The following is a 57,671-nucleotide window of genomic DNA, read 5'->3' as shown; positions in this document are numbered from 1 at the left end:
CGTGGTAGCTGTCACGACTGTTTTCCGAATAGAGCTTCCAGTTGCCGGCCATGAACTGTCGCGCATAGCCCAGAACCTTGACCGGGCGCTGGAAGACGCGCTGAATGTATTTGCGCATCACTGGACCCAGAAAGTCGTCGAGCGGGGCGATGGTCGGGTTGAAGGTGCCGAACACGAGGCCGCCGAATGTCTCGACCCGCAACCGCTCCAGCGAATGCTCGGCCATATTGAATTCCTTCGAATAGCCGCCCACGCCTTTCAGCCCCCGCCGGAACGGCACGCCGACAAGCGCACCGGTCGCGTCGTAGGCCCACTGGTGATAGACGCAGACGAACGCCCCGTCGGCCTGGTTGCCACGCAGCGAGCGGCACACGGTTGCGCCCTTGTGGGCGCAGCGATTTACCCAGGCATGGATGGTGCCATCGGTTGCCCGCGTCACCACCACCGGAGTATTGCCGACATGGGTCGAACGGAAATCGCCGCTGTTGGCCAGCTCGGCTTCGAGGCCGAGGTAGCACCAGGTCTGTCCGCGAAAGATGTTTTCCTGTTCGGCAGTGAAGATCGCTTGGCTGTGATAGACTGCGTAATCGACCGCAGTCGGCTCCGACCCCGCGGCGACGGGCATGGTTTCGGCGTTCATGGTCTTCTCCCTAAGCTTGTTCGAAACCGCGGCCCGAAGCGAGTCGTCCGCAAGTGCGCATCGCGCTCAGCATCATCGCGGCATCGGCCTTGCCGGTACCGACGATGTCGTAGGCGGTGCCATGGGCCACCGACATGTGCAGGTACGGCGGCCCCATGATGATCACGCTATTGCCCGAAAAGCCCCAGGTCTTGACCGCGATGTGGCCCTGATCGTGGAACATCGCCAGGACCATGTCGTAGCGACCCTCGATGCAGTGGCGGAAGACCGAGTCAGGCGCGATAGGCCCTTCGACATCGATGCCCCTTGCCCGCGCGGCTTCAATCCCAGGCGCAATTTCAAGGCGATCCTCGTCGCCCATGGCATGTGGGTTGAGACCGGCAACCGCGATCCGCGGTTGGGCGATGCCCCACGATTGCATGGCCTCGTGCAGTTGCCCCACCGCCGTGGCGACGAGATCGGCTGAAATGACGTCGATCACTTGCCGCAGCGACATGTGGTCGGTGAGATGCGCAACCCTGAGCGGCCCGGTCAGCAGCACCAGATAGCTTTCGCCCGGGGTCGGGCTGATGACCCTGTCGAGCTTCTTGGCAAGTTTAAGCGAACCAGTGCTGATCGGCCCCATGATCGTGGCGGCGAAAGAACCGTCGCGGGCCAACGCGTCGAGCTCATCCAGCCATTGCGCGGTGGCGTGCCCGGCGGCCTCGGTGTCCTCGCCCAGGGGCAGAACGCCATCGGGCAGCGCGCCGGTATCGATGACGTCGATGATCGCGGGATCGTCGCTGGGTTTTTCGAAGCCGCGCATCACCCGCAGCCGTGCCTTGGTGCCAGTGAAATCGAGCGCCCGCTCTACCGCCGCAGCAGACCCGACCAGCACGGGGATCGAATCCGTGTGTACGGCACCGTCGGCCAGCGCCCTGACAGCCACTTCGGGTCCGATCCCGGCGGGATCACCGATCATCGTCCCCACGACGGGGCGCACCCGCTCAGAGGCTGTAGACATCGGCTACTTCTTGGAACAGATCGGTGACGACAACCGTCTTCTTGCGGCGGATCACGAACGAATCATCCCGAGGTTCGAGATCATAGAAGGCCCACCCGCTGAGAGTGGCGACTTTGCCTTCCAGCACCGAAACCGTGGTCCAAGACGTCCGCGCATGCACCTGGTCATCGCTCTCCTCAGCAGACAGCAGGGAGAACTGGTGAACCGTGCGTGGCTGCGGCGTGCTCGCCGCCGAGCGCCGGGTCCTGATCCGGAACACCCGATCCTCAAGCCCGCCCCGGTTGGGATAGTAGATCAGCGAGACTTCGTTCTGCGGATCCGCAGTCGGCCGTTCGTGATCGTCCCAGGCTGGAACCCAGTATTCCGCCTCTTCGTGATAGAGCGCCAGCCAGGCATCCCAGTCCTTGTCGTCAAGCGCCATGGCTTCCTGACCGATGAAGCGGGAAACCGCCAGCCAGCGCGAATGGAATGCGGTCATCGTGCCTTCTCCAGTGAACGCTCAAGGAAGGCGGCAAGCTCGCTGCACTCGCTGTCGATGGCCTTTTCCATGAGCGTGAGCCATTCGTCATGGATCGCCACATAGAGGCCTTCGTCGGCAACCGCCGGGCTGCTCAGCACCACATTGAAATCGAGCGGCTCGCCGAACTTGCCCGGGCCGGTGTCCCAGCGCGTCGAACCGCGCGACATCTCGTTGTAGCGGCCTTCGCCGGCGCCATACCCGGTCTGGCAGTTGTTGAATTCGGTCAGGTCGTCCGGGGTCGCCATGCCGGTCGAATTGAAGAAATCCTCATACTGACGCAGCCGCAGGGCCCGCGCCTCGGGGCTTTCGCCGACCGGGGCGATGCACACCGTGCTGACTTCGGTCTCATCCAGGGCCAGCGGCTGGATGATGCGGATCTGCGTGCTGGTCTGGTCCATCAGGAAGACGTTGGGAAACAGCTGCAGGTTACGGATGCGCTTGTTCATCCACTTGGCCTTTTCGGCGCCGTAGGACTCTTCGAGCCAGTCGATGATCTCGAAATTGGGGCGATCCATGAAGTTGGCATAGTCGGCCCACAACACCGTGTGTCCGTTGTGGAACGAGAACGACCCGCCATCGCGCGCGGTGAAGCCATTGAAGCTAATCGCCTTGGTTTCGTTCTTCGAAATGCCTTCGACGCGGCGCTGAACCGTCATGAAGTAGTTGGCATGCGTGGTCATGACGTGATAGCCGTCGAGCCCGTTCTCGACCTGCATCTTCCAGTTGCCGTGATAGCGGTAGCGGTTGGTTCCGGGCAAAACTTCCATTGCGCCGGACTTCGACTGGTCCACCAGGATATCGATGAAATCCCGCGCGCCGGCGAGGTGATCGACCAGCGGGACGACATCGGCGGAGAGGCTGGCAAAAATGAAGCCGCGGTAGCTTTCCACCCGGGCGACCGGTTGAAGCCCGAAATCGGCGCGATTGAATGCCTCCGGATAGCCCCCGATGCTCTCATCGGTGACGTCCAGCAGGTCGCCCCCGGACGAGAACGTCCAACCATGAAACGGGCACATGTGGTTGCGCTTGTTGCCGGCCCGCTCGCGGCACAGGCGCGCGCCACGGTGCGAACAGGCATTCACGAAGGCGCCGACATCGCCGGACTTGTCCCGGGTTACAAGGATGGGGACGCGGCCGATTTTCGTGGTGATGAAATCGTTCGGCTTGGAAACCTGGCTCTCGTGCGCGAGGTAGACCCAGTTCCGTTCGAAGATGTACTTCATCTCGAGCTCAAACAGCGCAGCTTCGGTGAAAGCGGCGCGGTCCAGCTGGAAGATCCCGCGCTCGTGATCCTTCTTGAGCCAAGCGCGCATGCGCCCTTTCAAGCCCTGCAAGTCGGCAATCCTGCCGCCGATTTTATCATTGAGTTCCATCGATCCTCTCCCGTTCTGTGCGTCGGGCACCCAATACCATCCGCGAATCAACCGCAGATGGCACACGGTGATTACCTCATCCCATCATTTCGTGCAACGTATTGCACAATGAAAAACGTTCTGGTAGGTAGTGGGTCAGAAATGGCTGAAACCGGCGGCTCGAATCGAAGCAAGGTTGCCAGCAAATCGCAAAATGGCCCTGTTTTGGGGTGAATTGGGAGAGTTTGAACTATGTCGGTCGTCACCGAACTCGGCTATCTTGGTCTTTCCGTTTCCGATCTCGCTGCCTGGCGCGCTTACGCCGCCGAAGTCGCCGGCATGGAAGTCGTCGATGAAGGCGAAGGGGATCGGCTCTATCTGCGGATGGACCTTTGGCATCACCGCATCGTTCTGCACGCTGATGGCAGCGATGACCTGGCCTACATGGGCTGGCGCGTGGCCGGGCCGCAGGAATTCGCCGCGATGCAGGAAAAGCTGAGCGCGGCGGGAATCCCCTTCACCGTGGGCACCGAAGCCGAAGCGCGCGAGCGCCGCGTTCTCGGGCTACTCAAGCTGGCCGATCCGGGCGGCAATCCGACCGAGATCTTCTTCGGCCCCCAGGTCGATACGCACAAGCCGTTTCATCCTGGCCGTCCGATGTTCGGCAAGTTCCTGACCGGATCGCAAGGCGTTGGGCACTGCATTCTGCGCCAGGACGATGTCGAGGCGGCGGCTCGTTTCTATGAACTGCTGGGTCTGCGCGGTTCAGTCGAATACCACCTTCATCTGCCGAACGGCATGGTTGCCCAGCCCTACTTCATGCACTGCAACGAACGACAGCATTCTGTTGCTTTCGGTCTTGGGCCGATGGAAAAGCGCATCAATCACCTGATGTTCGAATACACCGAACTCGATGATCTCGGCATGGCCCATGACGTTGTGCGTGCGAAGAAGATTGACGTCGCGCTCCAGTTGGGCAAGCACGCCAACGACCAGGCCCTGACGTTTTACTGCGCTAACCCGTCGGGTTGGCTGTGGGAATTTGGCTGGGGTGCGCGCCAGGCGCCGAGCCAGCAGGAATACTACACCCGTGACATCTTCGGTCATGGCAACGAGGCTGCTGGTTACGGAATGGACGTTCCGCTGCTGTGACAATCTTCGTGTAAATCAATTCTTGACAGGAAAACAACCCCATCATGTCGAACCAATTGCGCCTTTGTGAAGTTGCCGGCGTAAAAGACGGCGAGCCGGTCGCGGCGTTCGCCGAAGGAATGCCCGCCCTCGCAGTATATAATGTTGATGGCGAGATTTTCGTTACCGACAATCTTTGCACTCACGGCAATGCCATGCTGACCGACGGATATCAGGATGGCGACATCATCGAGTGTCCGTTCCATGGCGGCTCGTTCGACATCAAGACCGGCGCAGCCAAGGCCTTTCCCTGCCAAGTGGCGATCGCGTCCTATCCGGTCGAAATCGAGGATGGTTGGGTCTGCATCACGAAGCCCGAAGGAGCAGCCTGATGGGCCTTCCCACCCTTGAGCAGATGCAGTTTCAGCATGCCGCTGCGCAACTTAATGCGCTTCATGCGGAACTGATCGATGACGACCGGTTGGAAGAATGGCCTAACCTGTTTGAAGAAAAGTGCCAGTACAGTGTGATCTCAGCGGAGAACCACAATCGTTCGCTGAACCTGGCTGCGGTGTTCTGCGACAGCCGCGGCATGCTGGTCGATCGCATCGTCTCTTTGCGCCGCGCCAATATCTTTCCCGCGCACAGCTACCGGCATATTCTCGGTCCGACCCGCGTGAAGTCGACCAGCGGGCAGATCGTCACCACACAGACCAACTATGTGGTCCTGATGACGCGCAACGACGGTCAGACGTCGATCTACAATTCCGGAAAATATGTCGATCAAATCGACGTTTCCGGCGCTGGCTCGCGCTTCCTTTCCAAGACCGCAATCTTCGACACCCACCTCATCGATACGATGATGGTCCGCCCGATCTAGCTGCAAAGTTGAAAGCACCCAATCATGTCCATTGCCCAGCAACAAGACACCTTGGATCAAGCCCCGTCCACTGCCGGATGCCGGGTTCCGTACCGCGTTTTCACCGATCGCCAGTACTATGATCGCGAACAGGAGAAAATTTTTAAGGGTGACTGCTGGTCCTTCGTCGGACTTGAAGCTGAAGTTCCGAAGGCAGGTGATTTCAAATCGACCTTCGTGGGCGAAACGCCGGTGATCCTCACGCGCGACAGCGACGGCTCGGTGCATGTCGTGGTCAATCGCTGCGCCCATCGCGGTGCCCTGGTCTGCCGCGAAATGCGCGGCAACCGCTCAAGTCTGGAATGCGTCTACCACCAGTGGGCCTACGACCTGAAGGGTAAGCTGATCGGCGTGCCCTTCCGCCGCGGCCTCAAGGGGCAAGGCGGGATGCCTGGCGATTTTGACATGAGCCAGCACAATCTGAGACAGTTACGCACCGAATCGGTCAACGGTCTGGTCTTCGCTTCTTTCTCCGAAACGGTTGAATCCTGCCGTGATTTCCTCGGTCCGATCGTGGTCGAGCAGATCGAGCGGATCATGTGCAAACCCGTCACCGTTCTGGGCGACCAGCGCCAGCGCATCCGCGGGAATTGGAAGCTTTACGCGGAGAACACCCGCGATCCCTACCACGCGAGCCTGCTGCACCTATTCCACAACACGTTCGGTCTGTATCGCTCAACCCAGACCGGTAAGGCGCTTATGGATGCCAACAAACGCCACTCGCTGCTCTATTCGATCGCGGCCAGCAACGACGATGCCGCCGACAAGCAGGCCTACGGCGATTCCCGCACCTTCGACACCGAATTCAAGCTGCAGGACATGTCGCTGCTGAAAGGTCGGCAGGAGTTCGCGGACAATGTCACTCTGGTGATCCTCGCGGTCTACCCCAACCTCGTCCTCCAGCAGATCCAGAACACGCTCGCCGTACGCCAGACCGTGACTTACGGCCCAGACGAATTCGAATTGGTCTGGACCCATTTCGGCTACCAGGACGACGACGAGGAAATGCAGGCCATCCGGCTAAAACAGGCTAACCTGATCGGACCTGCAGGACTCATTTCGATGGAAGACGGCGAAGCGGTGGAAATCGTCCAGAACGCCATCGTCGGCGAGGCAAGCGCGACGTCCTACATCGCGATGGGTGGCGGTCGAGCCGAGGATGCCGACCATCTCGTCACCGAGGGCGCGATCATCGGGTTCTGGGACAATTATCGCAAAATGGTCGGCTTTGAGGTGGAACCGGCATGACCCGCACGATCGACTTCTACTTCGATTTCATCAGCCCGTTCAGCTACCTTGCCCAGCTCAAGCTGCCGGGGATCGCGCGGGCAGCGGGAAGCACGGTGGAATACTGGCCGATTGACATTCCTGAAGCCAAAATTGCCGCCGGCAACTATGGCCCGTCCAATCGCGAAGTCTTGCCCAAGATCAAGGTCATGAAGGCAGACCTTGAGCGCTGGGCCGAACGTTATGGGGTGCCCCTCACCTTCCCGGCGAGCTTCGCTTGCGCAGACTGGAATTGCGCGGTGCTGTTCGCCCGCGAGCACGGTAAGGCCGAGGCATTTGTGACCGATGCCTACCGCCGGATCTGGGGCCAGGGGATCGATCCGGGCGACCGCAACGAGCTGGCCGCATGCGCCAAAGCAGCGGGTCTCGACGCTGAGGCGCTGATTGCCTTCGTTGAATCGCCGACTGGCCAGAACGAATATCGCAAGGCCCGGAGCCAGGCGATCCAGCGCGGCGTGTACGGTGCGCCGCTGATGTTCGTTGACGACCAGGTTTTCTGGGGGAATGACCGATTGGATTTTCTTGCCGAGTATTTGAACAAGTCAAAATAAAAAATTCGATTACACAAGGGGGGATGCATGAAAAGGTATGATTGCTTTTTTGTCGCCTTGTTGGGAGTGACCGCGCTGACGCCGCAGATGGCCTTAGCACAAGACTTCACAAGCGAAACGGACGAATCCCAGCCTGCCAGCACGGGTCTAGGTGACATTATCGTCACCGCCACTCGGCACGAGGCCAAGCTGCAAACCGTGCCGGTTGCAGTTACTGCGGTTACCGGCGATGCTCTTGCTTCCGCCGATGTTTCAACGGTCCGCTCCCTCACTCAGGTTGTGCCAGGCTTCATCGGCAGCCGTAATATGGGTGTCTTCCAGCCGGTCGTACGCGGCGTCGGCTCAACCGGCATTTCGGTTGGTGATGAACCCAATATCGCAACCTACGTCGACGGCGTCTACCAACCGGAATCGGCCGCCAACTGGATCGACCTGGTCGAGGTCGAGCGGGTCGAGGTGCTGCGCGGGCCGCAGGGCACGACCTTCGGTCGCAATGCCACCGGCGGACTGATCAACGTCATCACCCCCGATCCCAGCTTCGACTTCCGCGGCAAGGCTTCGCTGCGCTTGGGCCGGATGAGGCGCGATGCCGGCGATTACGACGCCCGGCTCTATTTTACCGGGCCAATGGGCGACAAGGTCGCGGCTGACTTTGCCGCGCTTTTCCGCAAAAACGACGGATACATCGACGATCTGGTCCGTGGAGGCACTCTGGGCAACCAGCGCGTCATCGACCTGCGCAGCAAGTTGCTGTTCAAGCCGACCGACAATTTCAAGGTTGTTCTGACCGGGGAATACTTCAACCAGGAAAGCACCACCAATTCGCCGCAGCCGCTGGATGGCAACACCGCAGGCAACAATTGGCCGGGCGTGATCGTACCGACCCGTGCCTGGCAGGCCTCGTTGACCGAGGTGCCGTTGCTCAACCTCACACGTTGGAGCGCGGCACTGCACACCCGGCTCGATCTGGGTAGCGTCCTGCTTGAAACCACCACCGGTTTTCTCAACCTGCGCTGGCGGCAGACGACCGATGGCGATGCCTCGAACATAAAGCTGTCGAACTTTCCGGCAGTGTTTGAATCGGAGTCGGGCAGTCAGGAAATCAAGCTGAGTTCGGCCAATCCCGGCCGCTTCCAGTGGCTGGTCGGCGGGTACTTCTACCAGTTCGGCGGTGGTGCCCCGGTCCTCGAGCCTTGGACCACCACCAACCCAGCTCTGCCCTTGGCAGGGCCGTCGTTGACACCCAAGCTTGATGGACGCTCATTCGCGGTCTTTGCCGAAGGCACCTATGAGGTTCAGCCGAACCTGTTCATCACGCTCGGCGGCCGATACACTACCGAGACGCGCTGGTTTAGCCAAAGTAACAATGGCGTATTGCTGGTCAATGACGTTTCAAAAACGTTCAAAAAGTTTAACTACAAAGTCGGTATCCGTTATGAGGTGACCGACAAGACTAACGTCTACGCCACCTACAGCACCGCGTTCAAGAGCGGGGTATACAACATGGCGGGAATCAGCGGCACCCCGGTCAATCCGGAGAACATCAAGGCGGCTGAATTCGGGATCAAGTCCGATCCATTGGAATGGCTGCGCACCAACCTTGCCGCCTATTATTACGACTACAAGGGCCTCCAACTTCAGTCGAAGGCTCCGACCGGTCCCGGATACATCCTGCAGAATGCAGCCAACGCCGAAATCTATGGCGGCGAGTTTGAGACCATCATCAATCCGGTCCGCGACCTAAGGCTGCGTGCGGCGGTTGCCTATACCCATGCCCGCTACAAGGATTTCCCCAACGCCCAGGGCTTTACGCCGATCGTGAATGGCAACGGCAACTACGCCGGCAACGTGGCTGCTCCCTACGATGCTTCAGGCAAGGTCATGACCCGGGCGCCTGAATGGTCGGGCAATGTGGGGTTTGATTGGAGCCATGACGTCGGCAACGGGCGCGTCACTCTGGCCGGAAATCTGCTGTGGAGTTCCAGGGTATACTACGACTTCGCCAACATATTCTCGCAGCGCCCCTACACCCTGTCTAACCTCTCGATCAATTGGCAGCCTGGAAGCGAAGCCTTCAAGGTCGGCCTGTGGGTGACGAACCTGACCAACGAGAAGGTGCTGCAAACCGTGCGCCCCGGAACGTTGGGAACCGACGGGTTCTATGAACAACCTCGTAAGATTGGAATAACTATAGAAACGAAAATTTAAACAATAACTTTAATCAAGGAGGATGCCATGAAGAAAATTAATCATCCAAAAATAAAAAATCTACTGCTGTCGAACGCGCCCCCGATGCTCGCGCTCTTACTGCTAGCGCCGACCCATGTGTATGCACAAGACAGATCGGATAGTAACCCACAATCCGAGACAGCAGTTTCAGGACTTGGTGATATTATTGTTACAGCTCGGAAACGCTCTGAAAATCTGCAGGAAACACCCATCGCGATCACGGCGATGACTGGTGAGATGCTCGAAGAAAAGCAGATCGTCAACGTAGCGGAAGTTGCCAAGTTCGCTCCCAATGTCAACATTTCGCCGGTTGCTAACATCTCGGGTTCGAGTGCCTCGATTACCGCTTTCATCCGCGGCGTCGGACAGACCGACTTCAACATCACTGTCGATCCCGGCGTTGGCGTCTATGTAGATGGCGTATATGTCGCGCGTTCCGTCGGAGCGCTACTCGACATGGCAGACGTTTCAAGCGTCCAGGTCTTGCGCGGTCCGCAGGGTACGCTGTTTGGCAAGAACACGATCGGCGGAGCGATCGTGGTCAATTCGGTTGAGCCGCAGAAGGATTTCGACCTGAAGCTCGAAGCGGCAACCGGCCGGTTCAATCGCGCCGATTTCAAGGGCATTATCAATGTACCGCTGAACGACAACCTAGCGATGCGGGCTGTTGCTTCCTATGAAACGCGCGACGGCTATCAGAAACGTCTGTTCGATGGCGGTCGCCAGGGTAACAAAGATAGCTTTGGTGGGCGTGTCGCCTTTAAATGGGAACCGACAGACAAACTCACGGTCAATCTCAGTGGGGACATCAACATCCGCCGGGAGGAGATGGCCGCATCTACTTTAGTTAACCTTTTTGAATCGCCCAACCTGCTTCAGATCGTCAATCGGAATGGGCGGACCTTAGCATTCCCAAGCTCTACATATGCATGGAACAAGCTACAGGGGGGGGCCGGTGTTTGTGGCGCGGACGGTCAGCTTGCCCCAGTCAACAATCCCCTGTGTGCAACTACCCAATGGGTAACTGGCAATATCGACTCGACTTGGTCGGGCACGAAAAACCAGTCGGATTTCGATTTGTGGGGCACCAACCTGACACTCGACTATGATTTCGGTGGCATTAACCTCAAATCAATCAGCGCCTATCGCGACCAAAAGGCAACAATCCAGTTCGACTTTGATGGCACGCCCCATCCCTATCTGCAGCTGACCAACAATATCGACTTATGGCAGGCATCACAGGAGTTGCAGCTGACCGGCAGTTTGTTGAACGACCGGTTAAAGTTTGTGCTCGGCGGATACTATCTGAAAGAAAAAGGACAGGACAAGAATGATCTGCGCTTCGGGTTTGCGGATTTCTTCAGTGGTGGCAAGATTGACAACGACAGCTATGCCGCTTACCTGCAGGCCACTTTCAAGGTAACCGACCGATTTTCCATAACACCGGGAATTCGTTACACGGACGAAACAAAGCGTTTTGACCCGTCGTTCCAGACTATTAACCGTGATTACACGGCACCTCTCGGGCAGGCAGGAATTCTTCCCTATCCAGATGGTGTATTCATCGCTTTCAGCCAATGCGTTACTGGCCAACCCACGCCATTGCTAGTGACCGACCCAGCCAGCCCACTATTTGGTTTCCCACTACCTGGTGGATGCGCTCCTGCCGCCACCAACCCTGGCGGAAACCACACGATGCCGGCTGTTCAAGTTGCTGTAAAGGCGAAGGAGTGGACACCGGCAATTTCAATGGACTATAAGATTAGCGATGATGTTCTCGCATATGCATCATATTCTAAAGGCTTCAAAAACGGCGGATTTACTCAACGAATATTTCCTGCTGAGCAAGTTGCCCCTTCTTTCACTCCTGAATTTGTAGAATCTTATGAGATAGGTCTTAAAACAGAGATTTTTGATCGTCGACTTCGCGTTAATATCGCTGCGTTTCTTTCCGACTACAGCAACATCCAAGTTGTTGTAAACGAAGGCATCGCGCCTAGGGCGCGCAATGCTGGCACTGGTCGAATTAAGGGCTTCGAGATTGAAGGCGAAGCAGCTCCTGCCGATTGGTTGCGACTGACATTCGGTGTTGGTTATCTGGATGCTTATTTTCGTGAAATCGATCCGGCGGCATTCCCGATAGGCCTCAATTCGAAGTTTGCCTTCGTGCCGGAGTGGACTGGCTCGGCTTCTTTCAACGCCGATGTTTATCGAGGAGACAGGGGCAAGCTGACTCTTCGTGGCGATTGGTCGTACCAGAGCACAACGTACAAAGATGCGCTAAACAGTTCTGAATTAAAGCAGCCTGGCTATAGCGTATTCGGCGCAAGCGCATCATTTACTGAGAGTAGCGAGCATTTTACAGTGACAGCTGGTGTAACTAACCTGACCGATAAGCGGTATATTCAGGGCGGATATGTCGACCGTGACGTCGCGGGGACAGCGCTGGCAACTTACTCACGTCCGCGTGAATGGTTCCTTAAGCTGGCCTACAAGTACTAACGCAAGAGCAGAGGGCGGCGGTTCGCTGCCGTCCTCACCGTTTCGGACGTGCTTGCTTCGGAAGCACCGCCTAACCGACCAACATCCGCTTGGCATCTGGTCCTGCGGCCACAGGAGTTCAGACATTGGCTGTCACAATCCCTCCACTCCACCGCAGCGATTTTCTGACCAACCAGTCGATCATCAACGGGAAATCAGTAGAAGCCAGCTCCACCTTTGATGTCACGAACCCCGCCACCGGCAAGACGCTCGCAACAGTTGGCCTACTGGGCGAAGCCGAAACTCGCCAGGCGATCGAAAGCAATTCCCGCACCTATGCCGATTGGCGAAAGCGATCCGCGCAAGAGCGTGTCCGACTGCTGCAGGGCTGGCTAGCACTGGTCCAGCTGCATCGCGAGGATCTGGCCCTGCTGATGACCGCCGAACAGGGCAAACCGCTGGCCGAAGCGCTGGGCGAGGTCGATTACGCCGCAAGCTTCATCCAGTGGTTCGCCGAAGAGGCGCGCCGTGTCTATGGCGAGGTCATTCCGGCCAGTTCCGAGCGGCGGATTATCGTGATCCGTCAGCCGGTCGGCGTGGCTGGCGCCATTACGCCGTGGAACTTTCCCGCCGCGATGATCACCCGCAAGGTCGCGCCTGCACTGGCGGCGGGCTGCACCGTGACCCTCAAACCGTCCGAACTCACCCCGCTGACCGCTTGCGCTCTGGCAAAGCTCGCTCTCGAAGCGGGCATTCCGCCCGGCGTGTTCAACGTGGTCTGCGGGGATGCACCCGCGATCGGATCGGTCCTGACCAGCCATCCCGATGTCACCAAGTTCACTTTCACCGGTTCGACCGCGGTTGGCAAGCTGCTGACTGCGCAATGCGCCACCACCCTGAAACGGGTTTCGATGGAACTGGGCGGCAATGCCCCGCTGCTAGTGTTCGACGATGCCGATCTCGATCAGGCGGTCGAGGGGGTGATCGCATCGAAATTCCGTAACACCGGACAGACCTGCGTTTGCGCCAACCGGATCCTGGTGCAGAGCGGCATTCATGACCGCTTCGTCGAGGCGCTGGCCGCCAGGGTCTCCGCGTTCCGGGTCGGCAACGGCCTTGAAGGTGCAACCGACCAGGGACCGTTAATCACCGCATCAGCCTTGGCCAAGGTTCACGGGCATGTCGCCGACGCCGTGGCGCAAGGTGCCCAGCTGGTCACAGGCGGCAAGGGACACGAGGCCGGAGAGCTGTTCTTCCAACCAACTGTTCTGACCGGAGCGAGCCCGGCGATGCGGCTAGCGGACGAGGAGACTTTCGGGCCGGTTGCCCCGGTGTTCCGTTTCGAAACCGAGGTCGAAGCGCTAACGCTTGCCAACGCCACGCGCTCGGGGCTGGCGGCCTATGCCTTCACCCGCGACATTGACCGCGCCTGGCGGGTTTCCGAAGGACTTGAGACCGGGATGGTCGGCTTAAACAGCGGCATCGTCTCGACCGAGACCGCACCGTTTGGCGGCATCAAGGAATCGGGACTTGGCCGAGAAGGTTCGCGACACGGTATTGAAGAATTCTTGGAGATGAAGACCATCAGTGTTGGGGTCCGGAACGAGAGTCCGGTGTAAGCGGAATGCGGTCCCGAGGAGTCAAGATTTTCGTTGCTCAATGCGGAATGCATTGTATGATGTCGGCAAAAGAGTGGGAGACGGAATTCAGCATGCCCTTCAGGGTTAGGCCTTATGCTACCTTGACCGCCCAGAACGCGCAGGAAAGTGTCCTGCCGTGAAGCGCATGGTCGTGGGGATGACCGGCGCAACCGGCTCGGTCTATGGCCTTCGCCTGCTTGAGCTACTGCGCGAGACGGGCGGTTGGGAAACCCATCTGGTGATGTCTCCGGCGGCGCTGCTCAACATTCGCGAGGAACTGCCCGAAGGCAAGGCCCGGCTCGAAGCACTGGCCGATGTGGTGCACAACGTCCGCAACGTCGGCGCCTCGATCGCCAGCGGTTCGTTCGTGTGCGAAGGCATGGCGATCGCGCCCTGTTCGATGCGCACGCTGGGCGCGGTGGCGCACGCCCTGTCCGACAACCTTATCACCCGTGCGGCCGACGTGATGCTGAAGGAACGGCGCCGCCTTGTGATGATCACCCGCGAAACGCCGCTCAACCTGGCGCACCTGCGCAACATGACGGCCTGCACCGAAATGGGGGCGATGATCTTCCCCCCGGTGCCGGCTTTCTATGCGCGGCCGACCTCGCTGGCCGACGTGGTCGATCACAGCTGCATGCGGGTACTGGATCTGTTCGGGCTTCATTTGAAGTCGGAGAAACGCTGGCAAGGCCTTAGCAAAGAGGCGGCAAGCCTTGTTTCGGGTGCTGGGCAAATGGAAGGGAATTGAGAATGGCGTGGGATGTCAGCCGTCGCACCGTCGTGAGCGGTGGCGCCGTGGGTGCTGTCGTTGCCGGTCTGGGAATCGGCCGCAGCGCTTTTGCTCAGCGGCCGCGCAAGATCATCGTCATCGAAGAGACGCACGTTCCCGAAAGTCGACTATTTGCCGAAACCTTTATCAATTCGGGGCGCGCAGCGCAGGTTGTCCGGATCGACCGGAGCTTCAACGGCCTGCTGCATGAACTTGAAGCGGTTGAAGGCGTGCTGGTCGGCCTTACTTCCGATCCCGCGGCGATGATCGCCGGGCAGATCCTTGTGGCCGGCGGCGCCCGCCCGCTACTGCAGTGGACCCATCAATACCGCAAGCTGCGCTGGGAACACCAGACTGTCGGCGCGCCAACGCTGCTTGCGCGGGCCAGCGTCGGCTGGCCCAGCGTTCTTGCCCACCACATGCAGGATGCGCTCGTCGGCGATCGCCAGGATGCCGAACTGCGGTGCCAGTCAGGACATTGCGGCCTCGGTGGCAAGAGCCCCGGCATGCTGGTTTCATGGGCATTCGAAGTGGGAGTACAGCAGTCGTGAGTACGCGCATGCCACAAGGGGTCGACGCCGCAACCTTTACCAAGGCTCTGGACGAATTAGCGGCTATCGTCGGCAAGGAATGGGTCTTCGTCGATGAACTGCCGCTGTCGGCCTATCGCGACGCCTATTCACCGCTGGCCGATGGCGAGATGCTGCCCTCGGCTGCCGTGGCACCGGCCAACATGGAACAGATTCAGCAGGCGCTGAAGGTATTCAACGCTTACAAGCTGCCGATCTGGACATTCGGCAACGGCCGCAATTTCGCTTATGGTGGCCCGGCCCCGCGCCAGTCCGGTTATGTCATGTTCGACCTCAAGCGGATGAACCGCATTCTCGAAGTCAACGAGAAATACGGCTATGCGCTGGTCGAACCAGGCGTGTCCTATTTTCAGCTTCACCGCCATCTGCGCAAGATCGGCAGCAAGCTTTGGGTCGATCCTGCGGCACCAGGTTGGGGCGGCGTCATGGGCAACGCGCTTGAACATGGCGCGGGTTACACCCCCTACGGCGATCACTTCGTCATGCAGTGCGGCATGGAAGTGGTCCTTGCCGACGGTAAGGTCGTCCGCACCGGTCAGGGCGCGATCGAGGGGTCGCAGCATTGGCAATCCACCAAGCATGCCGCCGGTCCGCATTTTGATGGCATGTTCACCCAGTCCAATTTCGGCATTGTGACCAAGATGGGTATCTGGTTGATGCCCGAACCGCCGGGCTACAAGCCGTTCATGATCACTTACGAGCGCGAGGAAGACCTTGCCGCAATCTTCGATGCGGTGCTGCCGCTGAAAATCAACCAGGTTATCCCGAACGCCGCTGTGGCGGTCGATCTGTTGTGGGAAGTGTCCGCCAAGACCACGCGTCGCCATTACTTCGACGGCAAGGGCCCTATCCCGGATTCGATCCGCAAAAAGATCGCGTCGGATCATGGGTTAGGCATGTGGAACTTCTACGCAGCGCTCTATGGCCCGCCACCGATCATCGAGAACAACTGGAAGCTCGTCGAGGCAGCGATGATGAGCATTCCGGGTGCCAAACTGCACCTTGACCGCGAGAACGACCCCGCCTGGGACTATCGCGTCCAGCTGATGCGCGGTGAACCCAACATGACCGAGTTCAGCATCATGAACTGGATCGGCGGCGGCGGGCACATCAACTTTTCGCCAATCTCGGCACCCGACGGCAAGGAAGCGCTGAGCCAATACAACTTGATCAAGCAACGCTGCCACGATTTCGGGTTCGACTATATCGGCGAATTCCTGGTCGGCTGGCGCGACATGCACCACATCCTGATGATCATGTACGATCGCGCCGACGACGGCATGCGCAAGAGCGCCTATGACCTGTTCGGCAAGCTGGTAGACGAGGCAGCCGGTGCGGGCTTCGGCGAATACCGCACCCACCTCGCCTTCATGGACCAGATCGCCAAGACCTATAAGCACAACGATGGGGCGCTGTGGGACCTGCACCACCGTCTCAAGGACGTGCTAGACCCCAACGGCATCCTCTCCCCCGGCAAGCAGGGGATATGGCCCCAGGCGATGCGCAACCAAGCGCAATCACACGGCCGGCTGAACAAAGACTTCAAGGATTGACGACCATGACGCAAATTGAGCACTGGATTGGCGGCACCGCCGTGGCTGCAACGGGCGGGGCCTATTTCGACGATCTCAACCCGGTCGACGATTCGGTCTATTCCCGGGTCCCCGCCGGCACCGCGGAAGACGTGAACCGCGCCGTGGAGAACGCGCATCAGGCCTATCTCCAGCATCGCGATCTGCCCGCCGCAGTGCGCGAAGGGTGGATCGCGAAAGCCGCCGAAATCATGGAGCGCGATACCGCCAAATTCGCCGACGTGCTGGTCGACGAAATCGGTTCGCCGATCGCCAAGGCCGGGTTCGAAACCCGCTTCGCGGTCAGCTTCCTGCGCGCGGCGATCGGCGTGCCGCGCCGGATTCGGGGGGAAACGATCCCTTCGGACACCCCTGGGCGGTTCAGCATGAGCCTGCGCCAGCCGGTCGGTGTGGTCGCCGGGATTACCCCGTTCAACGTGCCGCTGATCAAGGGGATCAAACAGTCGGCCATGGCCCTGGCCACAGGCAACGCCTTCGTGCTGCTACCCTCGGAAGCCGCGCCAATGATCGCCGATCTGCTCGCTAAATTGTGGAAGGAGGCCGGCGTTCCCGACGGCTTGTTCAACGTGGTCTACGGCAATGGCGCGGAGATCGGCGACGTGCTGACCGGCCATCCCAAGGTCGCATCGATAACCTTCACCGGGTCCTCGCGCGTCGGCAAGCACATCGCCGAAATCGCGGCCCGCAACCTCAAGAAGTACACGCTGGAGCTGGGCGGCAAGAGCCCGCTGGTGATCTGCGCCGATGCCGATCTGGACAAGGCGGTCAACGCCGCGCTGTTCAGCATCTTCATGTACCAGGGCCAGGTCTGCATGGGGGCTTCGCGGATCTATGTGGAACAGTCGATCTTCGACCAGTTCGCCAAGGCCTTCGCCGCCGCGACAGGCCGCGCCAAGAGCGGCGACCTGCGCGATCCTACCACCATGCTGGGCCCGATAATTTCCGAACGCCAGCGCGACCGGGTCTGCCGCCACATCGACGATGCCCGGTCCAAGGGCGCAGAACTGCTAGCCGGTGCTGAGTGGAACGGAAACGTATGCTCAGCGACGGTACTGCGCGGCGTTACAGCCGAAATGACCGTGTTCGAGGAAGAGACCTTCGGCCCGGTCACCTCGCTCTTTCCGTTCAACACACTTGAGGAAGTGCTCGAACTCGCCAACAACACCGAATACGGCCTCAGCGCGTCGATCTTCACCCGCGATCTCGACAAGGCTCTGGCCTTTGCCCAACGTGCCGAAGCGGGGATGGTCCACATCAACGCGCCGACCCTTCACGACGAGCCCCACGTCCCGTTCGGCGGAACCAAAGCGTCAGGTTTCGGGCGCGAAGGGACCGAAGCCGATCTCGAGATCATGACCGAATGGAAATGGGTCACGATCCAGTCGGCGACTGAGGGCGGACACTGACAGGCGGGAACGAATGACCATGAACGATCTCCCTAACCGCGCCCGCTCGATCTCGTCGCTGCGCGACTTCCTCGAACTGCTCGAGGATGCCGGCCAGGCGATCACCTGGAGCGATGCGGTGATGCCCGAACCCGGCGTGCGCAACATAGCCGTCGCCGCATCGCGCGATGCCAACGGCGCGCCGGCGATCGTATTCGACAATATCACCGGTTACCCCGGCAAGCGCTTGGCGGTGGGCGTCCATGGTTCGTGGGACAATATCGCCCTGCTGCTGGGCCGACCTAAAGGCACGACCATCCGCGAGCTTTTCTTCGAGATCGCCGGCCGCTGGGGCGATCAGGAAGCGCAAATCAGCTTTGTCCCAGAAGCCCAGGCCCCGGTGCACGAATGCCGGATCGAACAGGACATCAACCTTTACGATGTCCTGCCGGTCTATCGGATCAACGAATATGATGGCGGGTTCTACATCGGCAAGGCCTCGGTCGCCTCGCGCGATCCGCTCGATCCAGACAATTTCGGCAAGCAGAATGTCGGCATCTATCGCCTGCAGATCCAAGGGCCGGACAGCTTCACCCTGATGACGATCCCCTCCCACGACATGGGACGTCAGATCATGGCGGCCGAACGGGAAGGCGTTCCGCTAAAGATTGCGGTCATGCTGGGTAATCATCCCGGCCTTGCGGTGTTTGCTGCCACCCCGATCGGCTACGAGGAATCGGAATATTCCTATGCCTCGGCGATGATGGGCGCGCCAATCCGGCTGACCAAATCGGGCAACGGGATCGACATCCTGGCCGACAGCGAAATCGTGATAGAGGCCGAACTGCAACTGGGTGAACGCGAGCTGGAAGGGCCGTTCGGCGAATTCCCCGGTTCCTACAGCGGCGTGCGCAAGGCGCCGATCTTCAAGGTCACGGCGGTGTCGCACCGGCGCGATCCGATCTTCGAGAACATTTACATCGGGCGCGGCTGGACCGAGCACGATACGCTGATCGGCCTGCACACCTCCGCCCCGATCTATGCCCAGCTGCGCCAGAGCTTCCCCGAAGTCACCGCGGTCAACGCGCTTTACCAGCACGGACTGACCGGGATCATCTCGGTCAAGAACCGCATGGCCGGCTTTGCCAAGACGGTCGCGCTGCGCGCGCTGAGCACGCCGCACGGCGTGATGTACCTCAAGAACCTGATTATGGTCGATGCCGATGTCGATCCGTTCGATCTCAACCAGGTGATGTGGGCGCTTTCGACCCGCACCCGTGCGGACGATATCATCGTGCTGCCCAACATGCCTGCCGTGCCGATCGATCCTTCGGCAGTGGTCCCGGGCAAGGGGCACCGCCTGATCATCGACGCGACCAGCTATCTCCCGCCCGATCCGGTGGGTGAAGCGCACCTTGTCACCCCGCCGACCGGGGACGAGATCGACGCCCTGAGCAAGCGGATCCGCGAAATGCAGCTGGGAGCCCTGTCATGACCACCACCGTCTGCGGGCGCTGCAAATCGAGCGGCGCTGTCACCGATCATCAGGGCAGGCAGGACGGCGCGGTCGTGTGGACGATCCTGCGCTGCCCGACCTGCAACTTTTCCTGGCGCGACAGCGAACCGGCCCGCGCTATCGACCCGGCTGTGCGCTCGGCCGATTTCGCCGTCGATGCCGGCGATCTCCAGCGTTATCCCAAGATTCTCCAGCAATAAGGCTCCCAACGCCATGATCGATCAAGCCCGCCAGACGGCCACGCTCGGCACCCTCGCCCAGGCACTCGGCAAGGCCGCCGTCGATACCAGCCCGCAGACCCTGGCCCGCTATGCTGTCCCAGGGATGGCACCGGCAGGCGTGGTGCTTCCGGCCGATGAAGCCCAGCTCGCCAAGGTGCTGGAAGCTGCGCGCACCAGCGGCGGTGTGGTCCAGACGGTCTGCAACGGCGCCTACGGACTTGAAAAAGCCGTACAGGACAAGGTGATCGTGCTTGACCTGCAGAAGATGAACAAGGTCCTCGAGGTCAATGACGAACTGGCCACCTGCCTTGTCGAACCGGGCGTCACCTTCCGCCAGCTCGATGCCCACATCAAGGAAAAGGGAATTAAGTTGTGGGTCGACTTTCCCGGCAATCCCGATGAAAGCGTGGCCGCCAGTTTCATCAACCGCCGCCCCGGCTACACCCCCTATTCCGATCATTTCCTGATGCAGTGCGGGCTCGAGGTCATGCTGGCTGATGGCAAGATGGTGCGCACCGGCATGGGCGCCATGCCCAAGAGCACCTGCTGGCAGCTGTTCAAGTTCGGCTATGGCCCTTGGGTCGATGGCCTGTTCACCCAGTCCGATTTCGGGGTGGTGACCAAGGTGGGCATGTGGATGATGCCGCAGCCCCCGGCGCACCAGACCTTCATGGTCTCGGTCCCCAAGGAGGACGATCTGGGCGCGTTGTTGGACGTGCTCGGGCCGCTCAAGCTCAACATGGTGGTGGCCAATGGCGTCGCGGTGGGCAATGCGCTCCACGAAGCGGCCCTGCTCGGCAAGCGCCGCGCCGATTTTGAGGGCCAGGGGCCGATGGCGGCAAGCGCGGTCAAGGCCGCTGGTGAGGTGCTCGGACTAGGCTACTGGAACCTTTACGGCTCGCTCTATGGCCTGCCCGGCAACGTCGCGATCCTGTGGGACATGGTCAAGGGCGCGTTCTCGTCGATCAGCGGCGCAAGGGTGATTACCGATGGCAAGGGCATCGATCCCAAGCTGTGGGCCTGGCGGATGGGCACTATGACCGGTGTGGTGGCCGATCCCCCGGCCAGGACAGCAGGCTGGAGCGGCGACATGGCGCTTACGGTCAACCCGGTCAGCCCTGTGGATGGCGAGGAAGCCGTCAAGCTCTATGAACTGTCGCGCGATATCTGTGCCAAAAACGGCTTCGACTTCGTTGGCGAAACCACCGCGATCTGGCGTTCGGCCAACCATCGCCAGGTGCTGCCCCATGCCGCCGGGAAGGGCGAGGATGCGGTACGGGCCAAGACCTGCGCCGAAGCCCTGATCGCCGCGCAGGCCGAGGCCGGCTTCGGCCAGATCCTGACCGACCCCGGGCTGGGGGCGGCGGTTGCCAAGACCTATGAAAAGGGTGGCCGCTCGGCCCTGCATGCGCGGGTCAAGCAGGCGCTTGATCCCAACTCGATCTTTGCCTCGGTCTGAGCCGATGCGTCGCCATGCCTGCGGAGGTAAAATGAATAAGTTCCTCGCCCTTTCGCTTTTCGCTGCACTTGCTGCCTGTTCGTCCGCACAAGGCGAATCAGTGGTGGACGGTGCGGAGAATTATGAGCGTTACTGCGCAGGTTGCCACAACCCCGGCCCGGGCCACGGTGGCACCATGCTGCTGGCCGAAAAAGGTGCTCCGGTGCCTTCGCTCATCGGTCGCAAGGACTTAGATTACGATTACCTACATTCGGTCGTTCGCCAGGGCCTGATCGAAATGCCGCCGTTCCGACCGACCGAATTGTCGGACGCGGAGATCAAGCAGATCTACGATCACATCGTGGCGCAGAAGCTTCCCCCCGCAAAGGCCGAACCCGCCAAAAACAAGGCACTTTGAGGTCAAATCAAGCTGGGCGGAAAAGGTCGACAGGGTTCGTAAGGCTGAAATTGCTAGGGTGCCAACGGAGTATGCGGATAGCTGGTTGCTTTGGTGAGCACGCACCTTGTGTTTGATAGTCGTCATTATCGATAGCTACGGTACACAAGTGATCGCTTAGTTACGCTGTTGTCTGGTTCCGCTCGCCGCACCACAAAAGCGCTTTCGGTCCAGCTTTCCTCGCTGGCCCGGTTGGCCTTGTGCTCGGCAGCGTAGCCTTCCTGGGAATTTCAGCTCGCTACAACCGCATGCGGGTATTTGCGTGGATTGTTTCACTTTCAGTCTTATCGCCCAAATCACAAAACTCGCGGTAACGGTTGAAGAACTCCTCGCCATTACGGGATATGAACTTAATTTCATTATATGACGAGCTGAATGTATGACTGAAATGGCACGCTTTAATTGGAGCGATCCCTTCAACTTTGACGATCAACTGACTGAAGAAGAACGAATGGTGCGTGATGCGGCTCATGGCTTCGCGCAAGGGGAACTTCAGCCCCGGGTCATCAATGCCTTCCGCGAAGAGCTGGATGCAGCAGAGTTGTTTCCACTCATGGGACAAGCCGGCTTGCTTGGAGCGACGATCCCACAGTCTTATGGCGGTGCTGGAGCTGGCTATGTCTCCTACGGCCTGATCGCGCGTGAGATTGAGCGCGTGGATTCGGGCTATCGGTCAATGGCATCGGTGCAAAGCTCGCTCGTCATGTATCCGATTTTTGCTTTCGGCTCGGAAGAACAGCGGTTTAAATATCTGCCTGGCCTAGCCGCAGGCTCGCTGATCGGCTGCTTCGGCCTGACAGAACCTGATGCGGGATCTGATCCTGCGGGCATGCGCACAATCGCGAAGAGGATTGATGGTGGCTATGTCCTTTCCGGCATAAAAACATGGATTTCGAATGCTCCTTTCGCCGACGTCTTTGTTGTCTGGGCAAAGAGCGAAGCACATGATGGGGCCATTTGCGGCTTCGTGCTTGAAAAGGGCCTGAAGGGGCTTTCCGCTCCCAAGATCAAGGGCAAGCTCAGCCTGCGTGCCTCGACCACCGGCATGATCTTGATGGACGAGGTTGAGGTTGACGAAGAAGCCTTGCTCCCCGGGGTCCAGGGTCTCAAGGGCCCCTTCGATTGCCTAAACCGCGCACGCTATGGGATCAGTTGGGGAGCGCTCGGCGCCGCGGAATATTGCATGCACGCAGCCCGCCAATATGGACTTGATCGGCACCAGTTTGGAAAGCCGCTTGCCGCCAACCAACTTTATCAAAAGAAGCTCGCCGATATGCAAACGGACATTGCGCTAGGGTTGCAAGCCTCATTGCGTGTCGGCCGCCTAATGGACGAAGGCAGGTTCGCGCCGGAGATGGTCTCTCTCGTCAAGCGTAACAATGTCGGAAAATCGCTTGATATTGCGCGCCATGCCCGAGACATGCACGGCGGTAATGGCATCAGCGATGAATATCAAGTCATGCGGCACATGGTGAATCTGGAAACCGTCAACACCTATGAAGGCGCGCACGATGTACACGCGCTCATCCTTGGTCGAGCACTCACTGGCATTGCCGCATTCTAGGGTAGGCCACCTTTCTTCTTCAGTGTTGCGCTGCCTGGTCGCAGCAACAGTCGTTGTGTCGAGTGAGCGGAAACGACGGAGCGTGGTGGCCGCCTCAATAGCTTCGCGGTAGTTTCAGGACATGCTCTGCGATGAATGACAATATGAGATTGGTCGAAACAGGTGCCACCTGATAAAGGCGGGCCTCTCGAAATTTCCGTTCGATGTCGTATTCCTCAGCAAAGCCATATCCGCCATATGTCTGGATGCAGGCGTTGCCCGCTTCGACTGCTACGTCCGCGGCAAGCATTTTTGCCATGTTCGCCTCGGGTCCATGTTCAAGCCCCGCTTCGTAAAGGCGCGCGGCCTCATGGACCATGAGCTCGGCAGCGCGCATATTTGCGTGGGCTCGCGCGATCGGAAAAGAGACGCCCTGGTTCATGCCAATGGGGCGATCGAACACCACCCGTTGATTGGCATAAGCAATGGATTTTCGGGTGAACCATTTCGCATCACCGACGCATTCGGCAGCAATAAGAACTCTTTCCGCATTCATGCCCGAAAGGATGCAATGAAAGCCCTTGCCTTCTTTGCCTAAGAGATTGGCGACCGGGATGCGCATCCTGTCGAAGAAAAGTTCCGTCGTGGCATGGTTCATCATGGTGCGGATAGGCCGGATCGTTAGCGAACCCGCGGTGCGAGCCTGGTTCATATCGACGATGAATATGGAAAGACCGTCGGTTTTCTTCGTCACTTGATCGCGCGGCGAAGTCCTCGCTAGCAGCAGCATGAGATCGCTGTGTTCGGCGCGACTGGTCCAGATTTTCTGGCCGCTCACCACGAAATAGTCCCCATCGCGAACTGCCGTCGTCCTTAACGCAGTGGTATCGGAGCCGCTTCCCGGCTCGGTTACGCCGAAAGCCTGCAAGCGCAGTGCGCCGCTTGCGATCGCGGGCAGATAAAGGCGCTTTTGCTCATCCGATCCATGTCTAAGGATGATGGCCATGTTATACATCTGGGCATGGCATGCCGCTCCGTTGCAACCCATCGCTTGAATCGTCTCAAGGATGGCAACTGCAGCCGAAAGGCCCAGACCTGATCCGCCATATTCCTCGGGTATAAGTACCGAAAGATAGCCAGCGCTCGTCAACGCATCGACAAAAGAAGTCGGATATTCGCGATCAGCGTCGAGCTTGCGCCAATATTCACCCGGGAACTTTTCACAAAGCCGGCGCACACCGTCGCGGATTTCGTGAAAGTGTTGAGGTTCGAAAGGACTAAGAAACTGCATCGCCCTCATCCGGAGAGATTGTGAAAAACCCTTGATCTGCAACGATGACGTCGCGCTCGAGCACCGATGCCCGAAAAGCGCCGTTATTCCAGATTTCGGTTCTGATGGTTTCACCAGGGAACACCGGTGCGGCGAAACGCAGTTGCACTGCGCGCAGGCGCTCGGTCTGGTAGCCGAGCCGCCCGCGGAGGATGGCGTGAACGATGATGCCCATCGTGCCCAGGCCGTGCAATATCGGCATCCTGTACCCGGCGCGCGCCGCGATTGCTGGATCGCTGTGCAGCGGGTTGAGATCTCCATTTAGACGATAGATCAGGGCCTGTTCGGGACCGGTCGTCAGGTCAATGACAAGAGCGGCATTGCCTTCCGCCACGGGTACCGGCGAACTTCGCGGAGCTTCGCCTTCCCCTCCGAACCCGCCGCCGCCGCGAATGAAGATCGTACGTTCAAGACAGGCAAAGCAGGTGCCGCAATCATCGCGGATATTGGTTTCGGTGAATATCAACGCGGCCTTGCCCACGCCTTTGTCGACAATGTGGGTGACGCGGGTTGTGCTTTCGACTTCGCCAGTTGCCGGAACCGGGCCAAGCAGTACCATGGATTGACCGGCATGCAGGACGGAAACCGGATCCACACCGGAATCAGGGTGCCCCAGCCAGAACCCGGGACTCGCGAGAACGAGCGCCATGCCGGGCATGGCAACCGGTCCACGAAGGGGATCCACGAATGGCAGCTGCGCGAGGTCGGTAGGATCTCGCCCCATCCCGATCGATAAGGCGTAAAATGCAGCATCGCGTGGAGTGACGGTCTGACGAACCGCAGGAATACGAAAGTTGAGCAATTTTTGCGGATCGATTGTCACTTTCAATTTCCCTGGAAGGTGGTCAAAGGGTGGCGCTGGCAACCATGATCGGACGGCCGTCGCGCGCATGGGCGACGAACTGAACACTATTACCGTTCGCGCGAAGCGCCAAATGCAGTTCCTCGCCGCAGATCGCGGCAGACACCGCTCGGCAATCGAAGCACCGAAGCGCATTGTCGCCGAAGTGCTGCTGGGCGAGTTCCAGCAGCAGTGTCGCCGTCAACGGACCGTGAACGACGAGGCCGCGATACCCCTCGATTTCGCAGGTGTAGGCCCGATCATAATGAATCCGGTGACTGTTGAAGGTCAGCGCCGAAAATCGGAACAGCAAGGCTTCCGAGGGGACCAGCGCGCGGTGCGCAACCCATCGAGATCCGTCGAAGGTCATGTCAGGCGGCCGCGGCAGCTCTGCGGGCCCCAAAGGCATGGGATCCCGATAAACGATCGCTTGGGTTTCGCGAACGAAGATTTCGCCTTTGCAGTGGATTTCCTGTGCCATCTCGACAAAAACAAGCTTGCCGGTCGCGCCTTGCTTTTCGGCGATGGAATTGATCCGCGATCTGCGCTGCACCTTCTGGCCGATGAGCAACGGCGAAAGAAATTCGATCCTGCTCGATGCCCACATCCGGCGCGACTGAGGAAGTGGTGGCATGAAGCTGCTTTCGCCGCCGCGCACCGGATGTCCATCCACGCTCAATGCGGCTGTTGGCGCGTCTGGCAGGCAAAGGCACCAATGATAGCCTTGCGGCACGCTGCCATCTGCCGGCGCAACGCGGTCGAAAGTCGCCAGCCACCGTCGTGCGGCAGCGGGTTCCAGATAGTCGTGACGCAATTCTTCACGACCAATCCAGCTTTGCCATTGTACGTACGGCTGGGTGGTCATATATCATCCCCGGTCAGGCCGCGGGCAATCACCTGAGCCTGAATTTCCGCAGCGCCCTCGAAAATGTTGAGGATGCGCGCATCGCAAAGGATGCGACTGATCTCGTATTCAAGGGCATAACCATTGCCGCCGTGGATCTGCAGCGCAGCGTCGGCGTTCGACCAGGCGGCGCGAGCGGCAAGCAACTTTGCCATGCCGGCCTCAATATCGCAGCGCTTGTCCGAATCCCTGGCTCGCGCGGCAGCATAGCAGAGTTCACGCGCCATCACAAAATCGACAAGGCTCATCGCCAGCTTGTCCGACACGCGCGGAAACCCGACGATGGCCCTGCCGAATTGCTTGCGAACCAAGGCATAGTCGAGGCCCAGTTCGATGGCCCGCCGCGCGACGCCGATAGCCCGCGCGGCGGTCTGGATGCGTGCGCCCTCGAAGGTACGCATGAGCTGCTTGAACCCTTTCCCCTCCTCGCCGCCCAGCAGGGCGTCTGCCGGCGCGGTCATGGCATCGAACTGCAGGGCATATTCGCGCATCCCGCGATAACCGGGGACCTCGATCTCGCTTCCGGTCATGCCAGGGGCTGGGAAACCGTCATCGCTCGTGCCCCGAGGCTTGGGCACCAGCAACATCGACAGCCCGGCGTAACCCCTGGCTTCAGGTAATGTTCGCACCAGCATCGTCATCAGATCTGATCGGCTGGCATGGGTAATCCAGTTTTTCGCCCCGTTGATGACCCAGTGATCGCCGTCGTGCCGTGCGCGGGTTTGAATGGAGCCAAGATCCGATCCGGTGTCGGGTTCGGTGAAGGCTGCTGACGGCAAAACCTCGCCGCTTGCGATCCTGGGCAACCACCAGGCCTTTTGCGCTTCGGTGCCGTTCAAGCCGATCAGTTCGCCGGCGATTTCCGACCGCGTGCCAAGCGAGCCCGCGCCAATCCAGCCCCGCGACAATTCCTCGGTTATGATGCACATCTTTAGCTTACCGAGGCCAAGTCCCCCATAGATTTCGGGTATGCAGACTCCGAATGTACCGAGATCGGCCATGGCCTGAATCACTGCCTCGGGGATCAGATCATTCGCCAGATGCCATCCGTGAGCCTGGGGCACGATGACAGCATTGGTGAAGCGACGGTATTGCTCGCGGATCGTGTCGGCTTCGGCATCATCGAGCGACTCGCTTGGCCATTGCCCCTGGGCCAGGGCTGCAGCCACTTCGCCTCTGGTTGCAGCATAGTCCACATCGAGTAGGTCCACGCACCGGTCGAAAAGCGTGCGGGCAGCGCTGCCAAGTCCGAGGTCGCCGGGGCGGAAGATTTCGTTCTGGCCCATCGGCAGGCCGCCACCGATCTGGCCAATGCATTCAGCGAAGGCCAGAGTGGCGATCCTGGCGTCAAAGTCATTCTTGCTGCCCCTGGCTTCGGACCATTCGAGCACCGCTTCAAGCGCAGCCACAAGCGTGGCCACCCAGGCATAACCGTGCGCGGCCCGCTGCTCCTCATCAATCCTTCCGGACACCAAGCGCGCGCCCAACGCTGCCTTGACCGAGTCGCGATAGTCTCTCGCGGCGTTCAGGGCCTGGCGCAGATCAGCCACCTTCAGGCCGCGCGCTCGAAGATTGCGGCGATGCCTTGTCCGCCGCCGATGCACATCGTCTCAAGACCGTAGCGGCCTTTCGTGCGCACAAGTTCGCGGGTAAGGTTGGCAAGAATACGACCACCGGTTGCACCGATCGGGTGGCCAAGCGATATACCCGAACCATTGACATTGAGGATTTCGTTCCGGCCGTCGTCATCCGACCAGCCCCATCCTTTCAGAACCGCCAGGACTTGCGGTGCGAAGGCTTCGTTCAGCTCAACCAGATCAATATCGCCCCAGCCAAGGCCGCTGCGGGCGAACAAGCGTTGCACTGCAGGAACGGGACCAATTCCCATACGACTGGGATCACAGCCCGCCGCGGCCGAGCTATGATAAAAGGCGATCGGTTCCACCCCCAGTTCGTCGAGTTTGTCTTCGGCCACCACAAGGCAAGCGGCAGCGGCGTCGTTCTGCTGACTGGCGTTGCCAGCGGTTACGACGCCGCCCTCAATCGCCTTCAGCGCGCCGAGCGAAGCCATCGTCGCGTCGCCGCGATAACCTTCATCGTGTGCGAAGATGGCAGGCGCGCCCTTTCTTTGCGGCACCACAACCGGCACGATTTCGTCGTCGAACATTCCATTCGCCCAGGCGGCCGCGGCCCGCTGGTGGCTGCGCACGGCATAGGCATCTGCCTGTTCCCGGCTGATGTCATAATCCCTGGCAAGATTTTCGGCCGTTTCGATCATGCCGGAGATAACACCAAAACGCTCCGTCGGCTGAGACATAAGGCGTCCGCGCGTCAACCTGTCGTGAAGGGTGATACTGCCGGAACGTTTGCCCCCGCGAAGGTCGGTTGAATAATGTTCGACGTTGGACATTGATTCGACCCCGCCGGCGACAACAACGTCGGACATCCCCGTCTGCACCATCATCGCGGCGTTGACGATCGCCTGTAGCCCCGAACCGCAGCGCCGGTCGAGCTGATAGCCGGGGACTTCAAGCGGCAGGTCGGCAGCCAGCCATGACCAGTGGCCGATGGCCGGCGCCTCGCCGTTGCCATATCCCTGACTGAACACGACATCGTCGACCCGGGCGGGATCGATCTTCGTGCGCTCGATCAGGGCCTTGAGGATGACTGCGCCAAGCTCGCCTGCAGTCATCGGCGAAAGAGAGCCGCCAAACTTGCCCACCGCAGTGCGGATCGGCATGACAATGGCTGCGCGACGAAGGGTCATTTCGGGTCTCCACTCGCCATGTTGCCCACAATACCTGCGTCGATCAGGCGGGCGATTTCGGCGGCAGGCAGCGAGAGCAGATCCGCCAGGACTTCTTCGGTATGCTGGCCATTGCACGGCGCGGGACAAGGATCCCGACGGTGCATTTGGGGAACGGTGGCGAATGTGCCCGCGGCGGGATAGTCGAAGCCGCTGGGATTTGGCACCATCCCGAAAATCGGATTGTTCGCTACCAGCGCTGGATCGTGAACCGCATCAAGCATCCTGCGATAGGGCGAAAAGACGATTCCCCCCGCATCGAAGGCAGTAGACAGATCGGCGTAATCACGCGACCGGATCGCCCGTTCAAACAAGGGATAGAGCATGTCACGCAAGGTATATCGGAGGCCGTCATCCTGTTCGAAAGAAACACCGCGCTCTTGTTCGATGGCCGCAACATCTTCGGAAAGGCCCAGCGCCCCCAGCAAATGGGCCCACTGGCGATGCGTGGCAACGACAATCATTGTCCGCACCCCGTCGCGCGTGGTGAAGTCGCGACCGAACAAACCATAAACTGCATTGCCAAGGCGCGGACGATCCCGGCCCGTATAGAGCATTTCTGCAAGTCCACCGAGGTTGGCGACCGTGCCAATCGCCACGTCTGACAACGGCAGCCGGATCTCGCATCCTTCGCCACTGGTGCTTCGCCACTGCATCGCGGCAAGCATGGCGAATGCTCCGTATGCGCCGGAAATGAGATCCCATGCGGGCAGGACATGATTGACCGGATCGGGGCCCGTTCCAGTCAGCATAGGGTATCCCACGGCATTGTTTATGGTGTAATCGAGCGCGGGCGAGCCATCGGCCCATCCCATTATCCGCAAGGTGACAAGATCCGGACACCCCTGCGCGAGGAGGGCATGGGACAGGAAACCATCCACCGGAAAATTGGTGATGAACTGGCCGGTTGCCCTCACGAGTTCCTGCACTATTTCACGCCCCTCAGGCCTGCGAAGATCAACCGCGACTGACTTTTTTGCACGATTGAGATTCTCCCAATAGAGCGAATCATTCGCCGCCGTCACAGGCCAGCGCCGGTAATCGGGGCCGCCGCCAATCTGGTCGACGCGTATCACCTGTGCGCCAAATTGCGCGCAATAAAGGCCCGCCGTGGGAGAGGCGACGAATGACGATGCCTCAATGATCGATAGGCCATCGAGAAAATTATACATGGCGTTTGATCCGGCCCGCAGGCGAATTGGCCATGCGCCAGGGCGGGGCGGAATGAACCCCCTGGCCGCCCATGGTGCAGCCTGCGGATGAAGTGCAACCCACGAAGGTCAATTCGCCGCCGCAAATTCACGCAGCATGTGCTTAGCGATCTGGAGTTGCAGGATCTGGGTCGTGCCTTCATAAATCCGATATATGCGCGCATCGCGGAAGAAACGTTCGGCATCGTATTCGGCAAGATAGCCGGCACCGCCGTGGATCTGGACGCAGGCATCCACCACGCGGCCGCACATTTCTGTCGCGAAAACCTTGAACGCCGCTGCTTTGCGCAAGATGTTCTCGCCTGCGTCGGCGCGCCGAGTGACATCGTCCATCATGCATTCGGCGGCATAGATTTCGATCTCGCTCTGGGCGAGCATCTGCTGGATCAACTGGAAGTTGGCAATCGGCTCGCCGAATGCCTTGCGCTCGGTCGCGTATCGGATGGCGCTATCCAGCGCCCGGCGGGCATAAGCGGTCGCTGCGGCGCCCACCGACATCCTGCCGTTGTCGAGGCTCATCATCGCGAATGCGAAGCCCTTGCCAAGTTCGCCGCCGAGCAGAGCCTCGCTGCCAACGTGGACATCTTCCAGCCCGATATCGGCGATATGGCTACCCGACTGGCCCATCTTCCTGTCCGACTTGCAGATCGTCACGCCGGGTATGTCAAGCGGGACGATGAATGCCGATATATGGGCGTTTTTGGGCAGATTTTCCATGGCCGTCCGCGCCATGATCAGTCCAACCTTCGCAAAGGGCGAGTTGGTAATATATCGCTTGGTGCCATTGAGAAGCCAGCCGTCGCCGGTCGGCACCGCAGTCGTCTGCAGACCCGCCGCATCTGATCCCGAACCCGGTTCGGTCAGGCCGAAAGCGGCGATTTCACCCGCGGCAATGCGCGGCAGCCATGCAGCCTTCTGCGCTTCTGTTCCACCATTCTTGAGGGCTGAGGCGAACATGCCGACATTGATCGAGATGATCGAGCGGAATGCCGGCATCGCATAACTTAGCGTGTGCATGGTGCGGATATACTGGCTGATGTTCATGCCGGCGCCGCCATGCTCTTCCGGTATGGTCAATCCAAACAGACCCATGTCGCGCATCGCTTCGAGGACGTTTTCGGGGATGAGGTCGGTTTCAATAATTTTGCGCTCGACAGGAATGAGCCGGTCGCGCACGAAGCGTTCAAGCTGTATCAAGAATTGTTCGAAGACTTCTGCATCCATGCCGGCGTTGCTCATCGGTTACCTGTCAGATTGGATCATAAGGAAAGACATGCGCCGAGACTTCATCGGCGCGCGCGAAGCTGCTGCGAAACGAAGGTACAAGCTCGTGGGCAATTGCCTCCGGCGTCCAGCCTTCGACCTTGGTCATCGACCGGATCGGCCGGGGCTTGCAAAACAGGGCGATTTCATTCTTGCGAACCGCGAAAATCTGGTTGGTCACGTCCTTGGATAGGTCGGATGCCAGATAGGCAACCAACGGCGCGATCTTGTCTGCCGACATGGATTGCAACCGTTGGACACGTTCGTGTTCGGCAGGCGTTGTCGCGGGAATTGACGAGGTCATGCGGCTCCACGCAAAAGGCGCGATGCAGTTCGAGCGGACGCCAACTCGCGCCATGTCGAGCGCGATAGACTGCGAAAGCGCGACGACGGCCAACTTTGCCGCCGAATAGTTCGCCTGCCCGATGTTGCCGATCAGACCGCTCGTCGAAGTGAAATGAACGAAACTGCCCGCCTTCTGTTCACGAAAATAGGGCGTGGCGGCCTTGGAAACGTTGAAGACACCAGTAAGATTGACCGCGATGACGCTGGTCCAGTCCGCGTGACTCATCTTGTGCCAGATGCTGTCTCGCAAGATGCCTGCATTGTTCACGACCGCATCGATTCGGCCAAATTTCCGTACCGCATCCTCGATAATGCTCTGCGCCTCCGCCGGATCTGCAACATTACCGAAGTTGGCCGCCGCTTTGCCCCCGGCACCGATGATGTCGTTAGCGGTGTTCTGAGCGAATGCGGTATCGCCGCCGTTGCCCGCCTGCGCCACGCCAGGATCGTTGACGATAATTGCCGCCCCCTGCGCGGCGCAATACAACGCCAGTTGGCGACCTATTCCGCGCCCGGCACCAGTGATCGCGACAACTGATCCATCCAGGCACCGATCCATATCCCGTTCCTCAAATGCAATTAGCCCGACAGGCAGGACTGGCTCAATGCCAGGCTCTGGCAACAAGCTCACCCAGTTCCTCTGCCACTCCGCCAGATGTGCTCGCCAAGGTACAATAGTTGGCAAAGCTTGCCTGGACTGCTGCTTCGGACGACTCGGCACGGGTCAACTGGTCCAGGTCCAGCCCAGCGAGCATTTGGGACTGGACCAGACGTTCACCATGCAACTCTGCCGTCTTCAGCGCCGCATAGGCTGCGGCGTTAATTTCCGACTCAGGCGTACATTGGCACCACTGCTTCATCCAGCGCCGCACCGAACGGACCGGTTGCACGAAGCGTTCATTCGCAGTTGCTGCCGAGTGCTGCGCGGCCTCGATGTCCGAAACAGCGAGAATGGTGCAACGCGCCCCTGCCAACCAAAGGCAAAGCAACACCGTGTTGACGTCACACCCATGCTGATCCTGCAAGGCAAGGCAGGAAGCTGCCACGCCCGGCTTGGCATAAATGTGTAAGGAATAGTCCCATAACGCCGCCGCGTGCTGCTCCACCTGAATTGAAGCTTCATCACCCACTGGCGGCACGGCCGGGCCTTGGTCCGACCGTGCCGAAGTACCCAATCGCGGACCTTGGTGAAAATGCTGACCAGACATGCAACGAGGCCAACCGCCTAGAACGTGCGGGCGCCGAAATGGATTTCCATCATCGGACGCATGACATCCCACCGTTCCAGCTGCGACCAGTGGCCCGAACGGTCGAGAACGTACAGTTCGGCATGCTTGAGATGCTGGATCAGGTATAGGCTGGTGTCGAGCGGCACCACCCGGTCCTGACGGCCATGGAAGATCAGCACTTCGTGCGGCATTTTGCCCAGCAGTTCGGGCGGCATGTTGAGCGTCTCAATGCCGTTCTTCATCGAATCGATCATCTTGACCGCGGTCTTCATGATTCCCGGATCGGTGGCGATCTTGTAACGGTTCTCGACGATTTCCTCCATGCCTTCGAACTTCTCGGCATCGTAGGCGAAGCTGTGCATCACCTGGCGATAGCGGGCATATCGTGGGTCGGAATAGAACGAGAGCAGGCGGATCAGTTCCGGGGTGCGCGGGCCGGGGGCTCCGATCGAACCCATCAGCACCACCTTGTCGATTGTGTCGGGCTCCTCGCTCATCATTTGCAGGGTCAGCGCGCCGCCCATCGAATTGCCTACAACGTGGGCCTTCTTCACACCGAGCGCCTCAAGCAGGCCAAAGCACTGGTCGACCCGGGTGCCGATCCAGCCCATCACGCTGTCAGGCCACGGATCGGGAATCACCGACTGGCCGAAACCGATCAGGTCGGGCGCGATCACGAAGAAGTTTTCGGCGAGGTCCGGCATCAGGTGATACCAGTTGGATGCGGCATGTGCGCCCGGACCCGCACCGTGAAGCAGCAGAATTGCCGGCTTGGACGGATCGCCCGCCAAGAGGGTGTGCGAGGTCAAGCCGCGGCCCGTGATCTTTTCTTCCCTGATAACCCCTTCAGCAGCCATGACATTCTCCCATGTGATCCTGACGATATATTCGCGCGACTCCTTGCCGGAGTTCACAGTCAATTTTGCCGGAGCCTAAGATATCGTTTGACATTGTGCAATGAGTTTTCCCAAGTGTTGCGCATTGGGAGCAGGACACATGACAGGCGAGACATTCGACGATCGACTGGTCGCGCAATTGGCGCAGGAACTCGACCATGCCGAGCAGACCCGCGAACGGATCCGGCCGTTCTCCGTGCGCTATCCAGGCATGCAGATCGAGGATGCCTACCGCATCAACCAGGCCTGGGTCGATCTCAAGCGAGAGCGCGGCCGGGCCGTCTTTGGTCACAAGATCGGCCTGACCTCGCGCGCGATGCAGCAGGCAGCCGGAATCACCGAACCCGATTACGGCACCTTGCTGGATGACATGGTGTTCGAACAGGGCAGCGACGTGCCGACCGCCCGGTTCATCACGCCCAAGGTCGAGGTCGAACTGGCCTTTGTGCTCGGGCGCCGCCTGGAAGGAGCACAGACGACGATTTTCGACGTCCTGAGCGCCACCGACTATGTGGCTCCGGCAATCGAGATCATAGACACCCGGGTGCATCCCAAGGATGCCGAAACCGGAGTGGCGCGCAAGGTCCTGGATACGATCAGCGACAATGCCGCCAATGCCGGAATCATCGTCGGCGGTCTGCCGGCGAAACCCGACGGGCTCGATCTGCGCCGCATCGGCGCCCTGCTCAGCCGCAACGGGGTGATCGAGGAAACCGGCCTTGCGGCAGGGGTGCTTAACCACCCCGCCAACGGCGTCGCCTGGCTGGTACGGCGGCTCGCGCCTTGGGGGCAAGGGCTCGAAGCCGGAGAAGTCGTGCTTGGCGGATCGTTCACGCGCCCGGTCGAAGCGGCGCCGGGCGATGTCTTCAACGCCGATTTTGGCGAGTTTGGTTCAATCGGGTTCCGGTTCGTTTAAGGGGCGAAAATGCAGACACCGGTCAACCGCTTCAAGGCGGCCTTGCGCGAAGGTCCGGTCCAGCTTGGCTTCTGGTTGGCCCTGGCCCATCCAGACATTGCCGAAATCTGCGCGGGCCATGGCTATGACTGGCTGCTGATCGATGGCGAACATGGCCCGCAAACCCTGCCCGGCATCGTCGCGCAGCTGCGTGCGGTCGAGGCGACGCCGCCGTGTTCGGCGATCGTCCGGATTGCCGGCCACGATCCGGTAGCGATCAAGCAGGTTCTCGATCTTGGAGCGCAGACTCTGATGGTTCCGATGGTCGAGACCGCCGAACAGGCCCAGGCCATCGTAACTGCGTCCCGCTATCCGCCTGCAGGCGAACGCGGCCTCGGCGGCGCCCGTGCCGCGCGCTGGGGTGGCTATCCTGCCTATGTCGCAGAAGCCAATGCGCAGGTTTGCATCATCGCCCAGATCGAGACCGCGACCGCCGTCGACAACATTGAGGCGATCGCCGCAGTGGACGGAATCGACGCGCTGTTCCTTGGACCTGCGGACCTGGCCGCGACCGAAGGTTTGCTGGGCGCAATCAATTTCGATGCCCTGTTCAAGCTGACCGGCGAAGCACTGGCGCGGATCGTCTCAACCGGCAAACCGGCCGGGATCCTTTCGCGCGACGAACGCCTCGTCCAGCAGTTCCTCGATGGCGGTGCCCGCTTCATCGCCAACGGGATCGACAGCTTCACGATGGCCAAGGGCGCGGGCGACGGACTCCGGGTCTGGCGTGAGCGTATCGCGGCACAGGGCGGCAACTGAGGCTATGGCAAAACCGGCTTGGCAGACGCCTCGTTCCAGTGACCCGGTCAAACCGCTTGATGGCGTCCGGGTGCTTGAATTAGCCCGCATCCTGGCTGGCCCATGGTGCGGACAGCTGCTGGCGGACCTTGGCGCCGAAGTGATCAAGATCGAACGGCCCCGCGTAGGAGACGATACGCGGCATTGGGGGCCGCCGTTCGTGACAGCAGAAGATGGCACCAATTTGGGAGCGGCTTATTTCCATTCGACCAATCGCGGCAAGCGGTCTTTCGCAATCGACATCGCCAGCGCGGAGGGCCAGGCCATCATTCGCGATCTGGCAAGCGGCGCAGATATCGTGATCGAGAACTACAAGGTCGGCGGGCTGTCGAAGTACGGGCTTGACCATGCCGCGCTTTCCGCACTGAATCCGCGCCTGATCACCTGCTCGATCACAGGGTTCGGACAAACCGGGCCATACGCCCACCGCGCAGGCTACGATTTCATCGCCCAGGCCATGGGCGGCATGATGTCGATGACCGGCGAACCCGATGGCGAACCGCAGAAGGCGGGCATCGCCGTGGCCGATCTGTTCACGGGCATGTACAGCACGGTGGCGATCCTCGCTTCGCTCAACCGCCGGGACCGCACCGGCAGCGGCGCCCACATCGACATGGCACTGCTCGACACCCAGGTGACTGTCATGGCCAATCAGGCGATGAACTGGATGACATCGGGTAATGTGCCGCGCCGGTTCGGCAACGGTCACGCCAATCTGGCACCCTATCAAGCCTTCCCCACGCTTGACGGGCCCTTGGTGATTGCGGCCGGCAACGACGGCCAGTTCGCCAGCTTGTGCCGCGTTTTGCGGTGTTCACTGCATGAAGACCCACGCTTCGCCACAAATCCTGCCCGTCTCTCGAACCGGGCGGAACTGGTCACAACGGTCGAGGGGCGCACGGCCCAGTGGAACCGACAAGCGCTGTTCGACGCGCTTGAAGAGGTTGGCGTGCCAGCCGGACCAATCAACGAACTCGACGAAGTGTTCGCCGATCCACAGGTCATCGCCAGGGGCCTCGCCGCAATGGCCGGAGGGCGCAAAGGCGTCGCCAGCCCGATCGTGATCGACGGGGTGCGAATGGTTTCGGATCTGGCCGCGCCGGGAAGTCCCGAGTCGGTCGGAGACGAATAGGCGGCGCAGTCAGTTCGCAGCCTGAACCGGTATAGGTCCCCCGAACAATCGCCAGCCTTCGCTGAACAGTACAAGCACGATGGTCACGCTCGCCACCCCGAAGAACGAATAGGCCAGAGGCAGCGGGGAACCATTGTAGGCCTGCCCGATCAGTGCGCCCAGCCCCGCGCCAAGCACCAAACGGAAGAACGTCTGAACAGAGGCCGCGGCCCCGGCCACCTTGCCGAATGGCTGCAGGGAAATCGCAGTGAAATTGATGAAGACCGTGATCAGCAAGCACATGTTCGCGGATGTCAGAAGCACGAACTGAAGCAGGGTTTCGCCCGGTCGGGATGCCACATAGATCTGGCCGATCGACACAAGGAAATGGCACAGGATGGCGGCATGGCCGATCCCTCGGATGCCGAAACGGTGTACGATAGCGGAATTGGCAATGCTGGCCAGCATCATCGAGCCCGCCATCAAGCCAAAGATTACCGAATAGGCCCCACCGGCCCCGAAATGTTCGCCGATCAATTGCTGCGAGCTGTTGATGAAGCCGAAGTGAGCGCCGAAAATCAGGGCCATGCCAATGACGTAACCGATCGACCGGCGATTTGTCAGAACGAGGCGGATGTTGCCGAACAATTCACTCGCACCATGAGACTGCCGCCGGGAAAGCGGCAGCGTTTCTTCCATGCGGAAGAAATACCAAGCTGACACTCCCATCGACAGCACCCCGATGACGATGAAGACGGCACGCCAGCCGAGCGCTGTAAAGATCACATAACCCAAACTTGGGGCGAGGGTCGGGACTGCCATAAACAGCATCGCGACAAAGGCCTGCAGCTTGGCCATGTCTTCGCCCTGATAGCGGTCGCGAACGATCGCCAGAGGAAGGACGGTCAGGGCGGAAGAGGCACAGCCAAGCAGCGCGCGGGCCGCCAGCAGGACCGAAAAGTCAGCCACGAAAGCACAAAGCAGATTGATCAGGGCGAACAGAACCATGCAAACCAGCAGGACCGGCCTCCTCCCAAGCCGGTCGGAGATCGTCCCCGGGACGAGCGAAAACAGGCCCGAGCAGATCAGGAAGGTGCCGATGACCCATTGCCGCTGGTTTGAACCGCTTGCTCCCAGATCGGTTGCCATGGCACCCAAAGCCGGAAGCAACGTTGTAAACCCAAGTGACTGCAATGCCTGGATCATCGCCATCATGGCGATGAACTCCCGTTTGCCGATTGGCTCTTTATCGGACAGCGACAACGTTCATACCTTCCGGATGGTCGGGCCTGGCAGCGCCCCCGCCATGAAGCCGGTCCACCAATATGGAGGCCCGTCCACTTCTGATGTAAAGCCGCAGGAGCTATCCTTGCCAGCCGATCGCACGACTCGCTGCTATGGCCGCCGAAAGGATCTTTTCGATCTTCGTCTTCGAATAAAAATGCTTGTCCTGAACTCGCGAGAGAACGCTCATCGTCGCAACAAGCCTGTTCGCGGAATCAAACACAGGTACACTCAAGGCAGAGAGACCAGGCACAACCGTACCCTGTGTGGTCGCGTATCCCAGCTCGCGCGCTTGGACTATCTGCCTTTCCAGTTCGTCGTCGGAAACCACCAGCCCGCTGGCGCGCTCTTGCTCGATGACGGGCTGGGTCAAAGTTCGTGAACAATGGGTCAAATACAGGATGCCAGTCGACGAAGCCTGCAATGGCAAAACAGAGCCGACGTGCAAACTGGTAAACAGGGGCAGACCGCCATCGATCCAGCGAATCACCGATGGCCCGTAATTACCCCAGACCGCCAGCAACCCTGTCGTTTGCAGTTCTTCCAGCACGCTCGCCAGATTATCGCCAGCGATCCGTACCGGCTCCACCCGCGCCAGCGCGGCCATGCCAATACGAACTGAAAACTCACCTAGTGCATAGCGGCCATTCTGGACATTCTGCTCGACCACGCCTGTATTGACAAAAGCCAGCAGGTAACGGTGTGCCTGGCTGCGTGACAGACCCGATTTCTCGGCAACTTCACGCAGATGTGCGCCATCCCTTGGGCAATCCATCAAGGCCCTGAGGACGCGAACACCAATTTCCACGGACTGGATAGCCTTGCGCGGCGAATCATTCGCGCTCAAATCTTCGGGAGGCAAGCGCTCGTTAGCCTGATGTTCGATTTCATCACCTTTAGCTGTAAGTGTCCGATCCGAAACTAAGTTGAGTGGTATCAGCAGGTTAGCTTGACGGCTGGGCCTGTCGCTGATTCAGGGGTTTTTGCGAAACTACCAAGGATCAACGATGTGGACCGATACCACTCGCGCGCTACATGCGCGAAGCGGGCTGTCTTTGCCAACAGATTTAACCGACGCCGAGTGGGCGCTGTTCGAGCCTCTTCTCCCTCCTCGCGCGCCGACCGGGCGGCCACGCAAGTGGAAGATGCGCCGGATTGTTGAAGCGATTTTCTATTTGCTACGCGGCGGTTTGCCGTGGCGGATGTTGCCGCCGTGTTTCCCCCCGGTCTCGACAGTGCGGCGGTGGTTCTACCTCTGGCGCGACAATGGGCTCTGGCAGGCAATCAACCATGGATTGCTTATGCTGGTCCGAGAGGCTCAAGGTCGTGAAGCTTCGCCCAGTGCTGGGGTGGTCGACAGCCAGAGCGTGAAAACCACAGAAGCGGGCGGTCCCAGTGGTTATGATGCAGGCAAGAAGATCAAGGGACGAAAGCGCCATATCCTGACCGATACCGAAGGCAATCTGGTCCATGCCGTCATTCACACTGCTGATATCCAGGACCGAGACGGCGCGCCAATGGTTCTCGGCGGGGTCATCAAGCGCTTCCCCTGGCTACGACATGTCTTCGCCGACGGCGGCTATGCGGGCCAGAAACTCAAAGACGCATTGCAGCCGCTCGGCAAATGGACAATCGCGATCATCAAGCGATCGGACGCCGCCAAGGGCTTTGAAGTCTTACCGCGTCGATGGGTGGTTGAACGCACCATTGCCTGGCTCAACCGTAATCGCCGACTGGCCAAAGACTTTGAGCAGACCATCGCCTCCGCTACTGCCTGGCTCTTCGCAGCGTCAGTGCAAGCATTCATCCGCCGTGCCGCAAGGGCTTGTCAGACCGCCAAATAGTTTCGAATCCGACTCTAAGCTGGCTAGCCTTGCGTGCGTTCATCGGTATTCCCCTTCACCAGCCACTCCCCGGCCCCAAAGCCCCTTGCATTATGGGAAAGGAGTTGCATATTGTCCAACGAATAGTGTAAGGTGCAAACGCGTGCAAGGGGATGATCTGAGTCAATTGCGACAAAGAGGCCGAGCGTCAACCCAACCAGGCGCTTAAAAACCAGTGAGAGGAAAGGAAGTCGGGTAATGGCTGCAATCGCGTTTCCCAGATCGTCCGAAGAGCATTTCGAAGAGTTGCGAAAGGCGCCCGTTCTCGCCCTGCCGACAGCTCTCTTGTTTGTCGTTTCCATGGCAGGGATCGCAACGACCTGGTACCTGGCGCTGAACGCTATGCTTCCGCTTTGGGTCGGTGCGATCTCAAACGGCCTCGTCACCTATCTGCTTTTCAGCGTGATCCACGACGCCTCGCACAAGTCGCTGTCGAGCGTTGGCTGGATCAACGAATCGATCGGCGCGATCGGCTTGTTCTTCCTCTTTCCCTATGCCCCGATGGTCCTGCTCCGCTGGGTCCACAACAAGCACCACACGCATACCAATGGACCCAAAGACCCCGACCGGTTCGAGCATGAATCGCCCTGGTGGCAGGTTCCATTCCGCTGGACCTTCTTCGATGGTGCCTACATCTGGTATTTCGTCAAATATGGTCAGAACGTGCGCAAGAAACATGGCACCGAACTGCTTGTCTTCTATTCGCTCCTCGCGCTGCTGTTCGTTGCGGCAATTTACTTCGGCTTCGGCTGGGAACTGTTCATGCTGTGGTTCGTGCCGTCACGGATCACGCTGTTCATCATCGCCATCGTCTTCGTCATCCTGCCACATCATCCCGCGATCATCGCGCAAGACGAAGACCCTTACATGGCGACAACCATGCGGTTCGGCTGGGAATGGTTGCTCAACCCGCTGCTGGTTTATCAGAATTACCACCTGATCCACCACCTCTGGCCTGAAATCCCGTTCTACCGGATGCACAAGGCCTATTACCTCAAGTACGATGAAATCAACGCCAACCGCATCCCGCGCCAGAAAGCCTTCGCCCTGAAGCCCGAGAACTATGACGACCACTTTGCGGTTCGCCGGGAACTCGACCAGGCGCAAGGCAAGGCAAGGCCTGCCTAACGAAATAACGGCCGGACCGTTCGGTATGGTCCGGCCGTACCTCCAGACCGGGAAACGCACTGATGGCCAAGCAACTTCACCTTGGCGCGTTCATGCGCCCGGTCAGCATCCACACCGGAGCCTGGCGGTATCCAGGTGCCTTACCCGACGCGAACTTCAGCCTGGCAGCGATCCAGCGCTTCATCCGCAGCCTTGAAGCTGCCAAGTTCGATTATTTCTTCATGGCTGATCACCTCGGCGTGCTCAACCTGCCACGCCAGGCGCTGATGCGCAGCCACACTGTGACCTCGTTCGAGCCATTCACGTTGCTTTCCGCACTGGCCGGGGTGACTGAGCGAATCGGCCTCGTCGCAACGGCCTCGACCACTTACGACGAGCCGTTCCATGTCGCGCGCCGCTTTGCCTCTCTCGATCACATCAGCGGCGGGCGGACCGGCTGGAACGTGGTGACCACTTCGAATCCGGACAGCAGCCGCAACTTCGGCCTGGAGACCCAGCCAGATCACGCCGCGCGCTATCACCGCGCCCGCGAGTTTCATGACGTTGTGACCGGGCTGTGGGACAGTTTCGCCGACGATGCCTTCGTTATGGACGCAGCAAAGGGCATCTATTTCGACCCCGCCCGGATGCGTGCGCTGAACCACAAGGGCGAGCATTTCTCGGTCACCGGGCCGCTTAACATCGCCCGTCCGGTTCAAGGCTGGCCGGTCATCTTCCAGGCCGGTGCCTCGGACCCGGGCCGCCAGCTCGCTGCCGAAACCGCCGAAGCCGTATTTGCTGCGGAATCGACGCTGGAAGGCAGCAAAGCCTATTACGACGACGTCAAAGGGCGGGCGGCGACGGTAGGACGCAATCCCGATCACATCAAGATCATGCCGGCCGTATTCCTGGTTGTTGGAGACACCGTCGAGGAAGCCCACGCGAAGCGCGCGAAACTGGACAGCCTGGTCCACTACGACAGCGGCATCCATTCACTGTCCGGCATGCTGGGTCACGACGTATCGGGCTTCGATCCCGATGGCCCCCTGCCCGACATCCCCGAATCCAACGCCAGCAAAAGTTCGCGGCGGTTCATGATCGAATTGGCCAGAGCTGAGAGCCTGACGATCCGCCAGCTCGCCGCGAAGGCCGGCAGCTATGGCGGTTTGGCTTTTGTCGGCACCGCCAAGACCATCGCCGACGAGATGCAGCATTGGCTTGAGCAAGGCGCTTGCGACGGTTTTACCACCATGTTCCCTTACCTGCCGGAAGGCCTGGAAGACTTTGCCGGCAAGGTTGTGCCCGAACTGCAGGCGCGCGGCCTGTTCCGCACCGAATACGAAGGCGAAACGCTGCGCGACCATCTAGGCCTGCCGCGCCCGGACAACCGCTTCTTCGCCTGATGCGGTGAGCCGGTTTGTCATCATCGGCGCCGGGGCAATCGGCAGTTTCCTGAGCACGCGGTTGCACAACGCCGGGCATGAAGTTCTGCTGATCGCCCGAGGAGCGCGGCTCGAGGCCTTGCGAAACACGGGCGTGCTGCTGTCCGAAGGCGGGGCCGAGCGGCAAGTGCGTGTGCCGGTGTCCGCAGCATGCGATCCCGCAACGCCGCCGGATCATGCCATCCTGGCAACCAAGACGTTTCAGATCGAATCGGCGCTTGCCCTGCTCGAACCACTGCGCGGAAGCCGCTTCACGCTGCTGACGGTGCAGAATGGGGTCGAAGCACCCGGCATCGCCCAGGCCGCCCTGCCCCGCGCTGTCGTGCTTGGCGCACGCATGCACGGCTTCTTCGAGCTGGAAGACGGGATCGTGCGCCACACCGGCGTCCCCGCCACGCTGCTGGCCGGCCCGGTCGCCGATCGCGCAACCGACCCGGCTGCCGGACAGGCCTCGGCAATCCTTGCGGGCGACCTTATTGCCGCTGGGGTCCCCACCACTCTGACAGGCGACATGCGCCCAGCGTTGTGGGACAAGTTCCTGATGGCCGCGACGATCGGCGCGGTGGCCCCGGCGTTCGGCCTGAAGGTCGGTCAGGTGCTGGGCCATCCCCAGGCCAGCGCGCTTTTGCGCGAGGCCATGGCCGAGGTCGAACGGATCGCAGCGGCGTTGGGCATCGAATTGCCGCCCGATTGCATATACGAGAAGCTGGACTTCATCGGCCGCTTTCCACCCGACGTCACCAGTTCGCTGCAGCGCGATCTCGAAGCGGGCAGACCGTCGGAATTCGTCCACCTCAGTGGGGCCATACCCCGCTTCGCGCGACAGGCCGACCTGCCCTGCCCGGCCACAGACGAAATCCTCGCGCGGCTGCGCGCCCGCGGGCTTCAACCTGATTGATCAGACGATATCCCGCTCCATCGCGCGCCTGGCAAACCATGCACCCGCCATGATCACAGCATGCGCGGCCAAGGTCGTCAAGCCGACCCACAAGGCTTCGCCGCTCCAAACGACGCTATAGATGTCCCAGGCGGAGCCGACGAGTTCGGTCAGCACGATCACCGGAACCAGCGCCCAGTAGCGCAACGGATCGCGCGCGCCCCACAACGCCACGAGGCCGATTGCTGCCAGTTGGATGCCAACGATCAACCAGGCATCAAGCAGCAGGCCGAAAGACGGCGTCCCCTGCCCCAGCGCAATACCGGGGTAGATCAGCCGCAGGGCCCCCGCATAGACCGGCGGCCAGAGCAGCACGAGATTGCAGAGATACCAGATCCCCACGGCGATCAGGTAAGTGCGCAGAACCTTCATGGCGGCCTCCTCAGGCGATCGCGAAGATATCCGATGTGGCGCAGGCGATGCGCGCATCCTTGTGCGGCGCATAGTCCGGATCGTTCATGAAGGCGTCGATCGCCTCCATCGAAGGAAACCGGATCACCACGACATAGTCAGGTGCGGCTCCCTCGCCCTCATAACGGACGAACTCGTGCGAACGGCAGACCATTTCCCCGCCGTGGCGTCCGACCAGCGCCGGAACTGCGGCCATATAGCCTGCCACCCAGGTTTCGTCGTGCGATTTGATCGATCCGATGAAATAGGCAGCCATCACTCCGTTTCCTTTGGTCAGCGCCGGGACCGCCAGCTTTCCCGCTAGAGCCCCAGCAAGGTGTTGCGAACAGCTTGCGCAAATCCCGCAGTTGTCCCGTTTCCGCCAAGATCGGGGGTCCTCGCGATATCGGGCGCAATGAGCGCCGTTTCGAGTGCGCGCATCACCAGCGCGGCGGGCTCGGTTTCGCCGAGATGCTCCAGCATCATTGCACCCGACCAAATCTGGCCGATCGGATTGGCGATGCCCTGCCCGGCGATGTCCGGGGCAGACCCGTGGACCGGCTCGAACATCGAAGGGAACCGCCGTTCGGGGTTGAGGTTAGCAGAAGGAGCCACAGCGATGGTGCCAGTGATTCCCGGCCCCAGATCGGAAAGGATATCACCAAAAAGGTTCGAACCAACCACCACATTGAACCGTTCGGGCGACATCACAAAGCGTGCGGCGAGAATATCGACATGATACTGATCGGCGGCAACATCGGGGTATTCGGCGCCGATCGCGGCAAAGCGCTCGTCCCAGAACGGCATCGAATGATAGAGTCCATTGGACTTCGTCGCGCTGGTCACATGCCTGCGCCCGCTCCGCCGAGCGAAGTCGAAGGCATAGCGCAAGATGCGGTCGGTGCCCCGGCGGGTGAAGATCGCCTGCTGGACGACGATTTCGTTCTCGCCAGTTCCGGTCCGACCGCCGATCTGGGAATATTCGCCTTCCGAGTTTTCGCGCACCACCCAGAAATCGATGTCGCCGCGAGCCTTGTCGCGCAGGGGCGAAGCGATGCCCGGCAGCAGCCGCACCGGACGCAGATTGACGTACTGCTCGAACTCGCGCCGGATCGGCAACAGCAGCCCCCACAGCGAGATATGATCGGGTACCCCGGGAAAGCCGACCGCGCCGAGGAACACCGCATCATGATCGCGCAACCGGTCTAGCCCATCATCGGGCATCATCTTGCCGGTTTTGAGGTAGGTCTGGCAGCTCCAGTCGAAGTGCCGGAATTCGAGCACGAAACCGCACTTGGCCGCTGCCGCCGTCAGCACCGCGATTGCGGCAGGCACCACTTCGCGGCCAATTCCATCTCCCGGAATGCTGGCGATGGAATAACGCCTCATGGTCAATCTTTCCCTACAGATAGCTGTTCAAAGTCTTGAGCACCCGATAAGCGCTGAGAAAGGCTGGCGCAGGAACCTGCAGTTGCTCCGCTGCCGCCGCGAGCGGCCCCAGGACCTCGTCAACTTCCATCCGCCGGCCCGCCACGAGATCGTCATGCATCGAGGTGCGGACGGGACGGTTTTCCGGCTTGAATCTGGTGCCCATCGCCATGACACCGTACACTGCCTCTTCAAAGCTTTCACGGTCAATCTCGACCAATCTGGATACAGGCGCGAAATAGTTCTGCGGTTCGTAGCCAAGTGCCTTGTAGATCGCCAGCAGATCCTTGACGACGTGGACATAGTGTTCGGCGCCTTCGCGAACCGCCACACCATCCACAAAATCGAGCTTTGGAAGCGCGCCCAGCGTACTGGCGCTCCACGACGATGCTCCACCGACCTGAACCACTTTTTCCCAATGGACATGGACGATATCGGGAGTTGAGCGCGAACCCATGCCCGCAGCGTCGAGCGCTACGGCCATGATCCGCGTGCGCTCGCTCTCCCCGCCTTCCAGCTCGCCGAAATAGGCGGTGACGGGAACCGCCATGTGATTGAGCGCCTTGCCCGGTTCGAGCAGGGTCGCCCCGTCCATGATCGAGCCGCCGATCACCTTGTCCTTGCCAAACGCGGCCTGGAGTTTGCCTTCCTTGCCCACGCCGTTCTGCAAAGTCAGCGCGCAAGCGGTGCGATCGACCAACACCTGCGCATCGGCCAGCGCCTGATCGGTACCCTTGGCCTTGGTCAGCAGGATGTAATAGTCGATGTCGCCTTCAACCTCCTCGGGCGTTTCGACCGCGAAGAGGTTTTCGCGCTGGACGAATTGCGCCCGCACACCCGAAATACTCAGGCCATCCCGGCGGATCGCCTCGACATGGGGCTTGCGCGCAATCAGCGTGACCTTGTGGCCGCCGCGCGCCAGGAATCCGCCGATGACCGAGCCTAGCCCGCCGGCACCGTGGAAACAGAAATGCAATTGCTTGGACATGCTTTGGGATTCCCGTTGGTTCGGCTCAGGCAATGCCCAGTTCGACCAGCTTGGCCCTGATCTGCTCTTTCTTTTCCGGCGTCACATCAGCCACCGGCGGCAGGATCGGGCCAGCCTTGAGGCCAATCGCTTCGTACCAGGCCTTCACATTGGCAAGTGCGCTGGCATAGGTCGCGGTGCGGGCGATATCCCACAGGAAGTTGTCGTGATAGAATTCGCGGACTTCGCTGAGCTGATCGGAAGCGGCCCGCGCTTCCTCCCATTTTCCTTCATGCGCCAGGCGGATGTATTCCTTGGCGAAATGGCGCTTCTTGCCGTACAGCATGTAAGACAATTCACCCCAGCAAACGGTGCCGCCAAGACGCAGATCGTCGAGGAAGAAGTATTCGAATGGCTCCATCGTGTTGAAGCCTTCGGGCATTAGCTGGCGGATTTTGATTGTCTCGGCACGGCTCATGGCACCTTGTTTGACGCCGATCACGGTATCGATATCGGCCAGGCGGCGCATCAGGTCCCAGCTCAGCACGGTTCCCGAAACCGGGGTCCGGTAGAGGCAGACGGCCAGATCGGTGTTGTCGGTCAGGAACTTGAACCAGGCATAGATTTCGTCGTCGCGCTTGAGCTGCACAACCGGGTTGATCACCTCAGCCCCGTTATACCCGAGCTTCTCGACGAACTGCATCTTCTCGATCGCGGTATAGACGCTGGGATCGAGCACGATGGTCCACAGATCGAGCCGCCCGGCATTCGCCTCGGCGACGATCTCGTGATAGCGAAACCAGTCTGACGCTGAGACGTTCCAACATTCGGAGATGAACCCGCCGACGGCCAAGCCATCTACGCCCATTTCGACATATTTATCGATGTTGTAGCGGATACCGTCCACATCGAACTTGTAATCGGCGGTCATCGGGGTAATCGGACACTGATAGAAGCCCCTGACGGTCTTCGTAGCCCAAGCCTTGGCGTCCTTACGATCATATTCCATTGATGTGCACCTCATCTCGATTTGGTTCAGAATTTCAGCTTGCATCTGCCGTTCATGAAGGCGCCAGCGCCGCCTGGGCCGCAGCCAGTCGGGCAATCGGCACCCGGAAAGGCGATGCGCTGACATAGTCCAACCCGATCTCCTCACAGAAAGCGATCGTGGCCGGATCGCCGCCGTGCTCGCCGCAGATCCCCAGTTTAAGGTCGGGCCGAGTTTCGCGCCCTTTGCGCGATGCCATTTCGATCAGCTTGCCGACCCCTTCGATATCGAGAGTGACGAACGGGTCCTTGGCGATAATGCCTTTTTCCACATAAGCACCCAGGAAACGCGCCGCATCGTCGCGGCTGATGCCCAGCGTAGTCTGGGTCAGATCATTGGTTCCGAACGAGAAGAATTCCCCGCTTGCAGCGATTTCGTCGGCAACCAGGGCTGCCCCCGGCAGCTCGATCATGGTGCCAACGCTAAAGGCGATCCGCTCGCCTTTTTCGGCGAACACGACTTCAGCTACCCTGTACAGGGTATCCTTCAGTGATTCGAGTTCACGCGGCAATCCGACCAGCGGGATCATGATTTCGGGACAGACCGCCATGCCCGCCTCGCCCGCGACTTCGAGCGCAGCCTCGAAAATCGCGCGAGCCTGGATTTCGTATATTTCGGGATAGACCACGCCAAGTCGGCAGCCTCGATGCCCCAGCATGGGGTTGGTTTCCGCCAATTCGATTGCGCGATTCCGAACCTGCTCCACGTCAATACCCATCGCCCGCGAAAGCTCGGTGAACTCGCTATCCGTATGCGGCAGAAACTCGTGCAGCGGCGGATCGAGGAGGCGGATGGTGACTGGCAAGCCTTCCATGATCTCGAAGATTCGTCGGAAGTCGGCGCGCTGTTCGGGCAAAAGCTGGTCGAGCGCGGAGCGTCGTTCCTTTTCGCTGTCGGCCAGGATCATCTGCCGCATAGCGAGGATCCGACTTTCATCGAAGAACATGTGCTCGGTTCGGCAAAGCCCGACCCCTTCGGCCCCGAACCGGCGGGCCATTTCGCAATCGAGCGGGGTTTCCGCGTTGGTCCGAACCTTCAGGCGGCGATGCTTGTCAGCCCATGCCATCACCGTTGCGAAATCGCCCGAAAGTTTGGGCTGGATTGTCGGTAGTTCGCCCAGGAACACTTCGCCGGTCGAACCGTCGATCGTAATGAATGCGCCCTCTTCGAGCCGCTGGCCGCCGATCTCGGCGACCCGCGCGACCGGGTCGATCTTGAGACTGGCGGTGCCCGCCACGCATGGCCGGCCCATACCCCGCGCGACCACGGCCGCGTGGCTGGTCATGCCGCCGCGCGCCGTCAGAATGCCGGTTGCGACGTGCATGCCATGGATGTCGTCAGGCGACGTCTCATGCCTGACGAGGATGACCTTCTCTCCAAATTCGGCCCACCGTTCCGCTGTTTCCGCATCGAATACCACACCCCCCGAGGCTGCCCCGGGCGAGGCAGGCAAACCCTTTCCGAGCAGCACCCGCGGCGCATTCGGATCGAGCGAGGGGTGAAGCAACTGGTCGAGCGAGGCCGGGTCGAGGCGGAGCAGCGCGGTCACTTCGTCGACCAGGCTCTCTTCGACCATGTCGACGGCAATCTTGAGCGCGGCCATGGCAGTGCGCTTGCCCGAACGGGTCTGAAGGAGGTAGAGCCTGCCGCGTTCGACTGTGAATTCGATGTCCTGCATGTCGCGATAGTGGCGCTCCAGCAGTTCGAACACCTCAGCAAGTTGAGCATAGGCCTTCGGCATCGCTTCCTGCATTGAGGGAAGCCGCGCACCTGCGGCTTCGCGGGCAGCCCTGGTCAGATACTGGGGCGTGCGGATGCCGGCGACAACATCCTCACCCTGGGCGTTGGCCAGCCATTCGCCGTAGTAGGCCTTCTCGCCGGTTGCAGGGTTGCGGGTAAAGGCGACACCGGTAGCGCTGGTCTCGCCAAGATTTCCGAACACCATGGCCTGGACGTTAACCGCCGTGCCCCAATCTCCGGGGATATCGTTCAGGCGCCGGTAGACCTTGGCTCGCGGTGAGTCCCATGAGAGGAACACCGCCTCGATTGCCGTCCAGAGTTGTTCATGTACATCCTGAGGAAAGGCCGCGCCGTGATGGGCAAGCACGAGATCCTTGAAGGTCGCGATCAGGCCGCGCAGATCGTCCACTCGAAGATCGATATCCTCATCGACGCCGCGATCTTCCTTGATGCGGTCAAGGGCTGCCTCGAATACGCCATGCTCGATTTCGAGCACGACACTGGAATACATCTGGATGAAGCGGCGATAACTGTCGAGCGCGAACCGCTCATCCCCGGAGGACTGGCCCAGGCCGGTGACGGTCGCATCATTGATGCCAAGGTTGAGGATCGTGTCCATCATCCCCGGCATGGATACCCGCGCTCCCGAACGCACCGAGACCAGCAGGGGATCGCGAGGATTGCCGAACGTCTTGCCCGTCGCCCGTTCGACCAGCCCCAAAGCAGCCGAAACCTCATCGCGGATGCGATCAAGTGAAGCTCTGCCGTGGTCAAGATAAGCGAGGCATTCGCCGGCGGAGATCGTGAATCCAGGCGGGACGGGCAGCCCGATCCGCGCCATCTCGGCGAGGTTGGCCCCCTTCCCGCCCAGGACGCGCTTGTCGAGGTCAATCTGACCTGCGACCAGAACGCCGGAACCGAAGGGAAACACACTCGACATTGTTAAATTCCTGAGGTTCAGGTGCAGGTCCAAGGCGGCGCAATTCGATTGGTGCGCCGCCCCAGAAGCGATCTACATTTTGAGAATGGCCTTGATCGCCTTGCCGGTCTTTTCGGTATCCTCGACGGCCTGGTTGATCTGGTCGAGATCATAGAAGGTGCAGAGCTTCTCGAACGGGAACAGCCCGGCCTTCTGCATCGCAATCAGTTGCGGGATGAAGACCTGCGGGGTGCTCGATCCTTCGACTACGCCACGCAACTTGCGGCCAAACAGCATGTTGTTCATGTCTAGCGAAAATTCGGTGCCCAGCTGCGCCCCGCCGACCACTGCGGTTTCACCCATGTTGTGCGTGCTGTCCACCGCCGAGCGCAGCACCGCTGGAATGGCGGTAGTATCCATGGCATAGTCGGCGCCGCCACCGGTCATCGCGACGATCGCTTCCTGAGCGTTGACCGTGTTGGCGTCGATCACATCGGTGGCGCCCAGTTCACGCGCCAGTTCCAAGCGGCCTGCGTTGCGGTCAACCGCGATGATCTTGAGGCAGCCCGAGGCCTTGGCGGCCATCACTGCGCTGAGGCCCACCGACCCGGCCCCGAAGATCGCGATCGAGGAGCCAGGTTCGGGACAAAGCGCATTGAGGATGCTGCCCGCCCCGGTCTGGATGCCGCAGCCCAGTGGGCCCAAAAGTTCGATCTGTGCGTCGTCGGCAACCTTGACGCAGTTGTTTTCCGACGCGATCGAATAGGTCGCGAACGAGGATTGCCCGAAGAAGCAGGCGTTGACCTCTTGGCCGTGGCGGGTAATCGGCGTCGAACCATCCAGGCGGCGGCCCATGAAATTGAGCGGGAACAGGCTCGGACAGTAGGCCTGATGCCCCTTGAGGCACGATGGACAGGTGCCGCAATAGCTGAAGGAGAGCACGACCTTGTCGCCTGGCTTGACAGTGGTCACGCCGCGTCCGACCTTTTCGACAACGCCCGAACCTTCATGGCCCAGCACCGCCGGCAGCGGCGTCGGGTAATATTGATCGCGAACCGTCAGGTCGGTATGACACATGCCAGCTGCAGCAACCTTGACCAGCACTTCGCCGTCGCGCGGATCCTCGATTGAGACGTTATCCAGAACGAATTCACCACCCTGACGCTCAATAATTGCCGCGTATGCGTCCATTATTTCTCTCCCGTTTCCTGATTTCTATTTGATCGAATTTGCTTATGCGAAGAAATAGAGATTCTTGTCCTGCACGACGCGCGCGTCGATATTCAGCTTCCTGCTGAATACCTTGAAGCCGCTGTCTGTTTTCCGCAGCTTGTCTTCGCGTCCCAGCGTGTGCACGTAAACTTCGCTCTGTCGGCGATTGCGGTGCACCAGAACATTGGAGAACACCTCGAATTCAAACGGTGCAATTTCGAATGCTTCGACATTGGTAACGAAATAGCGGATTCGTGATGGCGGATCTTCCATCCATACCTGGCCCGTCAGCAACCGGTCGACCCGCTGCTGCAGCTCGGCATAGTCATCGTTGTAGATTGCGGCATCCCCCGGGGTTGGATCCGGGCGGCGGTCACGTGCAAACCGCTGTTCGTAAACTGGCATCCAGTAATGGATATCTTCGGCGATTACAGTATCGAACCATTGGCGATATTGCTGGTTTTGCAACATCCGCACCTCGGCGGAATAGTGACTGACGATGGCATGATGCAGTTCCATGCCTACGGGCTTGCGTGTTTCGGTCATCTTGCGGTCCAGATTGCTGTCGGGATCAGTCTTGCGGCTCGGCTTGCTTCGCCGACAGACGTTCAGGCCAGAAATTACGGTTGGTCCACATTGCATCCCAGGTATCGTCATTGGCCCGGATGGCGGCCCAATCTGGCGCATCGAGAATTTCTTGCCAGAAACGATAAAAGCCTCGATACGAGGTTTCGCCGATGAAGCTGACCCCGACAATTCCTGGATAGACGGGGTGCGGCCCTTCGCGGTCCTTGCCCATGCTCGAATTCATCCGCCCCTTTCGGGTGATGATACCGTTGTTGTTGTAGGTGGCCGACGACATGTTTTCGCCATCGTCGCTTTCGAGCGTTCCCGCCGTACCAAATGAACGGATCGCTTCGCGCTGGATCGACCGCTTAGTTTCGGTGTCGGCATTCTTCGGCACCATGGTATAGGTCCAGACCTCGATTTCATGCGGCCCGCGCGGATGCCAGATCTTGAAGGTGTTGGTTCCGTAGAGGAACGAACAGTTGGGGAAGATCGACGTATTCCAGTGACCGACATAGAGCCGTTCGCGCTCCGGCCCGAATTTTTCGCGAATTCCGCCCCGCGTCTGCTCGAGATATTTGACGTACCCGTCGCGCTTGACGTGGATCGCAGTCGCCGCATTATCGATCAGGCCAAACCCGTGGCCATGCCGCATGGTGAATTGCAGACCAAGGTCGTCAAACGGCATGTCGGCGCGATTGCCCGACAGGCCAGCCAGCTCGCCCCCGATCATCTGGAGAGCGGCGGCATGCGTCCAGCCCACGTGATACCCATCGCCGACGAAGTTCTCGGTCGGGACTTTCCAATTGCAGGCGAGGGTGCTTTTCAACGGCGGCCCGACCAGTTCCAGACCACCGTCCGGACCGTCCCAGATCGTATCGAGGTACCAGCAGAAGTCCCCCAGATAGTCCTCAAGCGATGGCGCTTCGGGATCATGGCAGCCGAAGATGAAGCCCTTGTAAGTTTCGACCCGGATCGGCGCGAGCCCTAGCTTGGATTTGTCGAGATCGCTGTGATAGCACCGCTCTTCCATCGGAACATCGACGAGCGAACCATCCTGACCGAAAACCCAACCATGATAATTGCACACGAACGCCTTGGCGCTGCCGCTGTCAGCATGACAGATCTGGTTGCCGCGGTGCGTGCAGGAATTGATGAACGCCTTCAGCGAACCGTCCGGCTGCCGCGACAAGATGACACGGTCTTCTGCCATGTACGTCGTAATGAAGTCGCCCGGTTTGGGAACTAGCGAATCATGCCCGAGCATGAGCCAGCATCGCGAGAATATTCGCTCCAGCTCCAGCTGATAGACATCTTGATCCCAGAACACCCGGCGAGACTGGCTCGCACCGGCGTTATCGACGAGTGCCGACGATCCATTCATCGCATCGCTCCCATGCTTTTTGTTACGAGTGCCGCATAGTCGATTCGTGCTATACATGCAACGCGATGCACCATATGCAAAACCTACCGTTGGCGCAAGGACGATTCTCAAGGGGCGTTTGTGGGGAGAATGTTAGGTTGCAAGATGCCGATAGCAACACGTCCAGCATCCTTGGTCTTGGGTCCAGGCTCTGGCAATCACCAGCCCTATTGCTGTGTCTGGCCTCGTTCTTTTGGGCCCTGAATCCGATCGTCGGGCGGGCGGCCAAGGACTTGCTCTCACCTGTGACTCTGGCGTTCTGGCGGTGGGTGGTGGCGCTGGTCTTCGTGCTCCCTTTCGCTTGGCGGCACCTCCGCGACGACCTGCCCGCCATTGTTGGCGGCTGGCGGTTCCTTGGGCTCCTCGGGGCTGTAGGGGTGGGGCTGTTTTCTTTTCTCGTCTATCAAAGCCTGCAGTTCACCACCGCGACCAACAATCTTCTGTTGCAATCGACCATGCCGGTGATGACCCTGCTCATGCCAGTTGTGCTGTTTCGGGAGAGGGTGCGCCCGATCCTCCTCGTTTGCGCACTCCTTTCGATCACCGGAATCGCGTGGATCATGACCAAGGGGCATCCCGACTATCTGCGCTGGGATGCGCTGAACCGAGGCGATCTGCTCGCCATCATTGCGGTTTTTCTCTATTCCGCCTATGCCACCTTCCTGCGCCGCGCACCGGCGATGCACCACCTCAGTTTGCTGGCTGTCCTGTTCGGGGTCGGGATCGCGGCTTTGAGTGTGCCCTATGCCTGGCACCTCTGGTGGGCTGGCCTGACCGTGGCTTCACCTGCTGCGCTCGCATCGCTGCTCTATATCGGGATATTTCCTTCGCTGCTGTCCTACGCGCTGTTCAATCGCGCGGTCGCCTTGGTCGGCTCGGGCCGCGCGGGGGTCTACATGAACCTGCCATCGGTGCTCGGGGTCCTGATGGCCGTACCTCTGCTTGGAGAACGGTTCGCAAAATACCACCTAATCGGTTCGCTGTTGGTGGTTGCATCAATCCTCTTATCGCGTCGGGTCAAGACATAAGGTCAATGAGGCCCTGGCTGCTGCGGCGTATAGCAGAGCAGTCGCGGAATTTATGGTTCGCTCAAAGTCCTTGGCGAGGCGTCGGTTTCGATTGCTCCATGCGAAGTTCCGCTCGACGACCCATCGCCTTGGATGGACGACGAAGCCGGTCTGATCGGCGAATTTCCGGACGATTTCGACGGTCATGGCGGTAGCGTTGCGGACGCGATCGCTGTTGTAGGCGCTGTCGGCGAAGATATGTTCAACGCAAGGGTGGCGCTGGCGCGATTGCTTGAGCAGCGGCACAGCGCCATCGCGATCCTGCACCTCAGCGCTATGGACCAGCAAGGCGAGTGTCCGGCCAGGGCTTGCGGCCAGACAGCGCGCCCATTCGCCTCGTCCAGCGCGTGGCTGGAATTAGGCCGAGATTTGATGAACCGGACGATCTCCTTGGGACTAAAACTGAAGGCGTTGGCACGTCGCTTCCAAGCCGCGCCTTCATGGCGGCGTCGGCGGCGTTGAAGTCATTACAGAGAAGTACACGCGCGAACCGCGCGATGAGCGGACGCGTCGCGGAGCAGGCGCGTCTATTACCCTGGCGTATCCGGCGAGCTGATCGAGGAGCTTCACCACGCCCGCGGCTCCCGTCTCAGCGGGATCGCTCGACGCTTCGCCGGTGACGACTACTGCTACCGAGCGGGCTGCCGGTTTGGCGGACACCGAGATAGGTTCAACCAGGCTACGCCAGCTTCCCGTTCGAAATCTATGGGGCTGAGATAGCCAAGGGTCGAGTGCCGCCGGGTCCCCGCCTTGCGCCTGCTCAGGCGATTGGCGACGGGGCCATGAAGACCGCGCGCGATCGGGGCGAGAGCGCGCGAATGGTAGGAACGATTGGGGAGGCGTCGCGCCAGCTCGTCGCAGATCTGATCAAGACGGGGGATCGATGGACAATGAAATCGGCTGCGTGCCTCCGGCGCCGGAGGCACGCGATAAGAACCGCCGCCGCTAATTGCATCGAGAGGACCGCAATTGGCTATGCTGATATCAAAGCATATTTCAGAGCCCGATCCGAAAGTTGTTGAGCAATACCAGCATGTTGTGATTCACGCCTCTTTGCGACAAGAAGGAGTGGATGGTGGCATGGACTGGTATTGCCCGGCGTGAGCATAGTCGGGAAGGTTTGCGATATCCATCGGATATGACGGACACGGAGTGGGTGCTGGCAGCACCTTTCGTTCCACCGGCGAGGCGAGGTGGCCGACGCCGGACTACCGACATGCGCGAGGTTCTGAACGCGATGCTGTACATCGCGGCAAGCGGGTGGGCGTGGCGGCTTCTGCCGAAGTGCTTTCCTCCGGTATCGACGGTGCGGCGCTATTTCTATGCCTGGCGCGATGCCGGTCTGTTCGACGCGATCAACACGGTGCTGGTCATGAACCTGCGGGAAATCGAAGGGCGTGAAGCTTCGCCCAGCGCCGGAGTGATCGACAGCCAATCGGTCAAGACCACCGAAAGTGGCGGAATCTCGGGCTATGACGCGGGCAAAAAGGTGAAAGGCCGGAAGCGACATATCCTGACGGACACCTGCGGCTTCCTCATCTTCATCCTCGTACATGCCGCCGATATTCAGGACCGAGATGGGGCCGTCGATGTGCTGGCAGCCATTCGCAAACGGTTTCCCTGGCTGCGACACATCTTTGCCGATGGCGGTTACGCAGGCGATAAGCTACGATCCGCCTTGGTTGGCATGGGCAAATGGACGATCGAAATCATCAAGCGATCGGACAAGGCGAAAGGCTTTCAGGTGCTGCCCCGCAGATGGGTGGTCGAACGGACTTTTGCCTGGCTCGGGCGCTGTCGTCGGCTCGCAAAAGACTGGGAGCGATCCATAGCCTCGTCCACCGCTTGGGCCCTCGTCGCCTCAATCCGCATGCTCACGCGCAGAACCGCAAGGCTTTGTCAGAATTGAGAAACTTCCGAATCCGGCTCTTAATCCCGACGCTCACCGTGGTACCGCTGCCTTGGATGTCAAATCCTCACAGTGCAAGGTTCGCGCGGCAATTAGTCTGTCGCGAGTTCGATTGTCGCTGTCTACCCGCCCCATACCAGCAGGTAAACGCCTTGACCTGACGCACTCAACTGGCCCGGTCGGACATCAGTGATATGCGCGCGAACAACTAAATTACCTACCCGCTTATTATCGACCGCACGAGCGATCTTTGAGAGAAGCTTGTCATGGTCGAGGATAGTCAGCGATAACGGGTATGGCGAAAAGAATGCGACCATGTCCGAGCTGGGTGCGCGTCATGTCGCTGAGCTGCTGGCGCTGCGGATCAGGCGGCCGATCGCCGACAAAGGTCTGCCCCCCGCCGTCACGCGCCGGGCCGATTTACCCAGATTAGACCCAAAAAGGGAACCGTTCCGTTTCCTTATCGTTTGAGCCGTTGATCTTGGTCAATGTCTAACAAAACCAACGGATGATTTCGATGAAGATTGCGATATTTGCCGCGCTGCTTACCCTGGCGCCAGTTCCGGTGTTGGCTCAGGCTGTTTCGCCGGCGACTTCGGGAACGATGACCAGCGCCGACATCGGCGTCTCGCCGATCGCAAGCCAGAGTGGACCCAACTACGTGCTCGCCGCGGCCGACGCCAATCTTTACCAGATCAAGGCGTCGCAGCTCGCCGCGACGCGCGCGCAGCGTGATGACGTCAAGGCCTATGCGAAGCGCGTTCTGGCAGAGACGCAAAGTAGCCACAAAGCGCTGCTGGCGGCGTTGAAGAACGATCAGCGCACGATCAAGGCGCCGTCCTCGACCCTTTCCGCCGACCGCGCTGCCCTCCTCAAGCTGCTCCAGAAGGCGCCGAAGAGCGCTTTCGACAACCTCTATCTCACCCAGTCGGCGCAGGTTCAGCAGGATACCTGGGCGGTGCATAAGGGTTACGCACAGGACGGAACCGACCCGGCGCTGCAGCAGGTCGCCGGTACCGCGGTCCCGGTGCTGGAGAACGAGCTCGCCACCGGCAAGTCGCTGACCCCCACCGGGCTTGCAGGATAGGTGATACCCGCCGGGCCAGGTCGACGCAGCCCCCCAGACCTGGTCCGGCACCTGTTTACTGCCATTGATGCTGCGGTTGTAGCCGGCGGCATTGCTCGCCTGATCCGGCCAGCAGAGATGCTCCATCACTGTCAGCAGCCGTAACGGCCGATACGTTTGCTGCCCCAGTAAGCATTCGCCAGGTTGGGCCTGAGATCTTCGAAAAGCGCTTGCGCGAGAGCACGTCCCTCTTCGGTGAGCGAGGAGAGCTTCTGCCGACGATTGCGCTCCCCGACACGCCCGCAAGGTCACCATCGCTGATGGTG

52 protein-coding genes and 1 pseudogene (1 of these 53 running past the window's edge) are annotated in these 57,671 nt (G+C 60.1%); 27 read left to right on the top strand and 26 right to left on the bottom strand.

The features are described 5' to 3' along the window. The 4 genes in view from YP76_RS23560 to YP76_RS23545 are tightly spaced (at most 10 nt apart) and all read right to left on the bottom strand, a layout consistent with a single transcriptional unit that may run on beyond the window. Nucleotides 1–640, bottom strand: partial view of an aromatic ring-hydroxylating dioxygenase subunit alpha gene (locus YP76_RS23560; protein WP_008828132.1) — the beginning only. 641 nt of this gene lie to the left of the window's left edge; 640 of the gene's 1,281 nt are visible here — the first part of the coding sequence; the start codon lies at nt 638–640; the stop codon falls past the left edge of the window. A 10-nt stretch (nt 641–650) separates the two neighbouring features. After that, nucleotides 651–1,643, bottom strand: a complete 993-nt coding sequence (locus YP76_RS23555) for a PdxA family dehydrogenase (RefSeq protein ID WP_010891025.1) — start codon at nt 1,641–1,643, stop codon at nt 651–653. After that, on the bottom strand, nt 1,627–2,121 hold the full coding sequence (locus YP76_RS23550) for an aromatic-ring-hydroxylating dioxygenase subunit beta (RefSeq protein WP_008828130.1): 495 nt from the start codon (nt 2,119–2,121) through the stop codon (nt 1,627–1,629). Before YP76_RS23550 ends, YP76_RS23555 begins: the two co-directional genes overlap by 17 nt. Then, on the bottom strand, nt 2,118–3,536 hold the full coding sequence (locus YP76_RS23545; RefSeq protein ID WP_008828129.1) for a Rieske 2Fe-2S domain-containing protein: 1,419 nt from the start codon (nt 3,534–3,536) through the stop codon (nt 2,118–2,120). Before YP76_RS23545 ends, YP76_RS23550 begins: the two co-directional genes overlap by 4 nt. A 231-nt stretch (nt 3,537–3,767) precedes the next feature. Here YP76_RS23545 and bphC point away from each other — a divergent pair, with 231 nt between their 5' ends. The 17 genes from bphC (at nt 3,768) to YP76_RS23460 (ending at nt 23,288) form a co-directional block, all read left to right on the top strand. After that, a complete protein-coding gene (gene bphC, locus YP76_RS23540; RefSeq protein WP_008828128.1) occupies nt 3,768–4,667 on the top strand; it encodes a biphenyl-2,3-diol 1,2-dioxygenase in 900 nt (299 codons plus the stop codon). 44 nt (nt 4,668–4,711) lie between these two features. Continuing rightward, nucleotides 4,712–5,038, top strand: coding sequence for a non-heme iron oxygenase ferredoxin subunit (locus YP76_RS23535; RefSeq protein WP_008828127.1), 327 nt, complete (start codon nt 4,712–4,714; stop codon nt 5,036–5,038). Continuing rightward, a complete protein-coding gene (locus YP76_RS23530) occupies nt 5,038–5,526 on the top strand; it encodes an aromatic-ring-hydroxylating dioxygenase subunit beta (RefSeq protein WP_008828126.1) in 489 nt (162 codons plus the stop codon). Before YP76_RS23535 ends, YP76_RS23530 begins: the two co-directional genes overlap by 1 nt. Before the next feature lie 24 nt (nt 5,527–5,550). Further along, entirely contained in the window at nt 5,551–6,813 is a 1,263-nt protein-coding gene (locus YP76_RS23525) for an aromatic ring-hydroxylating dioxygenase subunit alpha (protein ID WP_008828125.1), read from the top strand. Continuing rightward, nucleotides 6,810–7,403, top strand: a complete 594-nt coding sequence (locus YP76_RS23520; protein ID WP_046765869.1) for a 2-hydroxychromene-2-carboxylate isomerase — start codon at nt 6,810–6,812, stop codon at nt 7,401–7,403. The genes YP76_RS23525 and YP76_RS23520 overlap by 4 nt, the downstream gene beginning before the upstream one ends. A 27-nt stretch (nt 7,404–7,430) precedes the next feature. Then, a complete protein-coding gene (locus YP76_RS23515) occupies nt 7,431–9,611 on the top strand; it encodes a TonB-dependent receptor (RefSeq protein WP_024018963.1) in 2,181 nt (726 codons plus the stop codon). 27 nt (nt 9,612–9,638) lie between these two features. Next, nucleotides 9,639–12,134 (top strand): TonB-dependent receptor, encoded by a 2,496-nt coding sequence (locus YP76_RS23510; RefSeq protein WP_046765868.1) that lies wholly within the window; start codon nt 9,639–9,641, stop codon nt 12,132–12,134. A 125-nt stretch (nt 12,135–12,259) separates the two neighbouring features. Then, on the top strand, nt 12,260–13,732 hold the full coding sequence (locus tag YP76_RS23505) for an NAD-dependent succinate-semialdehyde dehydrogenase (RefSeq protein ID WP_008828121.1): 1,473 nt from the start codon (nt 12,260–12,262) through the stop codon (nt 13,730–13,732). A gap of 166 nt (nt 13,733–13,898) precedes the next feature. Beyond that, complete coding sequence (locus YP76_RS23500) at nt 13,899–14,504, top strand: UbiX family flavin prenyltransferase (RefSeq protein ID WP_206377528.1); 606 nt, start codon at nt 13,899–13,901, stop codon at nt 14,502–14,504. 2 nt (nt 14,505–14,506) lie between these two features. Then, nucleotides 14,507–15,076 carry a hypothetical protein gene (locus YP76_RS23495; RefSeq protein ID WP_008828119.1) on the top strand — a complete coding sequence of 190 codons (570 nt, stop codon included), beginning with the start codon at nt 14,507–14,509 and terminating at the stop codon, nt 15,074–15,076. A gap of 8 nt (nt 15,077–15,084) precedes the next feature. Further along, nucleotides 15,085–16,668, top strand: coding sequence for an FAD-binding oxidoreductase (locus tag YP76_RS23490; protein WP_008828118.1), 1,584 nt, complete (start codon nt 15,085–15,087; stop codon nt 16,666–16,668). 5 nt (nt 16,669–16,673) lie between these two features. After that, on the top strand, nt 16,674–18,113 hold the full coding sequence (locus tag YP76_RS23485; protein ID WP_008828117.1) for an aldehyde dehydrogenase family protein: 1,440 nt from the start codon (nt 16,674–16,676) through the stop codon (nt 18,111–18,113). A 19-nt stretch (nt 18,114–18,132) separates the two neighbouring features. Beyond that, complete coding sequence (locus YP76_RS23480; protein ID WP_226869789.1) at nt 18,133–19,587, top strand: non-oxidative hydroxyarylic acid decarboxylases subunit C; 1,455 nt, start codon at nt 18,133–18,135, stop codon at nt 19,585–19,587. After that, nucleotides 19,584–19,808, top strand: coding sequence for a non-oxidative hydroxyarylic acid decarboxylases subunit D (locus tag YP76_RS23475; RefSeq protein ID WP_008828115.1), 225 nt, complete (start codon nt 19,584–19,586; stop codon nt 19,806–19,808). Before YP76_RS23480 ends, YP76_RS23475 begins: the two co-directional genes overlap by 4 nt. A 13-nt stretch (nt 19,809–19,821) precedes the next feature. Then, nucleotides 19,822–21,288, top strand: a complete 1,467-nt coding sequence (locus YP76_RS23470) for an FAD-binding oxidoreductase (RefSeq protein ID WP_008828114.1) — start codon at nt 19,822–19,824, stop codon at nt 21,286–21,288. Nucleotides 21,289–21,319: 31 nt separating this feature from the next. Next, nucleotides 21,320–21,685: a c-type cytochrome gene (locus YP76_RS23465; protein ID WP_008828113.1), complete on the top strand. Its 366-nt coding sequence runs from the start codon at nt 21,320–21,322 to the stop codon at nt 21,683–21,685. Nucleotides 21,686–22,103: 418 nt separating this feature from the next. Further along, the gene (locus tag YP76_RS23460) at nt 22,104–23,288 is read left to right on the top strand and encodes an acyl-CoA dehydrogenase (RefSeq protein ID WP_008828112.1); all 1,185 of its coding nucleotides are present in this window, start codon (nt 22,104–22,106) and stop codon (nt 23,286–23,288) included. A 94-nt stretch (nt 23,289–23,382) separates the two neighbouring features. Here YP76_RS23460 and YP76_RS23455 read toward each other — a convergent pair whose 3' ends face one another. From YP76_RS23455 to YP76_RS23410, 10 genes are all read right to left on the bottom strand, one after another. Further along, nucleotides 23,383–24,558, bottom strand: a complete 1,176-nt coding sequence (locus YP76_RS23455; RefSeq protein ID WP_031308881.1) for an acyl-CoA dehydrogenase family protein — start codon at nt 24,556–24,558, stop codon at nt 23,383–23,385. Next, nucleotides 24,545–25,420, bottom strand: coding sequence for a MaoC/PaaZ C-terminal domain-containing protein (locus tag YP76_RS23450; RefSeq protein WP_037517491.1), 876 nt, complete (start codon nt 25,418–25,420; stop codon nt 24,545–24,547). The genes YP76_RS23455 and YP76_RS23450 overlap by 14 nt, the downstream gene beginning before the upstream one ends. A gap of 22 nt (nt 25,421–25,442) precedes the next feature. Continuing rightward, a complete protein-coding gene (locus tag YP76_RS23445; RefSeq protein WP_024018969.1) occupies nt 25,443–26,303 on the bottom strand; it encodes an FAS1-like dehydratase domain-containing protein in 861 nt (286 codons plus the stop codon). After that, on the bottom strand, nt 26,300–27,892 hold the full coding sequence (locus YP76_RS23440; protein WP_008828108.1) for an acyl-CoA dehydrogenase family protein: 1,593 nt from the start codon (nt 27,890–27,892) through the stop codon (nt 26,300–26,302). The genes YP76_RS23445 and YP76_RS23440 overlap by 4 nt, the downstream gene beginning before the upstream one ends. A gap of 2 nt (nt 27,893–27,894) precedes the next feature. Continuing rightward, nucleotides 27,895–29,109, bottom strand: a complete 1,215-nt coding sequence (locus YP76_RS23435; RefSeq protein ID WP_008828107.1) for an acetyl-CoA C-acetyltransferase — start codon at nt 29,107–29,109, stop codon at nt 27,895–27,897. Next, entirely contained in the window at nt 29,106–30,320 is a 1,215-nt protein-coding gene (locus YP76_RS23430; RefSeq protein WP_008828106.1) for a CoA transferase, read from the bottom strand. The genes YP76_RS23435 and YP76_RS23430 overlap by 4 nt, the downstream gene beginning before the upstream one ends. A 108-nt stretch (nt 30,321–30,428) precedes the next feature. Continuing rightward, nucleotides 30,429–31,598: an acyl-CoA dehydrogenase family protein gene (locus YP76_RS23425; protein WP_008828105.1), complete on the bottom strand. Its 1,170-nt coding sequence runs from the start codon at nt 31,596–31,598 to the stop codon at nt 30,429–30,431. Between the two features lie 10 nt (nt 31,599–31,608). After that, on the bottom strand, nt 31,609–32,526 hold the full coding sequence (locus tag YP76_RS23420) for an SDR family NAD(P)-dependent oxidoreductase (protein ID WP_024018971.1): 918 nt from the start codon (nt 32,524–32,526) through the stop codon (nt 31,609–31,611). Between the two features lie 43 nt (nt 32,527–32,569). Further along, on the bottom strand, nt 32,570–33,097 hold the full coding sequence (locus YP76_RS23415) for a TIGR02444 family protein (protein ID WP_229710705.1): 528 nt from the start codon (nt 33,095–33,097) through the stop codon (nt 32,570–32,572). A 95-nt stretch (nt 33,098–33,192) separates the two neighbouring features. Beyond that, nucleotides 33,193–34,053, bottom strand: a complete 861-nt coding sequence (locus tag YP76_RS23410) for an alpha/beta fold hydrolase (protein WP_008828102.1) — start codon at nt 34,051–34,053, stop codon at nt 33,193–33,195. 139 nt (nt 34,054–34,192) lie between these two features. Between YP76_RS23410 and hpaH the strand changes: the two genes are divergently transcribed. Genes hpaH through YP76_RS23395 form a run of 3 tightly spaced genes read left to right on the top strand, consistent with a single transcriptional unit; the run spans nt 34,193 to nt 36,977 of the window. Continuing rightward, nucleotides 34,193–35,008, top strand: a complete 816-nt coding sequence (gene hpaH / locus YP76_RS23405) for a 2-oxo-hept-4-ene-1,7-dioate hydratase (protein ID WP_008828101.1) — start codon at nt 34,193–34,195, stop codon at nt 35,006–35,008. Between the two features lie 9 nt (nt 35,009–35,017). After that, nucleotides 35,018–35,806: an HpcH/HpaI aldolase family protein gene (locus tag YP76_RS23400; RefSeq protein ID WP_008828100.1), complete on the top strand. Its 789-nt coding sequence runs from the start codon at nt 35,018–35,020 to the stop codon at nt 35,804–35,806. 4 nt (nt 35,807–35,810) lie between these two features. Next, complete coding sequence (locus tag YP76_RS23395) at nt 35,811–36,977, top strand: CaiB/BaiF CoA transferase family protein (protein WP_024018973.1); 1,167 nt, start codon at nt 35,811–35,813, stop codon at nt 36,975–36,977. A gap of 9 nt (nt 36,978–36,986) precedes the next feature. On the opposite strand, the gene YP76_RS23390 is transcribed toward YP76_RS23395, so the two are convergent. Together YP76_RS23390 and YP76_RS23385 are read right to left on the bottom strand one after the other, a co-directional pair. After that, nucleotides 36,987–38,219 carry a multidrug effflux MFS transporter gene (locus YP76_RS23390; protein WP_024018974.1) on the bottom strand — a complete coding sequence of 411 codons (1,233 nt, stop codon included), beginning with the start codon at nt 38,217–38,219 and terminating at the stop codon, nt 36,987–36,989. A 100-nt stretch (nt 38,220–38,319) separates the two neighbouring features. After that, nucleotides 38,320–39,087 (bottom strand): IclR family transcriptional regulator, encoded by a 768-nt coding sequence (locus YP76_RS23385; RefSeq protein ID WP_232307699.1) that lies wholly within the window; start codon nt 39,085–39,087, stop codon nt 38,320–38,322. A gap of 160 nt (nt 39,088–39,247) precedes the next feature. On the opposite strand from YP76_RS23385, the gene YP76_RS23380 reads away from it, so the two are divergent. The 4 genes from YP76_RS23380 (at nt 39,248) to YP76_RS23365 (ending at nt 43,570) form a co-directional block, all read left to right on the top strand. Next, nucleotides 39,248–40,084, top strand: coding sequence for an IS5 family transposase (locus YP76_RS23380; protein ID WP_046764611.1), 837 nt, complete (start codon nt 39,248–39,250; stop codon nt 40,082–40,084). A gap of 237 nt (nt 40,085–40,321) precedes the next feature. Beyond that, nucleotides 40,322–41,251, top strand: a complete 930-nt coding sequence (locus tag YP76_RS23375) for a fatty acid desaturase (protein ID WP_008828096.1) — start codon at nt 40,322–40,324, stop codon at nt 41,249–41,251. A gap of 62 nt (nt 41,252–41,313) precedes the next feature. After that, nucleotides 41,314–42,633 carry an LLM class flavin-dependent oxidoreductase gene (locus YP76_RS23370; protein ID WP_008828095.1) on the top strand — a complete coding sequence of 440 codons (1,320 nt, stop codon included), beginning with the start codon at nt 41,314–41,316 and terminating at the stop codon, nt 42,631–42,633. 4 nt (nt 42,634–42,637) lie between these two features. After that, complete coding sequence (locus tag YP76_RS23365; RefSeq protein WP_008828094.1) at nt 42,638–43,570, top strand: 2-dehydropantoate 2-reductase; 933 nt, start codon at nt 42,638–42,640, stop codon at nt 43,568–43,570. On the opposite strand, the gene YP76_RS23360 is transcribed toward YP76_RS23365, so the two are convergent. The 9 genes from YP76_RS23360 to YP76_RS23320 all read right to left on the bottom strand — a co-directional run bounded on the left by YP76_RS23360 (nt 43,571) and on the right by YP76_RS23320 (nt 53,264). Beyond that, a complete protein-coding gene (locus YP76_RS23360) occupies nt 43,571–43,981 on the bottom strand; it encodes a BphX family protein (RefSeq protein ID WP_008828093.1) in 411 nt (136 codons plus the stop codon). It lies immediately after the preceding gene. A gap of 10 nt (nt 43,982–43,991) precedes the next feature. Beyond that, entirely contained in the window at nt 43,992–44,276 is a 285-nt protein-coding gene (locus YP76_RS23355) for a DUF1330 domain-containing protein (RefSeq protein ID WP_008828092.1), read from the bottom strand. A 44-nt stretch (nt 44,277–44,320) separates the two neighbouring features. Further along, entirely contained in the window at nt 44,321–45,388 is a 1,068-nt protein-coding gene (locus YP76_RS23350; protein ID WP_008828091.1) for a tartrate dehydrogenase, read from the bottom strand. A gap of 13 nt (nt 45,389–45,401) precedes the next feature. Continuing rightward, nucleotides 45,402–46,415, bottom strand: coding sequence for a ketopantoate reductase family protein (locus YP76_RS23345; protein WP_024018975.1), 1,014 nt, complete (start codon nt 46,413–46,415; stop codon nt 45,402–45,404). 25 nt (nt 46,416–46,440) lie between these two features. Continuing rightward, nucleotides 46,441–47,499 (bottom strand): dihydrodipicolinate synthase family protein, encoded by a 1,059-nt coding sequence (locus YP76_RS23340; protein ID WP_232307698.1) that lies wholly within the window; start codon nt 47,497–47,499, stop codon nt 46,441–46,443. Next, a complete protein-coding gene (gene ppdK, locus YP76_RS23335; protein WP_046765866.1) occupies nt 47,456–50,122 on the bottom strand; it encodes a pyruvate, phosphate dikinase in 2,667 nt (888 codons plus the stop codon). The genes YP76_RS23340 and ppdK overlap by 44 nt, the downstream gene beginning before the upstream one ends. A gap of 72 nt (nt 50,123–50,194) precedes the next feature. Beyond that, complete coding sequence (locus tag YP76_RS23330; protein WP_024018976.1) at nt 50,195–51,292, bottom strand: NAD(P)-dependent alcohol dehydrogenase; 1,098 nt, start codon at nt 51,290–51,292, stop codon at nt 50,195–50,197. Between the two features lie 42 nt (nt 51,293–51,334). Next, a complete protein-coding gene (locus YP76_RS23325) occupies nt 51,335–51,859 on the bottom strand; it encodes an aromatic-ring-hydroxylating dioxygenase subunit beta (RefSeq protein ID WP_008827666.1) in 525 nt (174 codons plus the stop codon). Between the two features lie 25 nt (nt 51,860–51,884). Then, complete coding sequence (locus YP76_RS23320) at nt 51,885–53,264, bottom strand: aromatic ring-hydroxylating oxygenase subunit alpha (protein ID WP_008827665.1); 1,380 nt, start codon at nt 53,262–53,264, stop codon at nt 51,885–51,887. 137 nt (nt 53,265–53,401) lie between these two features. Between YP76_RS23320 and YP76_RS23315 the strand changes: the two genes are divergently transcribed. After that, nucleotides 53,402–54,331 carry a DMT family transporter gene (locus YP76_RS23315; protein ID WP_024018977.1) on the top strand — a complete coding sequence of 310 codons (930 nt, stop codon included), beginning with the start codon at nt 53,402–53,404 and terminating at the stop codon, nt 54,329–54,331. Here YP76_RS23315 and YP76_RS27345 read toward each other — a convergent pair. Continuing rightward, nucleotides 54,308–54,673 (bottom strand): annotated as a pseudogene (locus tag YP76_RS27345) (transposase); the annotation flags it as partial. The gene YP76_RS23315 and the pseudogene YP76_RS27345 sit on opposite strands and share 24 nt — an antisense overlap. A 769-nt stretch (nt 54,674–55,442) precedes the next feature. On the opposite strand from YP76_RS27345, the gene YP76_RS23305 reads away from it, so the two are divergent. Both YP76_RS23305 and YP76_RS23300 read left to right on the top strand, forming a co-directional pair. Continuing rightward, nucleotides 55,443–56,279, top strand: a complete 837-nt coding sequence (locus YP76_RS23305; RefSeq protein ID WP_024018979.1) for an IS5 family transposase — start codon at nt 55,443–55,445, stop codon at nt 56,277–56,279. A 517-nt stretch (nt 56,280–56,796) separates the two neighbouring features. Further along, nucleotides 56,797–57,366 (top strand): DUF4142 domain-containing protein, encoded by a 570-nt coding sequence (locus YP76_RS23300; protein ID WP_031308889.1) that lies wholly within the window; start codon nt 56,797–56,799, stop codon nt 57,364–57,366. Nucleotides 57,367–57,671: the final 305 nt, after the last annotated feature.

Origin of the sequence: Sphingobium chungbukense (assembly GCF_001005725.1) — a bacterium.
Taxonomy (GTDB): domain Bacteria; phylum Pseudomonadota; class Alphaproteobacteria; order Sphingomonadales; family Sphingomonadaceae; genus Sphingobium; species Sphingobium chungbukense.
This window is presented reverse-complemented; position numbering and strand designations above follow the sequence as displayed.

Coding starts and splice junctions, on each gene's coding strand:
- YP76_RS23525 (WP_008828125.1), top strand. CDS start 5,551: ATGTCCATTGCCCAGCAACAAGACACCTTGGATCAAGCCCCGTCCACT.
- YP76_RS23530 (WP_008828126.1), top strand. CDS start 5,038: ATGGGCCTTCCCACCCTTGAGCAGATGCAGTTTCAGCATGCCGCTGCG.
- YP76_RS23495 (WP_008828119.1), top strand. CDS start 14,507: ATGGCGTGGGATGTCAGCCGTCGCACCGTCGTGAGCGGTGGCGCCGTG.
- YP76_RS23430 (WP_008828106.1), bottom strand. CDS start 30,320: ATGTATAATTTTCTCGATGGCCTATCGATCATTGAGGCATCGTCATTC.
- YP76_RS23330 (WP_024018976.1), bottom strand. CDS start 51,292: ATGGACGCATACGCGGCAATTATTGAGCGTCAGGGTGGTGAATTCGTT.
- YP76_RS23520 (WP_046765869.1), top strand. CDS start 6,810: ATGACCCGCACGATCGACTTCTACTTCGATTTCATCAGCCCGTTCAGC.
- YP76_RS23320 (WP_008827665.1), bottom strand. CDS start 53,264: ATGAATGGATCGTCGGCACTCGTCGATAACGCCGGTGCGAGCCAGTCT.
- YP76_RS23300 (WP_031308889.1), top strand. CDS start 56,797: ATGAAGATTGCGATATTTGCCGCGCTGCTTACCCTGGCGCCAGTTCCG.
- YP76_RS23550 (WP_008828130.1), bottom strand. CDS start 2,121: ATGACCGCATTCCATTCGCGCTGGCTGGCGGTTTCCCGCTTCATCGGT.
- YP76_RS23515 (WP_024018963.1), top strand. CDS start 7,431: ATGAAAAGGTATGATTGCTTTTTTGTCGCCTTGTTGGGAGTGACCGCG.
- YP76_RS23350 (WP_008828091.1), bottom strand. CDS start 45,388: ATGAGGCGTTATTCCATCGCCAGCATTCCGGGAGATGGAATTGGCCGC.
- hpaH (WP_008828101.1), top strand. CDS start 34,193: ATGACAGGCGAGACATTCGACGATCGACTGGTCGCGCAATTGGCGCAG.
- YP76_RS23410 (WP_008828102.1), bottom strand. CDS start 34,053: ATGGCTGCTGAAGGGGTTATCAGGGAAGAAAAGATCACGGGCCGCGGC.
- YP76_RS23345 (WP_024018975.1), bottom strand. CDS start 46,415: ATGTCCAAGCAATTGCATTTCTGTTTCCACGGTGCCGGCGGGCTAGGC.
- YP76_RS23420 (WP_024018971.1), bottom strand. CDS start 32,526: ATGGATCGGTGCCTGGATGGATCAGTTGTCGCGATCACTGGTGCCGGG.
- YP76_RS23375 (WP_008828096.1), top strand. CDS start 40,322: ATGGCTGCAATCGCGTTTCCCAGATCGTCCGAAGAGCATTTCGAAGAG.
- YP76_RS23490 (WP_008828118.1), top strand. CDS start 15,085: ATGCCACAAGGGGTCGACGCCGCAACCTTTACCAAGGCTCTGGACGAA.
- YP76_RS23545 (WP_008828129.1), bottom strand. CDS start 3,536: ATGGAACTCAATGATAAAATCGGCGGCAGGATTGCCGACTTGCAGGGC.
- YP76_RS23435 (WP_008828107.1), bottom strand. CDS start 29,109: ATGACCCTTCGTCGCGCAGCCATTGTCATGCCGATCCGCACTGCGGTG.
- YP76_RS23425 (WP_008828105.1), bottom strand. CDS start 31,598: ATGAGCAACGCCGGCATGGATGCAGAAGTCTTCGAACAATTCTTGATA.
- YP76_RS23455 (WP_031308881.1), bottom strand. CDS start 24,558: ATGCAGTTTCTTAGTCCTTTCGAACCTCAACACTTTCACGAAATCCGC.
- YP76_RS23325 (WP_008827666.1), bottom strand. CDS start 51,859: ATGACCGAAACACGCAAGCCCGTAGGCATGGAACTGCATCATGCCATC.
- YP76_RS23395 (WP_024018973.1), top strand. CDS start 35,811: ATGGCAAAACCGGCTTGGCAGACGCCTCGTTCCAGTGACCCGGTCAAA.
- YP76_RS23485 (WP_008828117.1), top strand. CDS start 16,674: ATGACGCAAATTGAGCACTGGATTGGCGGCACCGCCGTGGCTGCAACG.
- YP76_RS23535 (WP_008828127.1), top strand. CDS start 4,712: ATGTCGAACCAATTGCGCCTTTGTGAAGTTGCCGGCGTAAAAGACGGC.
- YP76_RS23465 (WP_008828113.1), top strand. CDS start 21,320: ATGAATAAGTTCCTCGCCCTTTCGCTTTTCGCTGCACTTGCTGCCTGT.
- YP76_RS23380 (WP_046764611.1), top strand. CDS start 39,248: ATGTGGACCGATACCACTCGCGCGCTACATGCGCGAAGCGGGCTGTCT.
- YP76_RS23400 (WP_008828100.1), top strand. CDS start 35,018: ATGCAGACACCGGTCAACCGCTTCAAGGCGGCCTTGCGCGAAGGTCCG.
- YP76_RS23555 (WP_010891025.1), bottom strand. CDS start 1,643: ATGTCTACAGCCTCTGAGCGGGTGCGCCCCGTCGTGGGGACGATGATC.
- YP76_RS23500 (WP_206377528.1), top strand. CDS start 13,899: ATGGTCGTGGGGATGACCGGCGCAACCGGCTCGGTCTATGGCCTTCGC.
- YP76_RS23480 (WP_226869789.1), top strand. CDS start 18,133: ATGAACGATCTCCCTAACCGCGCCCGCTCGATCTCGTCGCTGCGCGAC.
- YP76_RS23445 (WP_024018969.1), bottom strand. CDS start 26,303: ATGACCACCCAGCCGTACGTACAATGGCAAAGCTGGATTGGTCGTGAA.
- YP76_RS23475 (WP_008828115.1), top strand. CDS start 19,584: ATGACCACCACCGTCTGCGGGCGCTGCAAATCGAGCGGCGCTGTCACC.
- YP76_RS23510 (WP_046765868.1), top strand. CDS start 9,639: ATGAAGAAAATTAATCATCCAAAAATAAAAAATCTACTGCTGTCGAAC.
- YP76_RS23470 (WP_008828114.1), top strand. CDS start 19,822: ATGATCGATCAAGCCCGCCAGACGGCCACGCTCGGCACCCTCGCCCAG.
- YP76_RS23360 (WP_008828093.1), bottom strand. CDS start 43,981: ATGAAGGTTCTGCGCACTTACCTGATCGCCGTGGGGATCTGGTATCTC.
- YP76_RS23355 (WP_008828092.1), bottom strand. CDS start 44,276: ATGGCTGCCTATTTCATCGGATCGATCAAATCGCACGACGAAACCTGG.
- ppdK (WP_046765866.1), bottom strand. CDS start 50,122: ATGTCGAGTGTGTTTCCCTTCGGTTCCGGCGTTCTGGTCGCAGGTCAG.
- bphC (WP_008828128.1), top strand. CDS start 3,768: ATGTCGGTCGTCACCGAACTCGGCTATCTTGGTCTTTCCGTTTCCGAT.
- YP76_RS23370 (WP_008828095.1), top strand. CDS start 41,314: ATGGCCAAGCAACTTCACCTTGGCGCGTTCATGCGCCCGGTCAGCATC.
- YP76_RS23460 (WP_008828112.1), top strand. CDS start 22,104: ATGACTGAAATGGCACGCTTTAATTGGAGCGATCCCTTCAACTTTGAC.
- YP76_RS23305 (WP_024018979.1), top strand. CDS start 55,443: ATGGTGGCATGGACTGGTATTGCCCGGCGTGAGCATAGTCGGGAAGGT.